Here is a 41,170-nt window from a genome sequence, read left to right as displayed (position 1 = left end):
ACCCTTCAGGTTCTGTTTTGAGTTTGAATTTTGCCGTGAGTTTAATCGTCTCTGAGGGCATTCTTTACCGCCTCGACGAGGCGTTTTTTCTTGTGAGAACGCATTCCATAAAGCTTTCCAGCAAAAGAGGTTACGATGGCTAACAAGTCCTCAACAAGTTCCTTTTCTGGCGTTTTCTCTTCATCATCAAAGATTACTTCAACCTCAACCCCGTGAGAGTTAAAGTATTGCTCAAGGTATTTGAATCCAAAGCGGGTGAGCCTGTCCTTGTAAGTTATCACGACTTTTGTTATTTCCCCGCTTTCAACGAGTTTGAAGAGTTGTTTCAGTCCTTTTCTATTCTCGTTTAGTCCTGAAGAAATGTCTGTGATGATTTTTGCAACTTGGTAGCCTTTTGATGCGCAGTAGTTCTTGAGGTATTCGACCTGTCTTTCAAGGTCTTCTTTCTGGTCTCTGCTTGATACTCTGGCGTAAATTACAACCTTGTCGGGGATTTTGCCTTCGAGGAGTCTTTTAATCTCGCTTTCCGGGATGCGGTATTCTTTTCCAACCCTGTATGCTTTAACCTCTTCCGTCTTGATTTTCCTGATTAATGTTGGCTTGCTAATGCCAAGGAGCTGTGCCGCTTTTCCCGTCCTATAAAGCTTCATACTGCACACCCTTATTACAAACAATGACACAAAAATATATAAACTTTACGATTTTAACCATTTAGAAAACAGCCCGCCGATGCACCCGGCTAGGAAAACCACTAAAACTAGGCTCACTACAAAGAGTATCCTTTTCATTAGGTTCACCTAATTTGAGTTGGTTTTTAACCTTTATATCTTTTTTCAACATCGGAGGAGAGGGGATGTAAAAAGAATGCAATAATCGCTCTTAGGTTCAATGCCAAGTGGATAATGCCTTAAAATCTTGCGACTCGCTTCATTTATTGAATAAGGAAGGATACCGTCCCTACTCTACGCCGGTTGAATACCCGTAGCTAGGTTAGGCAAGTAGAAGATAGGAAATGAAGGGAAAAACTCAGAAGTTGAAGTTTATATCCTTCATAAGCTGGTCGTAGAGTTCCTCCTTATAGACATCGGGATACTGCATCATGTAGTCGTAGTGCTTCTTAAGGATGTTAAAGTGTTGCCTCTCCATGTCGGCAAGCATGTTGAGCAGAACTTTGGTTTTTTCATTTGCTGCATACTTTGCAAGTTCGTTGTAAAGCTTTTCACTCACAAGCTCAGCTTCCATGGCTATCTCGTAAACTTCGTCAAGGTTGATATCTGGTTTTTTAATGGCTTCACTCATTTTTTCTGCGATAACTTTGAACTCTCCCATTATTTCAATTTCGATCTGTTTTGGTTCTTCTTCGCTCTCCTTAAACTTCTCGGCCATTTTCTCTACTATCTGTCTGTGCTTGTCTTCCTCCTTAGCCAGAAACAGGAGCTCATCTCTAATAATATCGCTCTTTACAAGCGAAGCCATCTTTTCGTATGCCTCTTTTGCTTTTATTTCGGCATTTACGGCAATTTCAAAAACTTCCTTATCCGTTATCTTCATAGAAACCACCGATTGTATATTCTCGTTAAAGTTATTAACGTTTTCGGAACTTTGGTGATTCGTCCCTTGGAAAGTTTTTGGGAGATAAAATTTCAGTTTGGTTAGATAAAACCTTTTATAGGTGTGTGCAATAGTATATATTGGTGATTACAAATGGACAAACTTGTCCGTAACAAAATTTTTGATGAGATATACAGGATTGGCGAAGATGGTGTCCCTGAATTTAAAACCTACGCCGCTGGAGAGTGGGTTTTTGGAGAAAGTTTTTCTGAGGTTAAAAGTCCCATAGATGGCAGAACTATAGCAAGGGTTTCAAGGCTTAGCAAAGAACAAACCGAGGAAATTCTTTCCACAGTTTATGAAAAAGGAAGGGAGGAAATAAGAAATTATCCTGGGGAAAAGAGAATAGAAAGCTTTTTGAAGGCGGCACAGTTGATGAGGGAAGCATTTGAAGACTTTGTGAGAGTTTTGGTCCTTGATGCTGGCAAGCCGAAAAGCAATGCAACTGGGGAAACAAAAGCCACCATTGAAAGGCTCGAAAAAACTACTTTTGAGTCAAGGAGAATGCTTGGTGATTACATCCCCGGAGACTGGAGTGAAGAGACCCTCGAAAGTGAGGGAATAGTAAAGAGAGAACCATATGGAGTTATCTTGGCAATAAGCCCCTTCAATTATCCGCTGTTTATCTCCGCAACAAAAGTAATACCCGCCCTTTTCAGTGGAAATGCAGTGCTGTTAAAACCTGCATCTGCAGATCCTCTCGCGGCACTTCTATTTATTAGGGTCTTAGAACTTGCAGGCTTTCCTAAGGAGAGCTTTGCCCTCTTAACAATACCTGGAAGGTTTATGGATGATGTGGTAAAGGACAAGCGTATACGGGCTATAACCTTCACTGGCAGTACAGAGGTTGGGGAGCACATAATAAGAATCGGTGGGATAAAAGCTTACCATCTTGAGCTTGGGGGCAAGGATCCTGCCATAGTTTTGGATGATGCAGACCTTGAGCTTGCGAGTGAAAAAATCATTAAGGGTATGGTGAGCTATTCTGGCCAGAGGTGTGATGCAATAAGGCTCATACTAGCACAGGAGGAAATTTATGAGGAACTGAAGGCGAAGATTCTTGAAAAGCTGAAAGAGATAGAACCCAAAAACCCGCTGGAGGATGAAAACGCTGTGATGGGACCTCTTATTGACAAACATTCTGTGGATTATATTGAGGAGGTCTACAAAGATGCCATAGAGAAGGGAGCGAAGCCTTTGACCGAATTCAAAAGAGAGGGCAACTATGTATGGCCAATACTCCTTGAAGTGGACAAAGAGAAGGTTAAAGAGCTTAGAGCTTTTCAAGAGGACGTCTTTGGCCCGCTAACTCTGATTATCAAAGTCAAGGATGAAGACGAAGCAGTTGATATAGCGAATTCCTCCCGTTTTGGACTGGATGCCTCTGTTTTCAGCGAGTGCGAGAGGAGGGCAAGGAAGGTCGCGAGGAAGCTTGAAGTCGGGAGTGTTTTCATCAACGAGTACCCGAGGCACGGCATAGGTTACTACCCCTTTGGCGGCATGAAAGACAGCGGCGTGGGAAGAGAAGGCATAGGCTACTCTGTCGAGCAGCTTACGACGACAAAAACGATAGTGCACAACTTCAAGGGCTACGGTGTCTGGGAGTACCTTTGATTTTCTCCCCTCTTTTGTTCTGAACTGAAAACTTTATAAGTTCGAAGATTTAATCTTTTAATGCAAATTTTAAAGGTGGTAGCTATGAGTGAGGAGTTAGTTTTCAAAGTTTTAAAAGAAGCAGGAAGACCTTTAAAGAGCGCTGAAATAGCAGAATTGGCTGGAATTGATAAGAAAGAGGTAGATAAAGTCATTAAAAAGCTCAAAAAGGAAGGAAAAATAATTTCCCCAAAGAGGTGTTACTACGCTCCTGCTGAGTGATTTCCGCTTATTTTATTAACCCCTAAAACTTTTACATTTTTTGGTGGGTGAAAATGGAGGAAATGCTCAAACTGGCGAGTCAATTTTACGAGGACGAATACAAAGATTCGGTTCTCTATGCTTCTTTGAGTAGAGGGGAAAAAGATCCAAAGCTGAAAGAAGAATTTTTAAGGTTATCTCACATGGAATCAAATCACGCAAAATTCTGGCACGACTTTTTGGCCAAAAGGGGTAAAAAACCTGAGAAAATAAAAATAGGCAGGCTCAGTTTCTTTTCCGTGAAACTGCTTAGAAAGCTTTTGGGGCCGGGAACCGTTGTATCTCTGCTAGAGATGGGAGAAAACTCGGCTATTCAAAAGTATTTCAGCTTTCTGACAAAATATAAGCTTAGCGAGGAAGAGAGGGAAATACTCTCAAAAATAATCCTTGATGAACTTGAGCATGAGCGCTTTTTCTACGAGAGTAAGAAACGCTTCCATGTGGAAAACATCAGGGATTTTGTTCTTGGAATGAACGACGGTCTTGTGGAGCTTTTGGGGGCAGTTACGGGACTTTCAGCAGTTTATATCCACAATCCGAAAATAGTAGGGATTAGCGGCTTGATAGTTGGAGTCGCGGGAGCACTTTCAATGGGGATAGGGGCGTTTATATCCGTCAGGTCTCAGAGGCAGGTAAATGAGAGTGTAAAACAAAGAATGGAAGTGCTTTTCAAAGTTTCTCCGGAGAGAGCAAAGGAAGAGCTTATAGAGAGGCTTTTGGAGAGCGGTATGCCAGAGGAGGTCGCTAAAGAAGTTGCGGAAAAGCTATCTTCCAATGAAAACGCAATGATAAATCTTCTTGTGCAAGAAAGCAATGAAAATGAACTCCGTTCGGCCCTTTATACTGGCTTAGCTTATCTAACTGGAGTGGCTTTTCCAGTACTGCCGTATTTCGTTGCCTCCTCTTCATTATTAGCGTTGCCGTTCTCAGTCCTTTTGGCTGGTACTGCTTTGGCGATAGTCGCGGGTACTGTTTCCATACTTTCGGGAATTTCAATAAGGAAAAAAGTCTTTGAGATGGTGTCCACTGGACTGGGAGCGGCATTCTTGAGCTATCTTTTTGGAAGGTTAATGGAGGCTATTTTCCATATTTCCGCGCTTTGATATCGGTTTTTGATTTTTCTTGATTTTATGCCCATTTGGGCTGAAAACGCATATGTACAGTACAATGGATCATAAAGAGAAAAGTTTAAAGTCTCTCGCTCTCAAAAATAGATAATTTCCATGCTTTAAGGGGGAGATAGCATATGATATGTATTGCAGGGCATGTTGGTGTGGGCCATGTTTTTAGTCATTCTGGGTTTGTTCAGGATGATTCGCAAGGATTTGCTGTAGTTGGGCACATGATTAAGGATCTATTTAAGGTACGTACGAAGATTGAAAGCGTTGATGTGGATTTAAACGCCAACGTTATAACTATAAAGACAAAAGATGGGGGCGTTGGACAGGGTTGCCCTCGCAGGGGGATCACTCCTTTTGAAGCAGAAATGTTAAAACACCTTGAAGGTGAAGAAGGCCTCTTCCCGCATTATGCAACATTGAAAGTTTTTGGAAGGTTTTATGGGCATGGAGTGTCGGAAGTGCCGGTGGCAACAGAATATGCAATTTCTACGGCCGTTATGGATACATTTGCGAAGAATATCCCCGAGTTTTATGTAGCCAGACGGGAAGACGAAATTGCTAGTGATGTAATTGGGGGCGTTAAAGTAAAAGAGCTTTCAACCGCTTTTTTATTAACAATCAACGGTTCTAAAATTGGGGTTGGCCCTGTTGAGAACTTAGAGGGTAATGTGGCATTGCCTCCTAAGAGGGGAGTAATGGAACGTCTGGGAGTTTTGAGGTCTCCTACCATAGTCGTGGAGAGTAAAGCGTACGTGCCCTCTCTGAGGGTCGATAGGGAATTGTTCCTGGTTAGGTATAACCAAGATGTGGATAATGTGACTGTGGCGAAGAGTATAATAAGCAGTCTTGAAGAATTCGGAGCGGATTATCTTGAAATCCCGTCCGCATTTCCAATGGAAAAGGGGGCTATGGAAAAATCCGTCCGAGAAGTTGCAGAAAGAATAATTACTCATGCTGATAAGCTCAAAACTTTAGATAGTGCCATTGAGCGTGCTAAAATTATAGCTGAACTTGTGAAAATACTTTCGGAGGACGTGGGTGGGATAATCTTCATGGATAATAAACTGCATGATATAGTAAGGGCTGCAGGGATTATGCCAGGAACGGCGGCGGTATTCTCTAAGGTAGTTCCTGAGGAGTATATACAAAAATACAAGGTTGTGTTTACTACAAAAGATGATGTGGGGGCAATGAGCAAAGTTCTAAAGAGGGCTATTGAGGTGTTGTTGGATAAATATCCAAACTCTATTGATGAAATCAAGGAAAAATTTGTTGATGTGTTATGAATTATGACAAAGGACGTTTGAACAACAGGCTATTTGATGTCTTGATGTCTTTTTTCTATTGTCACAATGATATTATATCAACAATATATCATGAAATCTGTCAAGTTTGGGGTCTTTTACTTCATATAGGAGGGGGCACAACTTGTCATATTTCCAAAAACTTTATATTGTTGGAATACATCAAATAAATTTGAACATATATTTTGGGGGATGAAATATGGGAGTAGAACAAGTCTTGAAACTTGGAAAAAGGCCCCTGTATGCCCTTATAGCAGCAATTGTGGGTGCCCTTGTAGGATGGGTGGCAGGACCGAGCGCAGCGACTATAAAACCCTTTGGTGATGTCTTTATAGCACTTTTGAAATTTATCGTTGGACCGTTGGTTTTTGTCTCCATAGCAACAGCAGTAACAACAGTCCAAAGCTTCAAGAGACTTGGAAAAATCTTTGGAGGATTTTTGGTTTACTGGTTTGTCTTTGGTCTTATTGCAGCAATTATAGGATATACTTGGGCCAATATAATAAAGCCCGGATTGGGAGTTCAGCTAGCTTCAAAGCAAATAGAACTGGCAGAGGTATCTGTATCCCAGGTATTGCTAAGCTTTATCCCTAACAATCCAATAAAAGCCTTTTTAGAGCTTAATACAATGCAAATAATTATTATGGCATTACTTACAGGTTTTGCCATTGCTTTACTAGGTACCACCCTTCCAGAAGAGCATAACTTCCTCAAGAAGCTATTCGAGTCTCTTCAGGCATTGATATATAAGATAGTAGACTTTATCTTATGGTATGCACCAGTTGGTATTTTTGCACTGATGGCAAACCTGGTAGGAACAGTTGGTGCAATGGGACTGGCTTCTCTTGCAAAGATGGTATTTACACAATGGGCTGCATACCTTACAATATTGCTGGTTGTTCACCCGTTGTTTATAATGTTGATCCTGAGAGTAAACCCATTGCAGTACTGGAGAAAGGTATATCCGGCAATGCTAACAGCATTTGTTACCCAAAGCAGCTCTGCGACAATGCCAATTACTCTGAGGGTTACTAAGACATTGGGCGTTCCAGACGATGCTGCGGATGTTATAATACCTCTTGCTGCCACTATTAACATGCAAGCCGTTGCTGCTGAAATGCCCATCTATGCAGTTTGGGCTGCTCAGATGTATGGGGCCCATCTGACTGTAGCTCACGTGGCAATTGCATTAATAATGGGTGTTTTCGGTGCTGCAGCAGTTGCGGGAGTTCCCGGTGGAGGTATTATGATTGCCGCTATAACCCTTCAGACTCTAGGACTGCCACTGGATCCGGTAGGATGGATAGCAGGTATTTACGTGGTCATTGACATGTTCAACACAATGCTTAACGTTACCGGTGACCCATTGGGTGTCATGTTTGTCTCAAAATTTGTACTCAAGGAATTTGATAAGCAGAAGTTCAATGCACCGCCCGAATGAAGGCTTTTATTTGCTTTTTTATTTTTATGATCCATTTTTGTAACAAAAAGACACGCGATTGTTGTTATTTTTGAAAAACAAGGTCAAGCTGATTTCATTTTGGTTGGGTCCATTATTGATGAATATTTTCTCACCCAAGAATCGTGAAATCATCGGTCTAAACACGCTGTTAGGAAAATGAGGTTTTATGGGTAGGAATAGCCATTCAGATTGTTTTTGTCATATTGGGGAATTATATATAAATGACCTAAATAATATGTCAATAAATTGGGGCATAAAACCTCGAAATTTTGTAAAAAAGATTAAAAGTCACCGGCCTCAATTTATAAGTGGGGTGCCTTTTATGAAAAAAATTTTAGTGCTGGGAACTGGGGGTACTATTGCCAGTGTGAAGACAGAAGAGGGTTTTAAGAGCTCTTTAGACATCAATGAAATTTTACGGCACGCGGGTATTAAATTACACAATGGATACGAAATACATACCAAGAATATTTTGAATATCGACAGCACGCTCATTCAACCGGAGGACTGGGAAATAATAGCAAAAGAGGTTTACTCCGGTCTTAGAGACTATGATGGCATTGTAATATCTCACGGAACGGACACTCTGGCGTATACTTCATCTATGCTTAGCTTCATGGTACAGAATCCTACTAAACCCGTTGTTATAACCGGTGCTATGAAGCCGATAACAGAACCGGGTAGTGATGCTGTTAAAAATCTCAGAGATTCGCTACTTTTTGCTATGGAAGCTAGAATCGGAGGCATATTTGTCGTGTTTAATGGAAAAGTCATGAACGGATGCCGGGTTTCGAAGATTAACAGCGTGGATGTAGACGCTTTCAAGAGTATAAACTACCCTGATATAGCCTACATAGATGAAGGTGGTCAAATTAAGTATAACGCCAACATTCTTGATTCTTATTCCCGGCCTAGAGGTTCTTTAAAGTTGGACACTCAATATGATCCTCGGGTATTTGTGCTTAAACTAATTCCCGGTCTTGACTCCCGAGTTATTGACGGTCTTTTGGACATGGGGTATAAGGGACTTATACTTGAAAGTTATGGTACTGGGGGTATTCCCTATAGAAAGAGAAACCTCCTAGAGAAAATAAAGAGCATAAGCCGGGAAATTCCTGTAGTTGTGACTACTCAGGCATTGTATGGTGGAGTTGATTTGAGCAGATATGAAGTGGGTATGAAAGCACTTGAGGCGGGGGTTATTTCGGCAAAGGACATGACAAAAGAAGCAACGGTTACAAAATTAATGTGGGCCCTCGGCCATACTGAAGATGTGGATGAAATCAAACAAATAATGCATACTAACTACGCAGACGAGATAAAGAATATCTCGCAATAATGGCAGGTGCATACATTTATAAGTCGATAATCATTTGATGGGGTAACGAGAGGTTTAGGATTCACAATCGGTTGAGGTGATAGAAATGGTTGAGATAATTGACACCACATTTAGGGATGCTCATCAGTCACTTATTGCTACTAGGCTATCAACAGAAGATATGCTTCCAATAGCCGAAAAAATGGATAAAATTGGCTTTTACTCTATGGAAGTATGGGGAGGAGCGACCTTCGACGCAGCCCTAAGGTTCCTACGGGAAGACCCTTGGGAAAGGCTAAAACTCCTAAGGGAGCACATAAAGAAAACAAAACTTCAGATGCTGCTTAGAGGGCAAAACCTGGTCGGCTACAGACATTATCCGGATGATGTTGTGGAAAAATTCGTTGAGCTGGCACATAAAAATGGTATTGACATTTTTAGGGTTTTTGATGCCCTAAATGACGTTAGAAACATGAAGACCGCAATCAAAAAAGCCAAGGAAGTCGGAGCGGAGGTTCAGGGGACGATAAGCTATACTACCGGGAAGATATTCACTTTGGAATATTATCTTCAGAAAGTTGATGAGCTGATTGAGCTTGACGTTGATTATATTACAATCAAGGATATGGCTGCCCTTTTGGATCCCCAAACGGCTCACAATCTTGTGAAAGAAATCAAAGACCGCTACGGAATAAAGGTTAATGTTCACACCCATGCAACGAGCAGTTTGGCCTCTGCAACTTACTTAAAAGCAGTTGAGGCTGGAGCTGACTTAATAGACACTTCAATTTATCCACTGGCCAATGGAACAGCCCAGCCTGCAATTCAGAGCATTTATTATGCCCTAAAAGGTGAGAACAAGCCCAAACTTGATATGAAGTTAATCTTCGAGATTTCTAGGTATCTGAGGAAGATTCTTGAAGAAAAATACGATCACCTACTGAACAAAAGGGCTCTTCATGGAGATCCAAACGTTTTAGTTCACCAAATTCCTGGGGGCATGTATTCAAACCTTATCTCCCAGCTCAAAGAGATGAAAGCTCTGGACAGGCTTGATGAAGTTCTTGAAGAGGTTCCAAGGGTTAGGGAAGACCTCGGATACCCACCTCTGGTTACCCCAACGTCCCAGATAGTCGGAACTCAGGCCGTACTCAATGTCTTGTTTGGAAGATATAAGATGGTCTCTCAAGAGACAAAGAACTATGTGAAAGGTCTCTATGGCAGGCCCCCGGCTCCAATAAAGGAGGAAATCATGAAGTTGATTCTTGGCGATGAGAAACCGATAGATGTCAGGCCCGCTGATCTGCTTGAACCTATGCTTGAGAAGGCTAAGAAGGAGCTTGAAGAGAAGGGCTACCTTGAGAAGGAAGAAGACGTTGTAACTTACTGCCTCTTCCCACAGGTTGCCTTGGAATTCTTTGAACTTAGAAAGCAAGGAAAACTAAAGCCCCTTGAAGAAAAGCCCAGAGGAAAGATCATAAAGATTTACGTTGGCGGAAGAGAGTATGAAGTCGGAGTTGAAGGAGTCAAGCTTGAAGATTTAACTATGCCAGCCTATGCTCCTTCGGCAGCTCCTGTTCAGGCTGGTGCTCCTGTCGCTACTCCTGCTCCGGCTCCGGTATCGGCTCCTTCAGCGCCGGTTGGGGTTTCTTCTGCTCCAGTGCCGGCTGGTGAGAATGTTGTTACGGCGCCAATGCCGGGTAAGGTGCTTAGGATTTTGGTTAGGGAGGGTGATGAGGTTAAGGTTGGTCAGGGGTTGCTTGTGCTTGAGGCAATGAAGATGGAGAACGAGATCCCCTCTCCAAAGGATGGCGTTGTTAAGAAAATCCTTGTCAAAGAAGGAGACACCGTCGACACAGGTCAACCACTAATAGAGTTGGGTTGAATCTCGGCTTTTAGTTCTATCTTTTATGATTCTAATTCTTTTTACTTAAACAATGAGGAAAATTGAATAATTTTGCTAATATTTTGGTGCAGTTGTTAAATTTGTTCATGATGACTTTAAATTTCCGAAAGGCATATATATTATCGCTACCATAATATTACGATAAATTTCGAATTGGGGGTGCCTAGATGAACTCTGCAGTTATAATACTTGCAGCTGCAATTATATACGTGGCAATGTACTTTACCTATGGAAAAAGCCTTCAGAACAAAGTTGTCAGAGCAGATGTAAACAGGCCAACTCCAGCACACAAGCTCTATGATGGTGTTGATTACGTCCCAGCACATCCATTAGTGCTCTATGGCCACCACTTCGCTTCAATAGCAGGAGCAGGACCTATAACCGGTCCAGCACTGGCAATGGCATGGGGATGGCTTCCATCATTGTTATGGGTATGGTTCGGAAACGTCTTTATTGGTGCAGTACACGACTACCTAGCCTTAATGGCTTCAGTAAGATACGATGGTAAGTCAGTACAGTGGATTGCAGGAAAGATTATGGGCAAGAGAACAGGAGTTGCATTTGAGGTTTACATATGGTTTACCCTACTCTTGGTGGTTGCGGCGTTTGTAGCTGTTACAGCAAGGTTGTTGGTCTTAACTCCAGAAGCTGCAACGGCAACACTGTTGTTCCTCCTAGTGGCAGTTATTGTAGGATGGATGATGTACAAGATGAACGTGAACTTCTATGTCGCAACAGTTGTAGGCTTAGTGCTTCTTGTTGTTGCAGTATGGATTGGCTTTAACAACCCATTAATCTTCGTCCAAGGACAGACAGACCCAACAAGTGCTGCTTACACTCAAGCATACCACTACTGGAACATTATATTGATGATTTACATCATTGTGGCATCTTCACTGCCAGTGTGGGTTCTCCTCCAGCCCAGAGACTACTTAAACGCCTACATTCTTTGGTTTGGACTCCTAATTGGAGGTATAGCGTTCATAGCCATTGCAAAGCCATTTGAAGCCCCGGCATTTACAACATTCTCAGCAAATGTCGTTGGTGGACAACCATCACCGTTCTGGCCTACGGTTCCATTGGTCATCGCATGTGGTGCTTTGAGCGGTTTCCACTCCATAGTTGCCTCTGGAACTACCTCAAAGCAGCTTGACAAGGAAATTCACGGACTGCTCGTTGGCTATGGTGGAATGTTCACCGAGGGACTCCTTTCAACAATAGTCATTACGGCTATAGCTGTTTACGGTGTTAAGCTCACCGGACTAAGCGCAAATGCAGTAGAATGGGGAACCCAATACATCACTAAAGGCGGACTTGGCACTTTCATCGGTGGTTACGCTCAAGGACTTGCCGACATGTACGGAATAGACGTCACACTTGGAAAGACATTTGCGACCCTTTGGGTCTCAGCATTCACATTGACATCTCTCGATACCGCTACAAGGCTTGGAAGATTCGCATGGCAGGAAGTCTTTGGAATGGTAGTAGATACGAGCGAGGGGATATGGAAGACCATCACAAACAAGTGGGTTGCCTCGATAATAATCGCAGCACTTGGAACTTGGATGGCTTGGGGTGCTGGATATACAGTCCTCTGGCCAGCATTTGCCGGTATGAACCAGCTATTGGCTTCAATTGCAATGTTAACGGCTGCTCTGTGGGCTTACAAGATACAAAGGGCAGGAAAATGGACCTACGCCGTCTTAATCCCAGCACTCTTCCTCTGGATAACAGTTACGGCAGGGCTTGTTTGGTACATAGCGGCAGTTCCGCTCGAAGGAAGCACATTAGTAGCTGTGAAGGGTTCTCTCTTAGTGGGCTTAGTGCTCAACATCCTTCTAGCGTATGATTTCTATCTCGCTTGGAAGAGGCCAGCAGAGGAATACGAAGCAGCTCCAGCGTGAGGCCTTTTCTTATTTTATTTATTTTTTGTTGAGGTGGTTTGATGAAAACATTCTTAAAAATGGCATTTTGTTGGACGTTCATGCCTATGCGGGTTTTTACTGGGTTTTGTGCGTTTCTCTTGGGGAGTTATGGCGACTTCTCAAACCATCTTATTGGCCTTAACTATAGACTTCTTTTCCACATGGTTTTGGGGGGATGTATGATATGCAAGAAAAAATTCACCAGCTCACTAACAATGAAAACGGGGTGGTTAGATGTTTGAAGATCTAAAGGCATTTTTTAGGGGATTTTTTAGTGCATTTAAGGCACACTCTACGGAATATCTTGAGTTTGAGGAGAGAGAGCTTGAAAATGTGTTTGCACTTGTGCTCATGGGCTCGTTTGTAGGAATTCCGAGCCCCCCGACAACACTTGTCATAAGACTAATGCCCCATATGGTGAGGGAAATTTACGTAATGCAGAGAAGAGCGGGAGAAATGGATGATATATTCGGTGAAATCGCTGCAATGTTTGAAATAACGTGAGGTGATAACGGTGAAGGATTATTTGGCTCCAAAAGAAGGATTCAGGGTCTTATTCTTCATTGGAAAGGGAGGAGTTGGAAAAACAACGAGCTCAGCTGCAGTCTCAGTTGCCCTCGCAAAGAAAGGCTACAAAACTCTGATAGTCTCGATAGACCCTGCCCACAACTTGGGCGATGTATTTGAAGTTAAGTTAAACGACAAGCCTAAAGCAATCGCTGAAAACCTTTATGCAATGGAACTCGACATGGAAAAGCTCATTAAAGCTTATTTGAAGCATCTTGAAAAGAACCTAAAGCATATGTACAGGTATCTTACGGTGATAAACCTTGAGAAGTATTTTGAAGTGCTCAGCTTTTCTCCTGGTATAGAAGAATACGCTACTCTTGAGGCAATCAGAGAGATACTGCAAAGAGGAGATGAGTGGGACATTATAGTTTTTGACACTCCTCCGACCGGATTAACTTTGAGAGTTTTGGCCCTTCCTGAAATTGCCCTTATCTGGACGGAGAAGCTCATAGAGATACGAAAGAAGATTCTGGAAAAGAGAAGAGCAATCGAAAACATACAGGGAGAGAGGAAGTTTGTGATTGAAGGCGAGGAGTACAAACTTCCGAGTAAAGAAGAGGAAGACCCCGTAATGAAGGAGCTTAAGCAGTATAAAGCTGAAATTGCCTTTGTCAGAGGCGTCCTTACAAACCCAAAAAAGACCAGCGTTGTAGCGGTGATGAATCCCGAAATGCTACCGTTGTATGAGACGGAGAGGGCTTACGAGGCTTTAAGAAAGTTCAAAATACCCCTCAATCTTATTGTTGTCAACAAAGTCATTGAGCTTGAGGAAGAAGTTTCAAAGCTGAGAGTAAAAATAGATGCTCAAAGAAAGGTGCTTAGAAAGATAGAGGAAAAATTCAAAGGAGTGGACATTGTAACGTTGCCCATGTTTGAAGAAGAGCCGAGGGGTTTAGAATGGCTTGAGAGAGTTGGGGGGTTAATAGTTGGAGATTGAGGAAATTTACAAAGAGCTCAAGAAAGTGAAGGAACCTATAAGTGGAGAGGATATAGTTAGTCTGGGGATTGTAAGTATGATTATGGAAGAAGACAACAAAGTAGTGATATTCCTTGGACTGGCAAGAAGGACTCCCAGGAGTCCATTTGAAATGGCAGTTAATTGGGCAGTTCATGCGAGGATAGTTAAGGATATAGTAAAGGTTTTAGAGGGAAAGGTCAATTTTGAGATAATTGATGATATGACATTTCAGAGGTATTATCCACTAGAGGAGGTCTAATCATGAAGGTCACACCAGAAATGTTGTTTTTGATAATGGTTTTGGGTGCTGCTGCCACTTTGCAGTTTTACAAAGGTAGGAAGCTCAATCTGGGAATAATGGATTATTACCTGAGAACGATAGAGAAGGTTGTAAAGCCCAAGGACAAGAATTACGTCTGGCTTGGGGGATATGTAGGATTCAGGGCGTTTTACAAGGTCAACGAAGGAAACATTGACAAGTTTGAATACACACTAACTCTTTTACCAAGGCAGAGTATATTCTATTTTCCTATCTCGAAGCTGATAAACAGGCATGACAAGATATACTTTGTGATAAAGCCCTATGCAACAATCAAACGCGAGGCGCACCTGATACAGAAAGGCTACTACCGCTTTAGGCCAAATATAGAGGATGAGGAGCTTTTGCAGAGGGAGATAGTGGAGGTAAATGGAATACAATATGAAGCACTCTTTGAGAAGAAGAGGGACGTTGAACTGCTGAAGGAATTTCTTCAGGGATTTTCAAAAGTTGAAAACGTCAAGCACGTTTCATTGACGCCGAAGACAAATGTGCTTTATGTCTTTATGAAGCCGGAGATAGATACAATAGAGCAGGACGTAAGGCACATAGTGCGGTTTGTTAACGAAAGCATAAAAGAAAACCCATTTGAGAGATAGGGATAAACCTAATAAATCCCCCTTTTAAATTTCCCTTTATGATAGAGAGACTTTTCAGCCTTGGATACTCAAAGGAGTTTGCAGAGAGATACTTTGAGTTATGGGGCGAGAGGGCTTTAAAAATAGCTGAGGCTATGGAAAAACCCCTGCCTAGGTGTTTTAGAGTTAACACCCTTCGTATTGAGATTCCGAGACTTACCAAAATGCTGAACAAAAAAGGTTTTCAATTTAGGCGTGTTCCTTGGGCAAGAGAGGGTTTCTGCTTAACTAGGGAACCTTTTTCCATAACCTCCACGCCAGAGTACCTTGGCGGTCTGCTGTACGTTCAGGAAGCATCTTCTATGTACCCCCCGGTGGCCTTAGACCCAAAGCCGGGAGAAGTCGTTGCAGACATGGCAGCCGCTCCGGGTGGAAAAACCTCATATCTTGCCCAGCTTATGGAAAATAAGGGGGTTATATATGCATTTGATGTTGGGGAGGATAGGCTTAAGGAAACAAGGCTAAACCTCTCCCGGCTGGGAGTTACGAACACAATCCTTTTCCACAAAAGCTCTCTCTACATGGGAGAGCTGGAAATTGAGTTTGATAAGATTCTTCTCGATGCACCCTGCACGGGCTCGGGAACCATTCACAAAAACCCGGAAAGAAAGACAAACAGAACACTGGAAGACATAAAGTTCTGTCAGAACCTGCAAATGCAAATGGTAAAGGTCGCTTTAGAGAACCTCAAGGAGGGGGGAGTATTGGTTTATTCTACCTGTTCTTTAGAGCCGGAGGAGAATGAGTTTGTTGTTCAGTGGGCTCTGGACAACTTTGATATTGAGCTTCTCCCCCTTAAGTACGGTGAACCAGCTCTAACAGCACCCTTTGGGATAGAGCTTAGCGAGGAGCTCAGCAAGGCGAGGAGATTTTATCCAGATAAGCATAATACAAGCGGATTTTTTGTTGCAAAAATAAGAAAGAAGGGCTAATTCACTCGTTTGGAACCTTTCCTTTCAAAAGCCGATCCTCAATCTCGTGTAGCCTTTTCTTTGTGTCCTCGCTTAGCAGGCTTTCAAGTTCTTCTCTCGCTGCTTTTGCGAGTTCAAACTTGGATGCACACTCCTTAGACACATCCACCCACGGAATTTTCTTGCCCTCAAAGAATACGTCTATATCCGCAAATCTCTGATAACCTCTATACTCCAATCCTTTGAGGAGGAACTTTATTCTGAGGGGGTCTTCCCATGTTATTAGCTTTATTTTGTAGACCCTAATTCTCATGAAAGGCCGGGGATAGTCCCAGTCCCATCCTTCACTCACGACGTATCCAAGGTCGAGGTCTTCAAGGACTAGGAGCACCCTTTCTATGTTCTCTTCGTATCTCTTTTCGGTGTCGTAGATTCTTATGGTGAGCTCTTTCCAGCCTTCAGGGAGCAGTTTGAAAAGCAGAATGGGTAAATCAGTTCTCAGGGCTCTGTAAACTTCTACGAAGTTTTTTCTAATCAAAAAGGCCTCTTTTATGTCCCTTATGCCCACAGATTCACTTAATTTCTTGTCTGTTACCAAAAGAAGAGTATCTTGCTCTTCGCCCTCGTTAATACCCCTAGCAAAGCTTGTTTCTATCCCCCCATATCTTTTGGGGATTACTTCAGAAGCTTTTTCAGCTTCTTTTGGTACTCTCAGAAGGATTATCTGCGGCCCAAGATTTGCCCTCTCAAAGGGTGCTTTTGCATTTAAGAGCTCCTTTAAAACGCTATCACTACGCATTCTGACCAAAAAGGCACCTTTCTTTGGGTTCAATACAGTCTTCCATTCTTCTGTGGGGGTTACGAAGATTATTGTGTCAAGTTCTCCGCTTTGATCCCATGCCTCGTCAACCGAAAGTTCTGTTATCCCAAAAAGGTTTTTTAGAAAATTTTCGCCACCCTCAACGTCTGATGTCCTTAAAAAGAGCATCGAGGGTCCAAAGCGCATTAACCTCATCACAATCCCCTCATTGGTTTGTACCCCCGTTCAAAATTCGTACCATCCGGGTAGTTAACCTTAACAACTTTTTTGCTTCCCAAAAGGATGAAGTTCACGTTTAAAAGCCCATTTAGGCCATGATAGAGCTTCCTGAAGTTGTGCCCGTAGAGAATGAAATCGATATCTTTTGGAGGACTTAGCTGGCCGGGGTCATGTGTTAGGGCAAGCTTTAGGCTACCTATCTTAATTATGTCGCCGGGCTGTACTATCTGGGCTTTTTTGACGAGTTTTTTGAGGACTTCTTCACTGTCTTCGTTTCCCGGAACAATATACACCTCAGCTCCGGAATTTTCAAGTATGTCCAACAGCTCTTTTACCCTCTCAGCATACCGCTCTTTTAGTTCAGGCCTTCTTTCGAGTTTTATGTTGTCCACAAGGTCTCCAGTATGGATGATGTATTCTGGCATAGTTTTTTCTATTAAGTTCAAAATGAAAGGATATATATTGTCAGGAGTATCACTTATGTGCATTATCTTGGCCTCTTTACTCTCCAGTAGTTCCTTTGGCAGTCCTCTTCTTCTTAAGAAGCTCGGTAGGTTTAGTATCATCATAATAAATCCGAAACAACATTTTATATACCTTTGGCTCTAATCTTAAAGCGGTGAACAATATGAGCATCTTAGTATTAGGAGCTGGCAATGTTGGAAAGGCGATAGCCTATGATCTGAGCAATGATTTTGAAGTCTGGGCAGGGGATAGAGACTTGAGTCGATTGGAAGACGTGAAAACCTATGCTAATCCGATAAAGGTAGACGCCTCTGACTTTGGAAGCTTGGTAGAGACAATAAAGGGCTTTGATCTTGTTGTAGGTGCTCTTCCGGGGAGGTTTGGATTTAAAACTCTAAAAGCTGCCATAAAAGCTGGAGTGGATATTGTAGACGTTTCTTTTATGCCTGAAAACCCGTTATCTCTTAGGGAAGATGCTGTAAAAGCAAATATAACGGCTGTTGTTGATGCAGGTTTTGCTCCGGGGCTCAGCAATGTCTTCTTGGGGAGGATATACCAAGAGCTAAACCCTCTTGAAGAGGGAATAATCCGTGTAGGTGGGCTTCCAAAAATCCCAAAGCCGCCCCTTTACTATAAAATCACCTGGTCGCCGTATGACCTAATCGAAGAATACACAAGAAAGGCAAGAATCGTAAAGGATGGTGAAGTTGTAGAAGTAGCCCCGCTGGAAAGAATCTGGAAAGTAAAGCTCAAAGATTTCGAATTTGAAGAGTTTGTAAGTGATGGTCTGAGAACCCTTATTGAGACAGTAAATGCAAATCATCTCGAGGAGAGAACCCTCAGGTGGCCCGGACATCTGGAAAAAATGAAAGTCCTGAAAGAGCTCGGATTTTTTGAGGAAGAAAACGTTGATTTTACGCTTAAGGTCATTGCTCCGCTGATGAACTACGAGAGTGGGGACTTTTCGATAATGGAAGTCTACGGCAGAGGGTACCAAAATGGAAAAGAGAAGGAAATTAGGTACATCCTTTATGATGAAGCAAAGGATGGCTTTACTTCTATGGCGAGAGTGACGGGGTTCACAGCCGCTATAATTTCCAGAATCGTTATGGGTGGGGAATGTGCATACGGAGTAATTCCTCCCGAAGTCTTGGGGATGAGAGACGACACGTACTCAAAGATAATGCAGGAAATAAAGAAAAGAAATATCCACGTGGAGGTGATGGAAGGTGCTCCATCTGATAATAGCCGATAGTGAACTCGAACTTGTCCCGGAAAAGATAAGGGATCACCCCTCAGTTGTCAACTATGCAAAGAAGAGGGGAAAGAAGCCGGATGAAGTGCTCCTTGATTCAACATACCACCATTCAGCACTCAAAATGTTAGAAGATGGAGACAGAAGGGGAAGGCCGGATATAGTTCATTTCTGCCTTATAAACGCCCTTGAGAGTATATTGAACAAGGAGGGGGAGCTTAGGGTTTATGTGCACACAAGGAACAATGAGGTTATCTACATTAAACCCGAAACCCGGCTTCCGCGGAATTATAACCGTTTTGTAGGGCTGATGGAAAGCCTTTTCAAAGACAAAGTCGTTCCTAAGGGTCTTGAACTTCTGAGGATGGAGAAAAAGACGCTTTTGGAGCTCCTTGGGGAGATAAAGCCAGACGGTGTTTTCATAATGCATGAAACTGGGAATTTATTGACTCCTAAAGAGCTCGGAGAAAGGCTGGTCAGTTATACTTCACCGGCTGTTGTTGTTGGGGGCTTTCCCCATGGGGACTTTTTGAGTGAAGTGGAGGGAGAAAAGGTCAGCATTTACAGGGAACCTTTGATGGCGTGGACCGTTGTCAACGAAGTTTTGATAAACTATGAGAGGAGTTTGCTCTGGTGAAATATTTTCAAAAATTTTTTAAATGCTTAAAATAAACCACACCAAGAACGTTTGTGGGAGGTAATGAAAATGGGAGACAAAACCAGAGTTCAGGTTAGTAAGCTCAAACCTGGAAGATACATCCTTATTGATGACGAACCCTGCAGGATAACCAACATTACAGTTTCATCCCCGGGTAAGCACGGTTCAGCAAAGGCAAGAATTGACGCTGTTGGAATATTTGACGGCAAGGTTAGGAGCATCGTGAAGCCAACAAGCTCTGAAGTTGATGTCCCAATTATCGACAAAAGGACTGGGCAGATTATAGCAATCACTCCAGACACAGTCCAGCTCATGGACATGGAGACCTACGAGCTCTTTGACGTCCCAATAGCAACGGGCGTTGATGACGAGATCAAGGACAAGCTTAGAGAGGGCATTAACGTTGAATACTGGGAAACCCTTGGCAGAATAAAGATAATGAAGCTCAAGGGAGAAAGCGAGTGACTCTTTTCTTAAATTTTTATGGGATTCCTAGGGCTTCCAACAACTTTACTTGCAGTTTTAATTCCTCGCTCTATTGCTTCTTTTAAAGAATCTCTTTGGGAGATGCCTGCCATTATTGTTCCGAAGAGTGAGTCTCCAGCACCCGTGAGTTCTACAACTCTCGTTTTTCGGAGGGTACTGAGATGACATTTTCTTCTTCATCAAGTGCAATTACACCCTTCTCTCCCATACTCAATATGACATTTCTTGCCCCAAGTTTTTTAAAACATCCCAATGCTTCATTCGGGCTTTTTGCCCCAAAGAGTTCTCGGGCATCTTCCATCGAGGGTTTAACATAATCTGCCATTGATATTGCTTTCAGCAGCACATCTTTACTTGTGCCCCACTGTTCCCACAGGTTTTTTCTGTAGTTGGGATCAATCGAAATTAGAGCTCCTTCTTTCTTTGCACGCACTAGTGCACTAAATATGGCTTCCCGTGCTGGAGGTAGGGAAAGGGCAAAAGCGGAGGTGTGCACGATTTTAGCCTTTTCCCAATATTTCTCAATTGTTCCCTCCGTTAGGAACCTATCGGCTCCTCTATAGATTATGAACTCTCTTCCTGCCCTTTTTATTAGAACTAAAGTCGTGTTCTGCTTAATACGAATAGGCTCGAGCTTTGAATTGAGGGATAAGAGTTCTTCATTAATTAAATCAGCAAGAAAATCATCTCCTATTGTTCCTATGAATTTTACTTTAGCTCCAGCTTGTTCTGCATAAAATGAAAAGTTAAGGACTGAGCCGCCAGCGTGCATGCTTAGCTTCTCGTTTCTCAGTTTTAAGTCCACGAGAGCCTCTCCAAGTGCAATAATGTCTTTCATTGTTGCTCCTCCAGTTTCTTGTAGAGTTCGAGCATTTCTTGGGCGATACTGCTCCACGAGTACTTCTCCATGACTTTCTTGTAGGCTCTATCCACGAATACCCTCCTAAGCTCCTTGTCCTCAAGGAGGAACGCTATTTTCTTCCCCATCTCCCTTGAGTCCCTCGGGTCAATCAGGAAGCCGTCGTATCCGTCCTGGAGAACCTCCGCCGAGCTTTCCGAGTGGGTCACCATGGGGAGTTATCATAGCTACCCTCATAACCTCACCCCTTAAAGAAATTGAAATTTGAATGGAAGTAATGCAGAGAAGCTAACCATAAACAAGTTTCTTCGTCTTGGAGTCAAAAATGTATATCCTATCCTCCTTTGGTTTCCAGTAGACTTCGGTGATGTTGCTCCCTACTTCCTCGGGAAGCTGAATAACTATCTCTAAATTCCCGTAAGTTACGTGACCGTAGCTTTCTACCCCCAGCTTCTCTATTCCTAGTATTTTGCCTCTCACAAAGCCTGCTTTCTCTTCTTTAGCAATTTGGACGTGTTGAGGTCTAAAGCCCAACACAGCTTTTCCTTCTATACCTACATCTTCTGGAAGCTCCAAAGAGAATTCTCCAGCATCAAAAATAACCTTATTGTCTTTTTTGAGGATTTCTCCTTCGATTAGATTCATTGGAGGACTTCCGACGAAGGTGGCAACGAACGTGTTTGATGGTTTATAGAAAATCTCATCTGGAGTGCCAACCTGCTGGAGAACCCCCCTGTTCATGACCGCTATCCTGTCGGCCATTGTCATGGCCTCAACCTGATCGTGGGTGACGTAGATTGTTGTTATTTTAAGCTCATAGCTTAGAAGTTTTTTGAGCTCAAAACGCATTTGGGTTCTTATCTTTGCGTCTAAATTACTCAATGGCTCATCAAGCAGAAACACTTCTGGTTCCCTTACAAGTGCCCTAGCCAATGCTACTCTCTGCTGCTGACCACCACTTAGTTCACTGGGTTTTCTGTTCAACAGTTCACTTATGCCTAAAAATTCTGCGACTTCCTTTACCTTTTTAATCCTTTCCTGTTTTGGGACTCTTGCCATTTTCAGTGGGAACTCTATGTTTCCAAAGACAGTCATATGGGGGTATAGTGCATAGCTCTGGAACACCATTGCGGTGTTTCTTTTAGTTGGGTCTATCTCATTTACTAGCTGTTCTCCAATCCATATCTCGCCTTCTGTAGGCGTTTCTAGCCCGGCGATCATTCTCAATGTGGTTGATTTTCCACATCCGCTAGGCCCAAGCAAAACCATAAATTCTCCGTCTTTTATCTCCAGATTGAGTTTGTTAACGGCTATCACATTACCGAACTTTTTTGTAACATTTTTCAGCAGAACTCTCGCCATTAGCCTTTCCCTCCTGTAACAACTATACCCCTAATCAGGTATTTGTTCAATACAAGGAAGAGTATTATAGTGGGTGCTGACGCAACTAAAGAACCCGCAATTATTGGTGTGTATTCCGTCCACATTGCCCTTTGGAAAGCAAAGCTAAGCCCTACCGGAAGTGTGAAGTTTTCTGGAGATCTTAAGAATATAAGAGGTCCGATAAAGGCGTTCCAAGAACCCAAAAATTGATAAACTGCCACGGCGCCCAAAGCCGGCTTTGCCAGCGGAAGGGCAATGTAGAAGAATGCTTTTATTGGTCCACAGCCATCTAAACGGGCGGCTTCAAATATCTCGTTTGAAAGGGACATAAAATACTGCCTCATTAGGAAGATACTGGAGACATTAGTTATTCCGAGCAGGGCGAGTCCGAAGATATTGTCTATTAGGCCGAGCTTGTAGATTATAATGTAGTTTGGAACGAGCGTTACAAACATTGGTATCATGAGAAGTGATAGTAATGCCGAGAATATTACATCTCTCCCTGGGAATTTCAACCTAGCAAATGCATATCCGGCCATGCTCGTGAACATTACGTTTCCTGCGACGATTAATCCAGCATAGAGAGCGGTATTCCTAATCCAACGCGGGAAGAGCTCTAGTCTAAACAGCTTTTGATAGTTCTCCAGTGTAAAAGGATTGGGTATCCACTCTGGAGGATACCTTGAAGCTTGCGCCCATGTCATAAAGGACGCAACGAGTGATCTTATGAATGGCATTAGATAAACAAGGGCAAACGTTAAGAGCACAACGTATGTTATGACAATCCAAATGCGCCTTATTAGCCTTTCTTTTTCCTTGGGAGTCATCTCATGGCCCTCCCGTACTTTTTCTGAAAGAGATATGTGGTCGTAAAGATTATCGCGAATAAGAACCAGCTTTTTGCAGCCGCTACTCCCGGTCTAATCCTAGTGAAAGCTTCGTTATAGATGTCTAGTGCCACTGTATACCCAGCGCCTCCAGGGCCTCCATTAGCTCCGGCCATTACCCATGCTAGGTCAAACATTTGAAGGGCACCTATCAATCCCATAACTACAACGTAGACTATCATTGGCCTTAGCATTGGAATTGTTATAAAAAAGAATCTTCTTATAGGCCCTGCCCCATCGAGCATCGCCGCTTCATATATTTCTTTTGGAATTGCCTGCATTGCTGCTAGGAAGGATACCATAAAGTGTCCACTTGTTCCCCATATTGCCACTATGGCTATTGCCAAAAGCAGATACTCTCTGCTGTTTATCCAATCTATTGGCTGGAAGCCGGGGATGATGTGGGCAAGGGCGAAGTTAATAAAACCATTTTTCATAAACAGCCAGATAAAAATCAATGCTACTATAACGGATGAAGTCGTAGCGGGGAGAAAATAGGACACCTTAAAAAACTGTTGTCCTTTAATCTTCTGATTTGCAAAAGCCGCCAAAACTATTGCGAGAAAGGTTTGAACTGGAACAACTATGGCGGTGTAAATAAGGATATTTTTCAATCCGGTATAGAATGGAGAAAGTAAATATGGAGCTCCATGAAGGCCTCTTATTAGATCCCTTATTACTATCTCAAAATTCTTTAAACCTACAAACTGCATCTCTCCAATGTAGTCCCACTTAAAGAAGCTTAAATATAGGGCAAACATCATGGCAAAGTATCCAAAAACTATGTTTAGAATAACTGCGATTGAAATAAGTGATAGTCCAGCAACAATCTCCTTATTTCTAGCTTTCTCATAAAAAGAAAAAGAAGAAAACATTTCAATCACCTCAGCTACTTAGCTCTTCTTGCACGACCTGTTTCATAACCTCAATAGCTTCATCTATTGTCATCTCTCCTCTCATTGCAGCTGCCATTGCATCGCTGAACTTGCCTTCTAGTGGCCCAGACTTTAGACCCCACAGGAATACGATCATGTCGTCATACTTGAAGGAAAGGGTTTTTCTGTGCTGTGGCCACATGTCGGGATCATTTTCAAAGCCCTTCATGCTTGGTAGGGTTTGTCCTGCTTTAACAACAAGCTCTTTCTGCCCTTCTGGCCCTAATAGAAACTCCACGAATTTCCAAGCTTCTTGTGGGTGTTCGCTTTTGGCATTTATTCCAAGAATGACTGTATATGCCATGGTCACTCTTCCGCTCTTACCTGCTGGAACAGGGGCGATGTCCCAATCTTCGCCATACTTGAAGTCTGGGAACTGGTCGGCCAAGAAGGGTATCATCCAGTTTCCACTAATTACCATAGCCACTTGTTGTTGTCCAAATGCATCTCCAAGCCATCCTGCTCCGACGTCTCCGGGGGCTACTACGTAAGGAGTTAATCCCTGCTGCTCTCTCTCGATTTTTCCTTTCTTGTAGAGGTTTATGTACCAAGCAAGGGTTTCTTTAACTACTGGATTGTCAAACCATGAGGCATCTTCGGGTTTTTCGAACCATGGTTTCGGAGCCCCGTTGCTTACGGCCACAGGTACATATCTGTTGAATCCTCCCAAGTAAATCGCCAATCCGGGCTTTCCTGTCTTATCAGCAATTATCTTTGCATACTCTTCAAGTTCTTCCCATGTTTCAGGTGGTTTTGTCAGTCCAGCTTGCTCAAAGAGTTTCTTGTTGTAGAAGAGTGCTAACATACTCCAATCTTTTGGAAGGCCATAAAGCTTGCCATTTTTCTTAAAGGGCTCCAGCAAGAATGGGTAGAATTTATCAATAAAGCTTTGATCTGCGAGGTCGGATATTGGATACAACGCTCCTTTGTCAATAAATATTGGTGCCCATGAACTGTCCACATAGAATACGTCCGGTGCAACACCTGCTCCAAATGAAGCGAGAATGTTCTCGTGGAACATTTGAGTGATTACTTCGTATTTGACTCCGATAGTTGGGTTCTTTTGCTCAAACTCCTTGATCATCCTTTTATAGTTCTTCATTTCAGTTTCTCCAGCACTCCAGCCTGCAAATCTAATGAAAACTTTTTCTTGCACTTGTGTTTCGACTTTGGTCTCCGTCTTAACTTGTGTCTCTGTTTTTGTTTCTCCAGTTGGTGTCTGGGTTTGGCCTCCTATGCATCCTGAGGCCACTACTGCAAAAAGCAAGGCAAAAATCAAAAGGCCTCCAACGAGGACTTTCTTCATTCTTTTTCCCTCCTTCATTAATGTCCAAATAATGGGGTCTGTCAATATTTATACTACAATGATATTATATAAACCTTACTGATGTAGTATCCAATATATTTAAATAGTATTATTGCACAAAAATATTAGGAGCAGTGAGCAGTGGGGTGCCGTAATGGAAAACTATACTTTTTTAATTGAAAAGCTGCAGGAGCTAGGGCTCACGAAGAGAGAAGCTGAAGTTTATCTCACCCTACTCATAAAAAATGGGGCCACTGTGAAGGAACTTTTGGAATCTCTGGACATTCACCAGCCTCAGCTTTACAATATAATTCAAAGTCTGATTAGAAAAGGGTTCATTAGGGCCTCCTCTGGAAGACCAAGGGTGTATACTGCAAGCGATATAAGTGCTCTCATAGATGTTCAAAAAATGAAGTTTGATCTTTTAAAGAGCACTCTCCAGGAAGAACTCGCAAAAATAAAGAGCAGACCTGAAGAAGAAGGGCCGTATATCTCAATGGTTAGAAGTTTGGAGGGTGTTTTAGCAAGTATCATAGAAACGATAAATGCTGCCGAAGTAGAGATCCGGGCTGAACTTCCGGCTCCGATCTTTGAAGAGCTTAAGCCCTATCTTCTAGGTGCTCTCCAAAGAAATGTGAACCTGTATCTGCTGGTATACCCAGGTACTGTAAGCTTCGAGGAATTTGAAAGATTTAAAGATCAAGTGAAAATAAAAACCTCTGAATTGGGCAACTTCTTACTTGTTATCTCAGATTTGTCCAGGGCAGTATATGCTAAAAGAAGATTTTTCAGTATCCATAAGCTTCCGGTCTCGAATACGGAGGTTTATGGCTATGTAATTCATGAAAAAGATTTGCTTCTTAGATTACTAAACATTCACAACAATCTATGGATAAAAGCTAAGGAGGTACTATGCTGGATTCCAAGGCCGGAATTGTATCCAAAAATCTTTATTGAATTCTCTATGGCCCTTAATGAACTTGAGACTCTCTTAAGACTTGGGTATACCCCAATAGTTACAGTTGAAGGGCGCGATGTAAAAAATGGTTTTCCCCTTAAAATTAGAGGTAGAGTTCGTTCTGTAAACCGCTTTGGAATTGTGAGCAACTTTGTTCTTGAATACGAAAAAGGAACGCTGACCATTGGAGGCTTTGATGCAGAGGTTGAGGATGTTGAGGCCCAAAGCGTTACAATAGACAAGATAGAACGTCAAACGGGTGGTAAAGGATGATTGCACTGATATGGGACTTTGATGGGGTGTTAGTCTTTACCCCTCATGAAGAAGCGTGGAGGAGAGCAGCTAGAGCATATGGTACTGATATAGACCATGATTTCTATGTAAACCATGTCTCGGGCAAGCCCAGATATGAAGGGGCTCATAACATACTGGAACTTACAGGGATTTATGAAAAGTATGGTGCAGATACGGAAGAAAAAAGGAAAAAGCTCCTTCATGAGTTTGCAGAGTTCAAAAATAAAATAGTCAATGATATGTTCGACAGAGGAGAATATGAAGTTAACTGGAACGCAATACAATTTTTGATAGAAGCAAAAAAAGCTGGCATTAAGAATGCTTTAGCTTCAGCATCTAAAAATGCAACAAAGCTGGCAAAGAAAGTTAAGGTTGGTGAAATGACACTTGCTGACTTGTTTGATGTAAACGTCAGTGGGAAAGCCCCAAGTAAAAAAGATGTGTTTAAATTAGCTATGGAAGAGCTAAAGAGGAACTTCCCAGATATAAGATTTTTCTTTGTTGTTGAAGATGCCCCCGCTGGAGTTCGTGCTGGAAAGGAGCTTGGTGCCTTCACTTTGGGTTATGAAAGGGAAGCGGAACTTGATGCTGACGTGACATTTGAGGATTTTGCAGAACTGAACATTGATACTCTTCACAAAGTGATAGAAAGGGGGGAGGAATATGAAGTTTAACTTCCAGTTTAAAGAGTACTCTCCGAAGACTGAAGAAGTCTATGGAACAATACTAACCCTTGGAAATGGCCATATCGGAATACGAGGTGAAATCGAACTCGAGCCCACAGTGTATGGCACAACTGTTGCGGGAATTTATGACTATGCCCCTTACTTTTATAGGGAGATTGTGAATGCCCCTCGAGTAATTGGACTGGGAATGATGTTCAATGGAGAGCCCCTTAACCTGAGCACACACAAACTTTTGAAATATGAGAGAGAGCTCGATATTGAGGATGGAACTTTAAAAACCTGGATTGAACTGGAGACTAACAAGGGAGCGAGGGTAAGCTATGAGAGTCTTAGAATTGTTCATGGTAAGAGAAAAAACGTAGTTGTGCTTAAGTTCAAGTTCAAGGCAGATAAAAAAGGCCTATTAACCCTGATCAACCCGATTGATGTTGATGTTGCAAATCCCTCCTATCGCCCTGAGATACTGGTTAAGCACTGTTATGCTGAGGAACTCGATTTTGGGGAAGATTTCATATATGCAGGAGTTAAGACCATAGATGGGAAGTATACTCTTGGAATAGCGAGCTCCCTTATAACAGACAAAGAAGCTAACAGGAGTGTAGTTAAGAGCGTTAAAGGCATAGCAGAGGTTCTCAGTATAGAGGTTGAAGCCGATAGAGTTTATGAATTTGTTAAATACATAGTAATCTCCTCGGAAAGAGATAGCGCTCTAAAGGATGAAACTTTGAAAGAGCTTGGAGAAGTCAAAGAGCTTGGTTTTGAAAAGCTTTTTGCTGAACACAGAGAATATTGGAGCGAGATATGGAAAAAGGCAAAAGTTGAGATTGAAGGCGATGAGGAGGCTGAAAAAGGCCTTAATTTCAGTCTTTTTCATTTAATTCAGTCTTTACCGAGGGACAACAACATTTCCCTAACGGCTAGGGGAATACATGGCTTTGGATATAGAGGGCACGTGTTTTGGGACACGGAAATTTATGCACTTCCATTCTTCATAGCTGTTTTTCCCGAAGATGCCAAAAGGATGCTTATGTATAGATATAGAAACCTGGAAGCTGCTAAGGAGAATGCAAAGCTGAATGGATATAAAGGGGCCCAGTTTCCATGGGAATCGGCTGATGATGGGTATGAAGCGACACCTCCTCTGGTCCCCCTTGATATGGCGGGAAGGGAAGTTGTTCGTATTTACACCGGAGAGGAAGAACACCATATAACGGCTGACATAGCGTACACGGTGGATCTTTATTACAAATTTACCAATGACGAGGATTTTATGGCAAAATACGGGCTTGAAATTATATTTGAAACGGCTCGCTTCTGGGCAAGCAGGGTAGAATTTGACGAGAAGAAAGGCTATGTGATAAAGAAGGTCATAGGGCCGGATGAGTATCATGAACACGTGGACAACAGCTTTTTTACTAATCTAATGGCAAAACACAATCTCCTTTTAGGGGTTGCCTATTATAAAAAAGCTCTGAATAAAGGGGGATACTGGAAGAAAACTGTGGACAGAGTAAAGGTTACAGAAGAAGAGGTGCTAAAGTGGAGGGAAATAGCCGAGAAAATGTACCTTCCACCGCAGGTAGATGGGGTTTTTGAGGAATTTGATGGATACTTTGCCTTACAGGATTACACGGTTGATCCCCATGGCATCGGAGAAGCAAGACTTCCTGAAGAAATCAGGAAGAAAATAGGGAAAACAAGATTAATAAAGCAGGCAGATGTTATAGCTGCTCAATACTTGTTAAAAGACCAGTTTGATATTGATACAATCAAAAGGAACTTCGACTACTACATTGTCCGTACAACTCATGCGTCTTCCCTTTCAATGCCCGCTTACTCGATAGTTGCTTCTTGGCTAGGATATGGGGATCTAGCATATGAGTATTTTATGAAATGCGCATATATAGACCTTAAAAATCTATATGGGAATACACACGATGGTTTTCATCTCGCAACGGCTGGTGGAGTATGGCAAACACTGTTTAGAGGTTTCTGTGGCATTGACATAACTGAGGATGGCATAAGCATTAACCCGCATCTTCCTTCAAAATGGAAAGCAGTGAAGTTTGGGTTTTCATTCAGAGGGAGGTGGCTTGAGATTAGAGTTACTCCAAAAGAAGTCATTGTGAAGAGTGACGAGGGCAAGGAGGTCATTAAGCTTAGCATAGCTGGCAAAGAAGTTTCTCTAAGACCCAATGAGAAAATTGTCGTTCCTCTTTAGCTTTTAATCTTGCAAAACTTTTTAACCCATATCCTAAACCTTCTCGGGGTGAAGGATAATGGAGTTACTCTATACCTACGAGACACTAAAGCTTGAATTCCCAATGAGCAGTATTGAGGAAGCTGACTTTGTAATCCTCGGCATCCCATTCGACGGAACGACCTCTTACAAACCCGGAACAAGGTTCGGGCCTACGCTGATAAGGCAGGCCACGCTCAATCTTGAGAGCTACATTCTGGACTACGACATTGATATTGCAGGGGTAAAGATAGCCGATGTTGGTGATTTAGCAATCGTCGCTGGTAACCCTCTTGAAACCATAAAAAGAGGCATTGAAACTATAGAAGAAATAAAGAAAGCTAATCCCAAGGTCGTGCCCATAATCTTGGGCGGTGAGCACTCAATGACTTTCGCTCCAGTGAAGGCATTAAAACCGAAAAGCTACGTGGTTTTTGATGCCCACCTCGATTTAAGGGAGAGCTACGAAGACAATCCATGGAACCATGCATGCGTCGCCAGAAGGATTTCAGAACTTGGGATAAAAGTTGCAGAGTTTGGAATAAGGAGCGGCACAAAAGAGGAAGTGGAGTATGCCAGAGAGGTTGACATACCTTGGGTTCATGCAAGGAACTACACCGTTGAAAGGTTCAAAGAGATTGTAAAAGACCTTCCAGAGCCGGTATATGTTTCAGTAGACATAGACGTCTTTGACCTTTCAATGGTTCCTTCAACTGGGACTCCAGAAGCTGGCGGATTGAGGTTCTGGGAAGTCGTAGAGGCACTGGAATGGTTGATGAAGAACAAAAAGGTCATAGGTTTCGATATAATGGAAGTTGCAGGAATGGAGCTTGGGGATGTTACAGCTTTAACCGCCGCAAAGCTTCTCTTTTACATGATTGGAATGCTTTCAAAATGATTATTCTTCTATATACATTTCTTTTAATGCCCGATAGTATGCTTTGTAGATGTCCCTCTTTGTTACAACACCAATAAGCCTTTTGTTTTCGGGGCTTTCAATAATCGGAAGGAGGTTTTGGTCATGCTTCATAAGTTTTTCAAATGCATCCTGGGCTGTTTCGTTCAAATATCCGACGCCATACTCTTTGCGCAAAAACCTCTCTATCGGTAGTGCTTTTATTCTATGAGACAGGTTCAGGAAGTCCTTTATTCCCACTATCCCCAGTACGTTCATCTGTTCATCAACAACTGGAAAGCAATCGTGGCCGGTCTCTGCAACGAGCTCTTCAACATATTTTAGTGTATTCCACTTGTAAACAAAGACCGGGTTTGTGGTCATGATTTCACCAACGGGGATAGTCTCTAAAATAACGGGATGGCCGGTTTTTACGTGAAGTCCTCTCCGCTCGAGCTTGAGAGTATATACCGAGGAGCCCTTGAGAATAAACCTGGCTGTTAAAAAGCTCGTTGTTGCGGAGGTTATAACTCCGGGAAGGAGGGCATATCCTCTGGTGAGCTCTGCTACCATAAGTATCTGGTTTATTGGGGCCTGAGTTATTCCGCTAAAGAACGCCGCCATACCTGCCAGGGCATAAACGGAGGGGTTGATTTCAATAGCGGGGAAGAGAAGCTTTAAAACCGTTCCATATGCTGCTCCGAGGAGGGCACCGATATAAAGGCTGGGAGCGAAGATGCCACCGCTGTGGCCGGAGGATATTGTCAAAGACGTTGCCATCATTTTTCCGATTCCTAGAAGAATAAGGGTAGTAAGGGGAAGCAGTCCTGCGATGGCAAGCTCCATCGCTTCATAACCAACTCCAAGTATCCCATATCTGGGAAAGAACATCCCGATAAAGCCAACACTTAGTCCCCCAACAAAAAGCTTTGTCCACAGCGGTGTTTTAATAGCTTCAAACCTATCTATCAGCCAGAACAGAAACTTTGCCCAATAAGCCGCTAGAACGCCAAACAGTAATCCCATAAGGAACAGGAAGAGAAGTTCGCTGTGATTATGGGCGATCTGGAGGGGGATATTGACCTCAAAAGCATCTCCCAAGAACAGCAATGTCACGGTATTGGCCACGACAGCGGATAAGAATATCGGGACGAGGTTTATTGAAAATATCCCCATGTAAACGACTTCAAGGGCGAACATCGCTCCGGCAAAGGGAGTATTAAACGTCCCCGCTATCCCTGCAGCCAAGCCACAGGTCGTTAAGAGTTTTTTCAGTTCTGGAGAGAGTTTAAAAGTCTGTGCTAAGGCTGAGGCTAGTGAGGCTCCAATAAAACCTATGGGGCCTTCTCTCCCAACACTTCCCCCACTTCCAATGGTGATTGAAGTTGCTACTACCTTTAAAACCGCCAGCTTGCCCTTTATTTCTCCTCTCTTAAATATTACTGCCTCTATGACTTCAGGTATGCCGTTCCCCTTTAGTTCGGGATGACTTTTAATTAGTGGTGCAACTATGAGGCCCCCTATTGCTGGAAGCAAAATGTATCCAAGATTATACCCATGATAATAGATAGAGATGTGCGGAAGTAGAATATCAAAAAACAGCAACCTCGTAAAAGATATCATCTCTCTAAAGACAACTGCCCCTAACCCACCAACTATCCCGGTGAGTATGGAGAGGAAAAGAATTGTTGCCCACTTCTTTACATAATTCTCGTTTCTCATCGGCGCAGAGTAGCTTCGGGGATATTTAAAGATTAAAGAAACCAGAGGTTGGCATATTAAGGTTTAAAAAGTTGATAAAAATTAGCCTTTTAAGGCTTTTTCCAGCAGCTCCAGTCCTATGTTGAGGTATTCTTTTGCTTTTTCTTCGCTTCTTGCTTCTGCAAAGATTCTTATTATCGGCTCTGTTCCGCTTGCTCTTACGAGCACCCATCCGTCTTCAAAAAGAACTTTTGTCCCATCGGTTGTGTCGACTTTTAGCCCTTCTTTCTCTGCGATCTCCGCTACCCTTGCCACTATAGCCTTTCTGTCCCCTTCTATGTGCCTCTTGGTCTTTACCTGATAGAACTTTGGAAGCTCGTTTATAAGCTCGCTGAACTTTTTACCGCTTTTTGCAAAGATTTCAACTATTTTTGCAGCGGTCATAGCTCCGTCTCTACCCAAAACGTGGTCTGGGAAGATAACTCCCCCGTTTTCTTCTCCGCCTACAAGTCCATTGTGCTCAAGCAGTGCCCTCGAAACTATCAGATCCCCAACTTTTGTCTTCAGGACTTTTCCTCCGTAGGTTTTGGCGAGCTCGTCTATTATGTGGGATGTTGCTATGGTCGTTACAACTAGGCCTCCTTTATTCTCTTCGAGCATTGCTTTCACGACTAGTGCGAAGGTTTTGTCTCCTTGAACAAAGTTTCCGTTCTCGTCTATGAAGACTGAGCGGTCTGCATCGCCATCTTGGGCTATTCCAAAGTCCGCTCCAAGTGCTTTCACGATCTTCATAAATCCTTGGAGATTCTCTTCATTTGGTTCTGGATTCCTTGCTGGGAAGTGTCCGTCTGGATGGGCGTTTACGCTAACAACTTTACAGCCGAGTTCTCTCAGAAGGTAGGGAAGCACTAGCGAGCCGGCACCATTCGAGGTATCCACCACGACAAAGGGTCTTCTCTTTCTTATTGCCTCCACATCCACCTTTGCCTTTATTGCGTCTATGTAGGGCCTTATTATGTCCCTCTTCACCAGCTGGCCTATTTCGTCCCACTTGGCTCTGGAATAGTCTTCTTTGAAGAATAACTCCTCTACAATCTCTTCCCTCTCTTTCCTAAGACCAAGACCGTTTGGCTCGAGAAGCTTTATTCCGTTGTACTCTGGCGGGTTGTGGCTTGCGGTAATTACAGCTCCCCCATCTACTTTGAAGTACTTGCATGCGAACTGAATTGCTGGTGTCGGTGCTATGCCAACATCTATGACGTTAACTCCAACGCTTAGAAGACCGCTTATCAGGGCATTTTTGAGCATCTCGCCGCTAACTCTGGTATCCCTTCCCACTACCACCCATAACTCCTTGCCGGGCTGTTCCCTTTTTAGGAGCGTTCCAAATGCCATCCCCATTTTGAGTGCAAATTCTGGGGTTATCTTTTCATTTGCAATCCCTCTAACTCCAAACGTTCCGAATATCTTGCCCATCTCCATCACTCCCTCCCAAGTTCAATCTCTTCCAAAGTCATCTTGAAACCTTTCAATGTCGTCTTCGCCTAGGTATTCTCCAATCTGGGTTTCTATAATCTCGAGGACTACTTTTCCGGGGTTTTCGAGTCTGTGAACGACTCCAGCTGGGATGAACGTGCTCTCTCCCGGCCTTAGGAGGAGCTCTTTATCGCCGACCTTTACTTTCGCAGTTCCTCTAACAACAACCCAGTGTTCTGAACGGTGATAGTGCCTTTGGAGGGATAATCTTTTGCCGGGCAGGACGGTTAGTCGCTTTATCTTGTATCTCTCCCCTTCTTCAAGAACGGTATATGAACCCCAGGGTCTGTAGGCAGTTCTGTGGACTATGGATCTCTCATCTCCTTTTTCTACCAGCTTTTTGTAGACCTCTTTGACTTTCTGGGTTTCTCCTTTCTTAGCTACGAGCAGGGCATCTCCGGTGTCTATTATCACTAGGTCTTTCACTCCCACAGTTGCGGTTAGCCTTTCTGTTATTATCAGATTGTCTTTTGAATCTACGTTTATATAATCGCCTTTAAACCCTCTTATGCTTACGGCATTACCATGTTCATCTTTCTCAAAGGCTTCGTATAGTGCATCAAAGCTTCCCAGGTCATTCCAGTAAGTGTTTAAAGGCACTACGGCTGCTTTGTTGGTCTTTTCCATGATGCCGTAATCTACGGAAATCTCTGGGACTTTCTCGTATGCTTCTTCAATGCTCTTTGCATCTTCGAAGGCATTGTACACTTCTGGCGCGAGATTCTTCACTTCTTCGATGAATAGAGAGCTATCAAAAAGGAACATACCGCTGTTCCAGTAGTAGCCTTCTTCGACATAGCGTTTTGCGGTTTCGTAGTCTGGTTTTTCTTTGAACTCCGCTACTCTGTATCCTCCTTCGAGTTTTTCTCCGGGTTTTATATAGCCGTAGCCGGTGTGAGGCCTCGTTGGTTTAATACCAAAGGTAATGAAATATTTGTCTGCAAGTTTTTCAGCGTTTTCAAATGCCTTTATGTAGTCGTCATTAACTCTTATCAGGTGGTCTGAGGGCAGAACAGCGACTTTTGATTTTCCGTAGTTCTCTTCTATGGCCTTCATTCCCCAGAAAATCGCGGGTAAGGTGTTCTTTCCAACGGGCTCGAGGAGAATGTTTTCTTCTGGTACCTCTATGCCGAGCTCCCTCAGATCGTCCATAACTCTGAACTTATACTCCCTGTTTGTAACGATAAATATTTCCTTGGGTTTTGAGAATTTTAATGCCCTTTCAACGGTCTTTTGGAAAAGAGAAGTGCTGTCAAAAATTCTTATAAACTGCTTTGGCATTAATTCTCTACTCAATGGCCACAATCTAGTTCCTTTTCCTCCGGCAAGGATGAGTGTCTTCAAATTACCACCTCCATAAGCTCTTTTATTGTCTTTATCTTCTTAGCTCTTTTGTGTGGAATATTTATGGCAAAGGGATGGTCAACAACTTCAAGCATCGGGATATCGTTTTCTCCATCCCCCACGGCGTAGCTTTCTACTTTTTCAATTCTGGAGTACAAGTCTATTAGAATTCTTGCCGCCTTTCCCTTATTGGTATCTCCGGTAACGGTGTAGAACCTGCTCCCTCTTGTGATCTTTAACCCCCTTTGCTCTATCTCTTTTTGAAATCCTTCCTTCGTCCATTTGAAAATCGTCTCTGAGTATTCTCTTCTCACAGCGAGTTCTGCAAGCTCCTTTGGAAGGCCAGTAAATTCCATGATTTCTTCGATGGTTGAGTTTCCGTAATATTTTAGCCCAAAGCGGTCACTTATCTCATCTAAAGCTTTTCTCACGGTCTCATACCCTGTGCCGAGTTCAATGATGTAATAACTTTCATCTTCTCTGCTGTGGGGAAATTCAAAGGGAAAGTATCCCTTTGGGATGTAAATTGCACTCCCATTCTCAACTATGAAGGGGTCCGGGACTTTGAGAGCTTTTCGGTAATACTCCTGCTCTGCCTTTGTTTTTGAAGAGTTAAAGACTATCTTGAACCCCTTTTCATTCAGGAAGTCCACTATCTCCTTTGCAGGCTCTGGAGAGTAGTCTTCTCCAATGAGGGTTTTGTCCAAGTCCAGGAAGATTACCCTCATAAGTCGAACCTCAGGAGGGTTTCTTGGTTTGACTCAAGTACGTTCATCCACTTTTTGGGGTCTATGTCTTTTATCGGTCTCATGATCCTTGGTTTTGGTGGTTCTTCGGTTTCTGTTATTATTCCGTGCATTCTGAGGTCCTCTAAAATCTGCCTCTTCAACCGTTCTGATGCGAGTTTTGAGTGGTATATTGTGGTTAACGACAGCAGCACCATCTCCTTTACATGTTCTTGTCCCTTATCCTCATGGAAGTGGGGGTTTAGCGTTTCTATCTGGAATATTTCTATTCCTTGGTCAAAAACATCTTGGAACTCTTCTACGTTTTCCCAGCTGCCGAAGCGCTCAAGAAGGTACACTATTTCATAGGGCTCTATTGAATAGCCCGTTGAAAACGGCATGATTTCCGCAAGCTTCATTGTCATTGCGTGCTCTCCCGCATTGCCTGTTGCCATTATCGTGGTTTCAAATGTGGTCTTCTCACTTATCAGCTGGTTCAGATAGCGGTTGGTTATCTCACTTACCCTTCCCCATTTTCTGAAGTAAAGGGTTCCTCTGCTGACTTTGGGCTTGTGCCTCCAGTGTAGCCTTACCATTGCGTATTCACTCTCACTCATCAGGAAGCCAGCAGCATAGTCCTTGACGTATTCATTTACAGCTCCGGGGATGTAGTTGTCAGCATCGATGAATCCTACGTATTTGGCTCCTATTGCCCTAGCAAGCATAATTCCTATGAGCATGCCCTCTCCTTTTCCGCTTCTCACGAGTCCGTTTTCGTCTAAGATGTCTTCATATCCAGTCTCTCTGAACGCCTCCGCTAGTCCGGGGTCTCTTTGGTGGATCATAATAACCTTCGAGTGCGTTAGGTTGCAGAAGTGTTTTACCAGATCTACTTCCTGCCTATATCTGTTGGGGCCCTCTCTCTTGCTGTTGGAGACTATTATGATTGGCGATTTGTGGGGGATTGCCTTGAGAACACCATCAACCAAGTGAAGCTTTTCGTTTTTCATCGGCACAATTATTGCCATTTCTCCAATGGTTCTGTAGATATCTTCCCTCGGGATATTTTGAACAGTGAACATGGGAACATCTTCAGTCTCTGTGTCCATCTTGATGACTTTTTGCAGTTCGTAAATCTTCACAGCTCCAAAAATCTCTTTATAAACCGGGGCTTCTAAAAGCATATTATCACCTCCTAAGTGATTAGAGCGAGCAGAATACTAAAAACACTCTGCCAGATACTTTTTTATTTTTTCTCATATATAAATTTTGCCCAAAATTAAAAAATAAAGGAGACTACCTTTTTCTCATACCAAATTCACTGACAAAAGCAGAACTTGAAATGGTATCTCCAATTCCAACGGTGCTCTTGGGAGATGCTACAATCTTTGTTGGCACAAAGGCAAGCTGTCTGTCAGACATATCAATAAGACCGTTTTCAAATTCCGTGAATTCCTTTTCAAGTTCCTCTTCAAGCATTATTGCCCTTTCATTTGTTGGGACACTCAAAGCGTCTCTAATCTGTTCTATTCTCTCAAGGTTTCCTTTCATGGCTTTAGCAGCTGCAGCGAGGGATGCAAAGAGCAGAGCATCCCTTACCTCTTCTCCTCTGTATTGAGTTAGGGCGAGATAGTAGCCGTAGGTGTGGAAGTGAATTCTTTCAATTCCTGTCTCGTCCATTAAAACATTCATCGCATCTATGACTGAGAAGATATGTCCCTCTAGAACTTCTTTTGCCAGCTCTTCGCCTCCAATTATCTCCATTATTGAGGCAAGCTCCACTTCGTTAAGGCCGACGCTTGTGAACTTAGGTAAAAGCTCTATAAGTGCCTCTCTAACCCTTCTGTTTGCGGTATAGGCAAATTCAAAGTGGCTTTTCACGTTGTAGCGGTTGAGGATAGTGAGGTGGCTTTCAACTCTGTCTAGGACATCTTTGTATGTTGTTCCGTCAGGGTAGTATTCCTTTAGAACCTGCAGCCCGCTTATTATTGCCAGCTCAACGTTTTTGGCAATTTTCTCAAAGCTCTCTCTGAATTCCTTTCTCATGTAAACCCTTGCGTTGTAGTCATCGGCATTGGCTATGAAGCGATTTTCTCTCGGTGATTGAATCTCAAAAACCTGAAAGCCTCTGGGGAACTCGTATATGTAGTGGATTAACTCTTCTTCCTCTGCAATGGCATCTTTAGGGTGAACTAGCTTCAGCTCATTTCCTTCAAAGACGGGGACATAAATAGGGCCATCTACAAACAGCTCTGCCTGAAGCTTTGGATTTTGAGGAACATGAACAATCGTTGGAATCCTATAAACTCCCCCAAGAAGGTTCGCCATTATTCCGGCTTGCCCTCCGATTCTCAGCTCGTCCCATCCCCACTCTCTTAAATATTTCCTAACGCCCTCACTCTCTACAAACCACTCCATAGCCTTGCCGAGTTTTATGCTCCTTAATATTCCTGCAAAAAGCTCTTCAAGTGAAGAAATTTTCTCTGGAGGCTTTTCAACCATCTCAAAAACTTTCTCTTTTCCTATTTCGGTTATTCTTTTTTCTAAATCCTCTTTGTCCAGATACTTTATGGCGTCGATATTGGTGTTATACGCTAAAAGAACACCATTAACGTTTGGAACTGCGTTTAGGGCATTTTCAAGAGCGTTTACATACAGACTCTTCCACAGTCTTATCCTATCTTTAAGGCTCTCCTTCATAATTTATCACCTCCAGTGTTAGTTATGCACTCAAAATTAATAAACCTTAGCTAAGACAAACTTCAAAAACTCCGGGCATAAACTATGGATGATGATAATCAAAGGCATCGGGTTGGATTCTTCATCAAAAGTTGCCTTCCAAAGTCACGCCCACACAGATCATTTTGTTAGTGGGGACATCATAGTATCCACAAAACCCACAAAGTTTCTCAGCCACCTTAAAAAAGGCGGATTCTACAGGACTTACAGATTTGGAGAGAGCTTTTACATAGGAGATTACAAAGCAAAGCTTTATCCTGCAGGCCACATGTTAGGCTCCGCTCAAATCTACATTAGATTCGATGAGTTTTCTCTGCTCTATACTGGGGATGTAAAGTGGTTTAAGCTCAGAACGGCTGAAAAAAGCAAATTCAGAAAGGCCGATATTTTGGTTATTGAGGCCACCTACGGTCTTCCAATGTACAACTTTCCGACACCCAGAGAAGCCGAAAAGAAGCTTATAGCATTTGTGGAAGAAGCATTAGACAGAAACAAGACTCCGACACTCTATGCTAATCAAATGGGGAAAGCTCAGGAACTGCTTAAAATTTTGGACGTTCATGGCTATTCTGCGAGGGTTTCGGGTGACATAAGAAAAGTTGCCCGGATTTATGAAAAATTCGGGGTTAGGTTTAACAACATCTCAAAGGATGGGGAGGTGGTTATTAGGGGATTTAGAAGCCAAAAACCTGTGGATGGACTTCATCCCTCCGAATTATTCGTTTCAGGGTTTGGAAATCTAAAACTCAGCAACCATGCGGATTTCTGGGAGCTTATAAAAATAATTGAGAAGGTTAAGCCCGAAAAAATTTATACCCGATACGGTTATAATAGGGAATTTGCAAAGATTTTGAGAGGCTTGGGATATGAAGCGAGGCCGATAGAGGATGTTTTGCTTTCAGGAGAATTAATTTGAAAGAAGAAGGAAATCAGAGTGATTTCAAGTATTCAGCATAAGCGTTGGCATCCATAAGCTCTTTTAACTCTTCTTCAAGGTTGGTTGGCTTTATCTTGGCAATCCAGGCTTCGTAGGGGTCTTCGTTGATTTTTTCTGGAGCGTCTTCAAGCTCTTCGTTAACTTCAATTATCTCGCCGCTGATTGGTGCGTAGACTTCGCTTACGGCTTTTACACTTTCCAGTTCGCACAGCACGTCTCCTTTTGCAACTTCTTTACCGACCTCTGGAAGCTCTACATAAGCTAAATCCCCAAGCTCCTTTTGAGCATAGTCGGTTATTCCAACTAAAACGGTACCGTCTTCAAGTACTTGAGCCCATTCGTGGTCCTTGGTATAGTATAGGCCTTCTTTAATCTTGTATTCTCCGACCTCGATCATAACAATCACCATAGCGTTTTATAGCTGAAAAACATTTAAAGCTTTTCCTACTTGCGGTCAGTTCTGAACAAAATTATTATTTGATGGCCACAAATCAACTTAATGGGGAGAGCAATGAAGGACAATCGGAACTTTTGGCTCTATGCAATGGGTCGGTTTGTTTCCCTTGTGGGCAGCGGGGTTCAGGATGTGGCGTTGCCATTGTTTATCCTCGATTTAACGGGATCGGGCACTATAATGGGCATTTTTATGATAATTTCAATGCTTCCAAGGTTGATTCTTTATCCAATTGCTGGAGTGGTGGGAGATAAAATCAATAGAAAGTGGATAATGGTGTGGATGGACTTTGGTAGGGGAGCGGTTATTCTGTTTCTGGCCCTTCTGGCTTCAAGAAATTTGATAACAATCCCCATTCTTTTCGCGGCACAGTTTGTCGTCTCGCTCATGAACGCTCTCTTCGGGCCAGCAACCGGTGCCATGCTCCCGGATATAGTGGAAAAAGAGGAATTAATGAGAGCAAACTCGATTTTGATGAGTCTTAACAGCACAGCTTATATAGTGGGTCCGGCCCTTGGTGGAATAATTTATGGAGTAGGAGGGATAATGGCAGCGTTTCTTATTAATGGTGTATCTTTTATAGCCTCCGGTGTTAGTGAGCTTTTCATAAGATACGAACAAAAAGTGGAGAAGATAAAGAACATCGGTGAGATTGTTGATGGTTTAAGAGATGGTTTAAATTACATAAGAGTCCAGAGAGGGATACTAATTTTAATGAGCTTTGTTTTGGTGGTGAACTTTCTTGCAGTCCCAATATTTGCGGTTCTTTACCCCTATGTAATGAGGGTGGTCATTAAGTTTTCCGCAGAACAGTACGGGTTTTTGGAGACATCCTTTATGGGTGGTATACTTCTTGGGAACCTTCTAATTGGAGCATTTTTCGCAAAGAAAAAGGCTGAAAATCTTTTAGTTAAGGGCTTAATATTTGAAACTGTCTTCCTGCTGGTTTTTGCCATTTTAATGTTTCCACAAAGCATTGCCTTCTTTTTGGGTCCCAGCTGGAGGATGTTTGGAGCTATTGCTCTGGTATCTGTTTTGATGGGGATTTCAAATGCTTTTGTAACTACTCCATTAAACGTGGAATTCCAGCAGCTTGTTCCCACAGAATACAGGGCAAGAGTGTTTTCAGTTGTGGAAGTTATGAGTCAAGGAATAGTTCCTATAGGCTACGGTATGGTGGGAATACTCCTTGATAAACTTCCAGCCCATTGGATAGCTTTTAGCCTGACGGTTCTAATACTTATCTCAGTCTTGCTGTTTGTAGCGAAATATTCAAGGGTTGTGTTTATGGAATTTGAAAATAAGAAGAAAGAAGTTGAAATGAACCTTCCTTGAGGTCTCCCTATCTTGTTCCAGGGCGTGTTTAGTTTCACCCCCTGTTATTTAAACAGTATTTGACTCTGAGGAGGATTTTCAGACCATAACACATTAC

At 42.8% G+C, this 41,170-nt stretch carries 39 protein-coding genes and 1 pseudogene; 22 read left to right on the top strand and 18 right to left on the bottom strand.

The annotated features are described in order from the left end of the window. Nucleotides 1-41 precede the first annotated feature (41 nt). Complete coding sequence (locus GBV73_RS02450; protein WP_152879022.1) at nt 42-650, bottom strand: IS607 family transposase; 609 nt, start codon at nt 648-650, stop codon at nt 42-44. A 376-nt stretch (nt 651-1,026) separates the two neighbouring features. Next, on the bottom strand, nt 1,027-1,551 hold the full coding sequence (locus GBV73_RS02445; protein ID WP_004068496.1) for a ferritin family protein: 525 nt from the start codon (nt 1,549-1,551) through the stop codon (nt 1,027-1,029). A gap of 153 nt (nt 1,552-1,704) precedes the next feature. Here GBV73_RS02445 and gapN point away from each other — a divergent pair, with 153 nt between their 5' ends. The 13 genes from gapN to GBV73_RS02380 all read left to right on the top strand — a co-directional run bounded on the left by gapN (nt 1,705) and on the right by GBV73_RS02380 (nt 15,978). Next, a complete protein-coding gene (gene gapN, locus GBV73_RS02440) occupies nt 1,705-3,225 on the top strand; it encodes an NADP-dependent glyceraldehyde-3-phosphate dehydrogenase (protein WP_152879020.1) in 1,521 nt (506 codons plus the stop codon). Between the two features lie 84 nt (nt 3,226-3,309). After that, complete coding sequence (locus GBV73_RS02435) at nt 3,310-3,486, top strand: HTH domain-containing protein (protein ID WP_058947340.1); 177 nt, start codon at nt 3,310-3,312, stop codon at nt 3,484-3,486. Between the two features lie 53 nt (nt 3,487-3,539). Next, entirely contained in the window at nt 3,540-4,628 is a 1,089-nt protein-coding gene (locus GBV73_RS02430; protein ID WP_152879018.1) for a VIT1/CCC1 transporter family protein, read from the top strand. Nucleotides 4,629-4,771: 143 nt separating this feature from the next. Continuing rightward, nucleotides 4,772-5,932 carry a hypothetical protein gene (locus GBV73_RS02425; protein ID WP_152879016.1) on the top strand — a complete coding sequence of 387 codons (1,161 nt, stop codon included), beginning with the start codon at nt 4,772-4,774 and terminating at the stop codon, nt 5,930-5,932. A 217-nt stretch (nt 5,933-6,149) separates the two neighbouring features. Then, nucleotides 6,150-7,391, top strand: coding sequence for a dicarboxylate/amino acid:cation symporter (locus tag GBV73_RS02420; protein ID WP_152879014.1), 1,242 nt, complete (start codon nt 6,150-6,152; stop codon nt 7,389-7,391). Nucleotides 7,392-7,734: 343 nt separating this feature from the next. Further along, nucleotides 7,735-8,751: an asparaginase gene (locus tag GBV73_RS02415; RefSeq protein ID WP_152879012.1), complete on the top strand. Its 1,017-nt coding sequence runs from the start codon at nt 7,735-7,737 to the stop codon at nt 8,749-8,751. An 85-nt stretch (nt 8,752-8,836) separates the two neighbouring features. Next, nucleotides 8,837-10,615, top strand: a complete 1,779-nt coding sequence (gene oadA, locus GBV73_RS02410; RefSeq protein ID WP_152879010.1) for a sodium-extruding oxaloacetate decarboxylase subunit alpha — start codon at nt 8,837-8,839, stop codon at nt 10,613-10,615. Between the two features lie 188 nt (nt 10,616-10,803). Continuing rightward, a complete protein-coding gene (locus tag GBV73_RS02405; protein ID WP_152879008.1) occupies nt 10,804-12,540 on the top strand; it encodes a carbon starvation protein A in 1,737 nt (578 codons plus the stop codon). A gap of 255 nt (nt 12,541-12,795) precedes the next feature. Then, nucleotides 12,796-13,065 carry a hypothetical protein gene (locus GBV73_RS02400; RefSeq protein WP_152879006.1) on the top strand — a complete coding sequence of 90 codons (270 nt, stop codon included), beginning with the start codon at nt 12,796-12,798 and terminating at the stop codon, nt 13,063-13,065. A 10-nt stretch (nt 13,066-13,075) separates the two neighbouring features. Next, nucleotides 13,076-14,068: an ArsA family ATPase gene (locus tag GBV73_RS02395; protein ID WP_371716984.1), complete on the top strand. Its 993-nt coding sequence runs from the start codon at nt 13,076-13,078 to the stop codon at nt 14,066-14,068. Next, entirely contained in the window at nt 14,058-14,348 is a 291-nt protein-coding gene (locus GBV73_RS02390) for a hypothetical protein (protein WP_152879004.1), read from the top strand. The genes GBV73_RS02395 and GBV73_RS02390 overlap by 11 nt, the downstream gene beginning before the upstream one ends. A 2-nt stretch (nt 14,349-14,350) precedes the next feature. Beyond that, nucleotides 14,351-15,007, top strand: a complete 657-nt coding sequence (locus tag GBV73_RS02385; protein ID WP_042697741.1) for a hypothetical protein — start codon at nt 14,351-14,353, stop codon at nt 15,005-15,007. Nucleotides 15,008-15,045: 38 nt separating this feature from the next. Beyond that, nucleotides 15,046-15,978 (top strand): RsmB/NOP family class I SAM-dependent RNA methyltransferase, encoded by a 933-nt coding sequence (locus GBV73_RS02380; protein WP_042697743.1) that lies wholly within the window; start codon nt 15,046-15,048, stop codon nt 15,976-15,978. 1 nt (nt 15,979) lies between these two features. On the opposite strand, the gene GBV73_RS02375 is transcribed toward GBV73_RS02380, so the two are convergent. Next, nucleotides 15,980-16,972, bottom strand: coding sequence for a hypothetical protein (locus GBV73_RS02375; RefSeq protein WP_152879002.1), 993 nt, complete (start codon nt 16,970-16,972; stop codon nt 15,980-15,982). Further along, nucleotides 16,972-17,562 carry a metallophosphoesterase gene (locus GBV73_RS02370; RefSeq protein WP_152879000.1) on the bottom strand — a complete coding sequence of 197 codons (591 nt, stop codon included), beginning with the start codon at nt 17,560-17,562 and terminating at the stop codon, nt 16,972-16,974. The genes GBV73_RS02375 and GBV73_RS02370 overlap by 1 nt, the downstream gene beginning before the upstream one ends. 53 nt (nt 17,563-17,615) lie before the next feature. Between GBV73_RS02370 and GBV73_RS02365 the strand changes: the two genes are divergently transcribed. The 3 genes from GBV73_RS02365 to GBV73_RS02355 all read left to right on the top strand — a co-directional run bounded on the left by GBV73_RS02365 (nt 17,616) and on the right by GBV73_RS02355 (nt 19,839). Then, on the top strand, nt 17,616-18,716 hold the full coding sequence (locus tag GBV73_RS02365) for a saccharopine dehydrogenase family protein (RefSeq protein ID WP_371716983.1): 1,101 nt from the start codon (nt 17,616-17,618) through the stop codon (nt 18,714-18,716). Beyond that, entirely contained in the window at nt 18,691-19,353 is a 663-nt protein-coding gene (locus GBV73_RS02360) for a 16S rRNA methyltransferase (protein WP_371716982.1), read from the top strand. Before GBV73_RS02365 ends, GBV73_RS02360 begins: the two co-directional genes overlap by 26 nt. Nucleotides 19,354-19,422: 69 nt before the next feature. Next, entirely contained in the window at nt 19,423-19,839 is a 417-nt protein-coding gene (locus tag GBV73_RS02355) for a translation initiation factor IF-5A (protein ID WP_152878995.1), read from the top strand. Nucleotides 19,840-19,847: 8 nt separating this feature from the next. Here GBV73_RS02355 and GBV73_RS11525 read toward each other — a convergent pair. From GBV73_RS11525 to GBV73_RS02320, 7 genes and pseudogenes are all read right to left on the bottom strand, one after another. Then, nucleotides 19,848-19,964: pseudogene (locus GBV73_RS11525) on the bottom strand (hypothetical protein); the annotation flags it as partial. 26 nt (nt 19,965-19,990) lie between these two features. Next, the gene (locus GBV73_RS02345; RefSeq protein WP_152878993.1) at nt 19,991-20,698 is read right to left on the bottom strand and encodes a carbohydrate kinase family protein; all 708 of its coding nucleotides are present in this window, start codon (nt 20,696-20,698) and stop codon (nt 19,991-19,993) included. Further along, nucleotides 20,695-20,928: a glycosyltransferase gene (locus tag GBV73_RS02340; protein WP_172967193.1), complete on the bottom strand. Its 234-nt coding sequence runs from the start codon at nt 20,926-20,928 to the stop codon at nt 20,695-20,697. Before GBV73_RS02340 ends, GBV73_RS02345 begins: the two co-directional genes overlap by 4 nt. Nucleotides 20,929-21,007: 79 nt before the next feature. Continuing rightward, nucleotides 21,008-22,081 carry an ABC transporter ATP-binding protein gene (locus GBV73_RS02335; RefSeq protein ID WP_087035517.1) on the bottom strand — a complete coding sequence of 358 codons (1,074 nt, stop codon included), beginning with the start codon at nt 22,079-22,081 and terminating at the stop codon, nt 21,008-21,010. Continuing rightward, nucleotides 22,081-22,929: a carbohydrate ABC transporter permease gene (locus tag GBV73_RS02330; protein ID WP_152878990.1), complete on the bottom strand. Its 849-nt coding sequence runs from the start codon at nt 22,927-22,929 to the stop codon at nt 22,081-22,083. The genes GBV73_RS02335 and GBV73_RS02330 overlap by 1 nt, the downstream gene beginning before the upstream one ends. Beyond that, a complete protein-coding gene (locus GBV73_RS02325; protein WP_087035513.1) occupies nt 22,926-23,864 on the bottom strand; it encodes a carbohydrate ABC transporter permease in 939 nt (312 codons plus the stop codon). Before GBV73_RS02325 ends, GBV73_RS02330 begins: the two co-directional genes overlap by 4 nt. A gap of 10 nt (nt 23,865-23,874) precedes the next feature. Beyond that, nucleotides 23,875-25,230, bottom strand: a complete 1,356-nt coding sequence (locus GBV73_RS02320) for an ABC transporter substrate-binding protein (RefSeq protein WP_152878988.1) — start codon at nt 25,228-25,230, stop codon at nt 23,875-23,877. 154 nt (nt 25,231-25,384) lie between these two features. Between GBV73_RS02320 and GBV73_RS02315 the strand changes: the two genes are divergently transcribed. From GBV73_RS02315 to speB, 4 genes are read left to right on the top strand one after another with little or no spacing between them, the layout of a single operon-like run. Next, nucleotides 25,385-26,461 (top strand): TrmB family transcriptional regulator, encoded by a 1,077-nt coding sequence (locus GBV73_RS02315; RefSeq protein WP_152878986.1) that lies wholly within the window; start codon nt 25,385-25,387, stop codon nt 26,459-26,461. Then, on the top strand, nt 26,458-27,156 hold the full coding sequence (locus GBV73_RS02310; protein WP_152878984.1) for an HAD family hydrolase: 699 nt from the start codon (nt 26,458-26,460) through the stop codon (nt 27,154-27,156). Before GBV73_RS02315 ends, GBV73_RS02310 begins: the two co-directional genes overlap by 4 nt. Then, nucleotides 27,146-29,389 (top strand): glycoside hydrolase family 65 protein, encoded by a 2,244-nt coding sequence (locus GBV73_RS02305; protein ID WP_152878982.1) that lies wholly within the window; start codon nt 27,146-27,148, stop codon nt 29,387-29,389. Before GBV73_RS02310 ends, GBV73_RS02305 begins: the two co-directional genes overlap by 11 nt. Nucleotides 29,390-29,447: 58 nt before the next feature. Beyond that, nucleotides 29,448-30,305, top strand: coding sequence for an agmatinase (gene speB / locus GBV73_RS02300; protein ID WP_152878980.1), 858 nt, complete (start codon nt 29,448-29,450; stop codon nt 30,303-30,305). Here the strand turns inward: speB and GBV73_RS02295 are convergent, their stop codons facing one another. From GBV73_RS02295 to GBV73_RS02270, 6 genes are all read right to left on the bottom strand, one after another. After that, the gene (locus tag GBV73_RS02295; protein ID WP_152878978.1) at nt 30,306-32,024 is read right to left on the bottom strand and encodes a chloride channel protein; all 1,719 of its coding nucleotides are present in this window, start codon (nt 32,022-32,024) and stop codon (nt 30,306-30,308) included. It lies immediately after the preceding gene. A gap of 81 nt (nt 32,025-32,105) precedes the next feature. Continuing rightward, the gene (glmM, locus tag GBV73_RS02290) at nt 32,106-33,479 is read right to left on the bottom strand and encodes a phosphoglucosamine mutase (RefSeq protein ID WP_152879024.1); all 1,374 of its coding nucleotides are present in this window, start codon (nt 33,477-33,479) and stop codon (nt 32,106-32,108) included. A gap of 21 nt (nt 33,480-33,500) precedes the next feature. After that, the gene (locus tag GBV73_RS02285) at nt 33,501-34,883 is read right to left on the bottom strand and encodes a mannose-1-phosphate guanylyltransferase/mannose-6-phosphate isomerase (protein ID WP_152878976.1); all 1,383 of its coding nucleotides are present in this window, start codon (nt 34,881-34,883) and stop codon (nt 33,501-33,503) included. Further along, nucleotides 34,880-35,611, bottom strand: a complete 732-nt coding sequence (mpgP, locus tag GBV73_RS02280) for a mannosyl-3-phosphoglycerate phosphatase (RefSeq protein ID WP_042697762.1) — start codon at nt 35,609-35,611, stop codon at nt 34,880-34,882. Before mpgP ends, GBV73_RS02285 begins: the two co-directional genes overlap by 4 nt. After that, nucleotides 35,608-36,792: a mannosyl-3-phosphoglycerate synthase gene (gene mpgS, locus GBV73_RS02275; protein ID WP_152878975.1), complete on the bottom strand. Its 1,185-nt coding sequence runs from the start codon at nt 36,790-36,792 to the stop codon at nt 35,608-35,610. Before mpgS ends, mpgP begins: the two co-directional genes overlap by 4 nt. A 112-nt stretch (nt 36,793-36,904) precedes the next feature. Next, on the bottom strand, nt 36,905-38,284 hold the full coding sequence (locus GBV73_RS02270; RefSeq protein WP_371716985.1) for an ADP-specific glucokinase: 1,380 nt from the start codon (nt 38,282-38,284) through the stop codon (nt 36,905-36,907). 115 nt (nt 38,285-38,399) lie between these two features. On the opposite strand from GBV73_RS02270, the gene GBV73_RS02265 reads away from it, so the two are divergent. Further along, nucleotides 38,400-39,263 carry an MBL fold metallo-hydrolase gene (locus GBV73_RS02265; protein ID WP_042700448.1) on the top strand — a complete coding sequence of 288 codons (864 nt, stop codon included), beginning with the start codon at nt 38,400-38,402 and terminating at the stop codon, nt 39,261-39,263. Nucleotides 39,264-39,276: 13 nt separating this feature from the next. On the opposite strand, the gene gcvH is transcribed toward GBV73_RS02265, so the two are convergent. Continuing rightward, nucleotides 39,277-39,681 (bottom strand): glycine cleavage system protein GcvH, encoded by a 405-nt coding sequence (gene gcvH, locus GBV73_RS02260; protein ID WP_042697768.1) that lies wholly within the window; start codon nt 39,679-39,681, stop codon nt 39,277-39,279. A gap of 114 nt (nt 39,682-39,795) precedes the next feature. On the opposite strand from gcvH, the gene GBV73_RS02255 reads away from it, so the two are divergent. Further along, nucleotides 39,796-41,073 (top strand): MFS transporter, encoded by a 1,278-nt coding sequence (locus GBV73_RS02255; RefSeq protein WP_172967192.1) that lies wholly within the window; start codon nt 39,796-39,798, stop codon nt 41,071-41,073. Nucleotides 41,074-41,170 lie beyond the last annotated feature (97 nt).

The sequence above is a fragment of the Thermococcus sp. 101 C5 genome, from assembly GCF_009372125.1.
In the GTDB taxonomy this organism is placed as follows: domain Archaea; phylum Methanobacteriota_B; class Thermococci; order Thermococcales; family Thermococcaceae; genus Thermococcus_A; species Thermococcus_A bergensis.
The sequence above is the reverse complement of the archived record's forward strand: the minus strand, read 5'-3'. Positions and strand labels throughout refer to the sequence as shown.

What these genes read in the sequence shown, in the direction of transcription:
- gcvH (WP_042697768.1), bottom strand. Translation starts at nt 39,681, where the DNA reads ATGATCGAGGTCGGAGAATACAAGATTAAAGAAGGCCTATACTATACC.
- GBV73_RS02305 (WP_152878982.1), top strand. Translation starts at nt 27,146, where the DNA reads ATGAAGTTTAACTTCCAGTTTAAAGAGTACTCTCCGAAGACTGAAGAA.
- GBV73_RS02445 (WP_004068496.1), bottom strand. Translation starts at nt 1,551, where the DNA reads ATGAAGATAACGGATAAGGAAGTTTTTGAAATTGCCGTAAATGCCGAA.
- GBV73_RS02450 (WP_152879022.1), bottom strand. Translation starts at nt 650, where the DNA reads ATGAAGCTTTATAGGACGGGAAAAGCGGCACAGCTCCTTGGCATTAGC.
- GBV73_RS02255 (WP_172967192.1), top strand. Translation starts at nt 39,796, where the DNA reads ATGAAGGACAATCGGAACTTTTGGCTCTATGCAATGGGTCGGTTTGTT.
- GBV73_RS02385 (WP_042697741.1), top strand. Translation starts at nt 14,351, where the DNA reads ATGAAGGTCACACCAGAAATGTTGTTTTTGATAATGGTTTTGGGTGCT.
- GBV73_RS02425 (WP_152879016.1), top strand. Translation starts at nt 4,772, where the DNA reads ATGATATGTATTGCAGGGCATGTTGGTGTGGGCCATGTTTTTAGTCAT.
- GBV73_RS02405 (WP_152879008.1), top strand. Translation starts at nt 10,804, where the DNA reads ATGAACTCTGCAGTTATAATACTTGCAGCTGCAATTATATACGTGGCA.
- GBV73_RS02420 (WP_152879014.1), top strand. Translation starts at nt 6,150, where the DNA reads ATGGGAGTAGAACAAGTCTTGAAACTTGGAAAAAGGCCCCTGTATGCC.
- GBV73_RS02330 (WP_152878990.1), bottom strand. Translation starts at nt 22,929, where the DNA reads ATGACTCCCAAGGAAAAAGAAAGGCTAATAAGGCGCATTTGGATTGTC.
- GBV73_RS02400 (WP_152879006.1), top strand. Translation starts at nt 12,796, where the DNA reads ATGTTTGAAGATCTAAAGGCATTTTTTAGGGGATTTTTTAGTGCATTT.
- GBV73_RS02320 (WP_152878988.1), bottom strand. Translation starts at nt 25,230, where the DNA reads ATGAAGAAAGTCCTCGTTGGAGGCCTTTTGATTTTTGCCTTGCTTTTT.
- oadA (WP_152879010.1), top strand. Translation starts at nt 8,837, where the DNA reads ATGGTTGAGATAATTGACACCACATTTAGGGATGCTCATCAGTCACTT.
- GBV73_RS02380 (WP_042697743.1), top strand. Translation starts at nt 15,046, where the DNA reads ATGATAGAGAGACTTTTCAGCCTTGGATACTCAAAGGAGTTTGCAGAG.
- GBV73_RS02435 (WP_058947340.1), top strand. Translation starts at nt 3,310, where the DNA reads ATGAGTGAGGAGTTAGTTTTCAAAGTTTTAAAAGAAGCAGGAAGACCT.
- GBV73_RS02415 (WP_152879012.1), top strand. Translation starts at nt 7,735, where the DNA reads ATGAAAAAAATTTTAGTGCTGGGAACTGGGGGTACTATTGCCAGTGTG.
- GBV73_RS02310 (WP_152878984.1), top strand. Translation starts at nt 26,458, where the DNA reads ATGATTGCACTGATATGGGACTTTGATGGGGTGTTAGTCTTTACCCCT.
- mpgS (WP_152878975.1), bottom strand. Translation starts at nt 36,792, where the DNA reads ATGCTTTTAGAAGCCCCGGTTTATAAAGAGATTTTTGGAGCTGTGAAG.
- GBV73_RS02295 (WP_152878978.1), bottom strand. Translation starts at nt 32,024, where the DNA reads ATGAGAAACGAGAATTATGTAAAGAAGTGGGCAACAATTCTTTTCCTC.
- speB (WP_152878980.1), top strand. Translation starts at nt 29,448, where the DNA reads ATGGAGTTACTCTATACCTACGAGACACTAAAGCTTGAATTCCCAATG.
- GBV73_RS02345 (WP_152878993.1), bottom strand. Translation starts at nt 20,698, where the DNA reads ATGAAAGACATTATTGCACTTGGAGAGGCTCTCGTGGACTTAAAACTG.
- glmM (WP_152879024.1), bottom strand. Translation starts at nt 33,479, where the DNA reads ATGGGCAAGATATTCGGAACGTTTGGAGTTAGAGGGATTGCAAATGAA.
- GBV73_RS02355 (WP_152878995.1), top strand. Translation starts at nt 19,423, where the DNA reads ATGGGAGACAAAACCAGAGTTCAGGTTAGTAAGCTCAAACCTGGAAGA.
- GBV73_RS02335 (WP_087035517.1), bottom strand. Translation starts at nt 22,081, where the DNA reads ATGGCGAGAGTTCTGCTGAAAAATGTTACAAAAAAGTTCGGTAATGTG.
- GBV73_RS02370 (WP_152879000.1), bottom strand. Translation starts at nt 17,562, where the DNA reads ATGATACTAAACCTACCGAGCTTCTTAAGAAGAAGAGGACTGCCAAAG.
- GBV73_RS02315 (WP_152878986.1), top strand. Translation starts at nt 25,385, where the DNA reads ATGGAAAACTATACTTTTTTAATTGAAAAGCTGCAGGAGCTAGGGCTC.
- GBV73_RS02325 (WP_087035513.1), bottom strand. Translation starts at nt 23,864, where the DNA reads ATGTTTTCTTCTTTTTCTTTTTATGAGAAAGCTAGAAATAAGGAGATT.
- GBV73_RS02430 (WP_152879018.1), top strand. Translation starts at nt 3,540, where the DNA reads ATGGAGGAAATGCTCAAACTGGCGAGTCAATTTTACGAGGACGAATAC.
- gapN (WP_152879020.1), top strand. Translation starts at nt 1,705, where the DNA reads ATGGACAAACTTGTCCGTAACAAAATTTTTGATGAGATATACAGGATT.
- GBV73_RS02265 (WP_042700448.1), top strand. Translation starts at nt 38,400, where the DNA reads ATGATAATCAAAGGCATCGGGTTGGATTCTTCATCAAAAGTTGCCTTC.
- mpgP (WP_042697762.1), bottom strand. Translation starts at nt 35,611, where the DNA reads ATGAGGGTAATCTTCCTGGACTTGGACAAAACCCTCATTGGAGAAGAC.
- GBV73_RS02375 (WP_152879002.1), bottom strand. Translation starts at nt 16,972, where the DNA reads ATGAGGTTAATGCGCTTTGGACCCTCGATGCTCTTTTTAAGGACATCA.